Below are 57,671 nucleotides of genomic sequence, written 5' to 3'. Positions count from 1 at the left end.
CGTACAGCATCTCCGCCGTCAGAAAATCCGGTTCGTCGGGCGTGGGATGGATGCAGTTGACCGGGCATGCGTAGACGCAGGAGGCGTCGCTGCAGCACGACTGGGTGACTACATACGGCACTGTATGGCTACCCTTCAGGCGGCTTTGGTCTTGGCGCGCTGCGGCTCGGAGCGGTACCGGCTGGCCGGGCCGTCGATCTTCAGCAGCTTCCAGACGTTCTTCGAGATCGGGTTCATCAGGCCCAGCTCCTTGGCCAGGGCCCGCACGTCGATGAAGTAGTCGGCGAAGGTCTGCTGCGCCTCGGCGGAGCCGTAGAACAGTTCCTTGCGCACCTCCTCCGGGATGTCGAATTCCTTGAAGAAGGACTTCGGCGGGGTCGCGATGGACCGGCCGAGGATCCACATCACGATCGGCATGGCCAGCGACAGCACGAACTTCGCGGCCGGATTCGACTCCGGCACATGCTTCTTCAGGAATTCGTGCGCGAAGGAGATGTGGCGCGCCTCCTCGGCGACGTGAATCGCCATGACGCCGCGCATGATCGGATGCACTTCCTCGCCGGAGCGCAGGATCTGCTTCTGGATGTGGTCGATCGGCTCCTCACCGGCGAGCACCGCCATGAAGAACAGATTCGGGAACCGGGCGGCGACCGGCGCGGCGATGTAGCGAAGCTTACGGACCAGCGGGCCCATCCCCGGCACATCGATGCCGATCCGGTTGACCATCTCCTGGAACATCAGGGTGTGGTTGTGCTCCTCGATCATCTCGTGGGAGCAGTACCGGAATTCGGGCGAGCCGTTGGGCAGGCTGAAGTTGTGCGTGACCATGCCGCTGATCAGGATCGACTCGAACTGCAAGCCGACCTTGGCGACATTGGCCTGGCGGTACTTGCCGATGGCGATCTTCTGCTCGTCCGACAGCGCCTGGTACCAGGGGTGACGTCCCAGCGGGTCGGCGGATTCCGGAAGGATCCACCGCTTCTCGCCGGCGGTCGCGGCGAAGTCGGGGTTGTCCCAATCGATGTCGGTGAACGGATCGAAGTGCTTGTTGACCGAACCCTCGGACAGCAGGAGCAGCTTCTGGGCGTATTCCATGGCCTCGGCGACCACAGGGTCTACTTCCGGCGTCGCGGCAACGGACATCGTCGTCACAGCCTCTCCATCTCGCATGGGTAACTGTTTCCCATAGTTACACCTATAGCGGCGGAGGTCAACACCGGCGACCGGCCGTGCCGGGCACCATCGCGCAACCTCGCCGATAGTCCGCCGAATTCCCAGCTCAGTGGCAACCGAAACAGCATTACCGGGAAGTACTGTGCGGGGCGTCACATCGAAGGGAAGGCCGTCACCACCCACGCTCGAGGCGGGTCGGACGTGTCGGCACCCACATGGCAATTCATCCCATGTCCCCGCTAAGCTACAACTTGTGTCTAAGACGTATTCAGCCGCGGAGCGCGCCTATCGGGAGATCAAGGAGCGCATCCTGACCGGGGCACTGCCCGGCGGAGAGCTGATCAGCGAGGGTGAGATCGCGACCGATCTGGGCACCTCGCGCACTCCGGTCCGGGAGGCGTTCCTGCGGTTGGAGACCGAGGGCTGGATGCGGCTGTATCCCAAACGCGGCGCGCTGGTGGTACCCATTCCCGCACACGAGGCCGAACACGTCGCACATGCCCGCTATGTCGTGGAGACCGCGGCGGTGCGCGCCCTCACCGCCGACGAGCGGCCGGCGCTGATCGACGCCCTGCGCGAATCACTGACCCGCCAGCGCGAACTCGTCGCGAGCCTCGCCGCGTCCGACGGCCGGGCGCTGTTGCACTTCGCCACCGAGGACACCGACTTCCATCGCGGCTATGTGGTCGCCGCGGGCAACCCGCTGCTCACCGGGTTCTACGACTCGCTGCGCGAACGCCAGCGGCGGATGAACAGCGTCGCCCTGCACCGCGCGCCGATGAATACCGCCCGCATCGTGGAACAGCATGCGCAGCTGACCGATCTGATCGCCGCCGGCGATACCGCGGGCTTCGATACCGCACTGGCCGAACACCTTTCGGGTGTGCACCAGCTCGAACTGAGAGGACTGTGATGACCGCGCCGACCGCCGTCGACATCCGCCCGGCACGGGTCGCCACCACCCCGCGCGCGTGGTGGGGCGTGGCCGCGGCGGTCTTCGCGATCGGCTGGGGCGGAAACGAATTCACCCCGCTGCTGGTGATGTACAAGAACGACGGCCTGCCGGTCACCACGGTCGATCTGTTGCTGTTCGAATACGTCCTGGGCATCGTGCCGGCGCTGCTGATCGGCGGGCCGCTGTCGGACCGCTACGGCAGGCAGCGGCTGATGCGGCCCGCACCGCTGATCACCGCGGTCGGATCGACGCTGCTGGCCTTCGGTTCCGGCGTGGTGCCGATGTTGTCGATCGGGCGCGTGCTGTGCGGAGTCGGTCTCGGGCTGGCGATGGCCGTGGGCAGCAGTTGGTTGAAGGAGCTGTCGCAGCTGCCGTTCGCGCCCGTGTCGGCTCCCGGCACCGGCGCTCGCCGCTCGGCGATGAGCCTCACCGGCGGTTTCGCCATCGGAGCCGGCGTGGCCGGGGTGCTGGCGCAGTGGGGGCCGTGGCCCGCGACCCTGGCCTATCTCATCAATGTGGCACTGTGCGTGATCGCGGCCGTCTGGGTGCAGCGCGCACCGGAAACAGTGGCACCGCAACCGATTCGCAAGCCACTGCGTGAGGATCTGCGGATTCCGGCGGCCGGCCACCGGCGTTTCCGCCGCATCGCACTGCCTCTGGCGCTGTGGCTGTTCACCTCCGCCGCGACCGCCTACGCGATCCTGCCGACGCTGGCCGCCGACCGCATCGCCGGAACCCCGATCGCCTTCTCCGCGCTGATCACGGTGATCACGCTCGGATGCGGTTTCGCCATCCAATCGGTGGCGCGGCGGATCGACCTGCCGGGTACCGCGCGGATCGCGGCGCTGTCGCTGATGCTCACCACGGCCGGCATGGCCGCATCCGTCTACGCGGCGGCATCGCTACAGCTGTGGGCCGTCGTCGCGACCGCTGCCGTGCTCGGCTTCGGATTCGGCATCGGGATGGTCGCGGGACTGCAGGAGATCGAGCGGATCGCCCGGCCGGACGATCTGGCCGGGCTGACCGCGGTGTTCTATTCGGTGAGCTACCTCGGATTCGGTTCACCGGCGCTGCTGTCGCTGCTGCACAACGCCTTGCGCATCGGCTATCCGGTGATGTTCGCGGCCGGCGCGGTCATCGCCCTCGGATGTCTCGCGGTGGTACTCAGCAACTATCGCGATCCGGAGAGCCCGAGCGCCGTCGAGCGACGAATCAGCCGATAAGCCGAGTCGGAAGGGCGTTGTCTGCCCCGCGCCACCTGTGGCGGCACGCCGTCAGTGCTGAACGTGCACGAGTCCCGCGCCCATGGATTGCGCTCCCGCTTCGTCCCCCACCACGGCAGTCGCCGCGAACAGCGCGCCACCGGCCGCGACCGCGACGGTGACCGCGACCCGCGTCAGCCGGCGGCGCAGCACGCGCGGCGGCTCGGGTGGCTCGGGCGCCTCGGCGACCTCGCTCTCCCGGATCGATTCGGCGGCGCGACGCGCGAACACGGCCGCACCCTCGGCGATCGTGCGCTCCGGATCCGGGGCGACGATCACCGGCCGCGCCAGCGCCGCGGCCAGGACCGCGGCGACTTCGGGCGGACGGGCGGCGCCGCCGACGACGAGCACACAGTCGACATCGGCCATCGTGACGCGGGCTCGGCCGAGGCATTCGTACACCACATCGAGCGACTCGCGGATGTGCGCGGTGCGCAAAGCCGTGATCGCGGCGTCGGAGTCGGCGGCCGAGGAAGCACCGGCGCGCCAGTTGTCCTGCGCGGCCATCTTCGCACCGAAGGCGCGGCCACCGAAGGCGGTGGAGCGCAACGGTTCCCCGAACACCGGCAGGTCCGGAGTACCGGGGCCGATGCGCACCAGGGTGACGGTCAGCCCCGATCCGCCGAGGTCGTAGACCAGCGCCAGGCCCGGCAGCAGCGGACCGTGCGCCACCGACAGCCACGCCGCGGCCGCCACCGGTTCGGCCACCAGGGCGGCATGGGACAGTCCGATCGAATCGAGGGCCTCGCGCAGTTCGAGCACCCGGTCCTCGCCGTAACTCACCGGATGTGTCACCGCGACAGCGGTTTCCGGATTGCGGCCCTCGGCGGTGGCCACCACGTGGGCGGACACGTCCGCGACCACGGTGCGCGCGACGGTCGCCACCAGATCGGCCGCGGACAGCGACCGATGACGTACGCGCGCGGTCCGGCCAGGCTCGGTCAGATCGGCGAAGTCGGTCACGGCGCGGCCGTGGCGCGGAATCCGGCCGACCCGCGCGGTGCCGCTGCTGTCGAAAGTGAGTGTCGTGCGCCAGGTTCCCGGCGCGGTGCGCTGCTGCGACAGCGCGGATTTCGGGCCCGAGGCCCGCTTGCGCCGGCCGGTCGCCGCACGCCCACCGGATTCGCCGGCCGCGCTGCGCCCGCGGCCACGCGCGTTCTTCCCGCTCTCAGCAGTATCGATGGCGCACACCGTGTTGACTGTGCCGATACTCACTCCGAGCCCAACCGTCATCACAATTCCCCTCGATCGACGAGCGTACGTTCGCTGACATGTCTCGATCCGGCATCAGGCAACCACTGTGCTGAGAACTTGCCAAGCACCGGACAATCGGTTGTCCGCTCAACCGCCGCACTCCGCGACGACGCCGCCGATACCGCAGATATACCCCTTCACCTGCGGTAACAAATCAGGCAATTCATACGCGCAGTGGACATTTCGCGACACCGACCGACCGGTACGGATTTGCCGGCAATCGTCCGAATATCCTCGGACACCGTATACCGGCGATCCGGCAACGGTGGCGCATCCGGCGAACACCCACTCCCCCAACGCCGCACGAGCGCCCGGCTCCGCCGGCAGGGAAGATCAGCCTGCCGGCAGGGAAGATCAGGCCGCCGGCAGTTCCGGGATGCGGGTGGCGCGGGCGAAGACGGTCTCACCCTCCGCCAACCGCAAAGCCTCCGCGTCACCGCGAGTGACCTGCGCGGTGAACAGGTCACCGGTGGCCGCATTGCGCAATTCGAGGCGAACCTCGAAACCCAGTCGGACGACGCGCTCGACGGTCGCGCGGGTGACCCCCGCCGACTCCGCGGTGCCCTCGTGTTCGGCCAGGGCCATACCGGGATCGCGGCCGATGCGAATGTCGTGCGGGCGCACCAGATGTCCGTTCAACTTGGCCACCGCACCGAGGAAGGACATGACGAATTCGTTGGCGGGACGGTCGTATACGTCTTCGGGCGTTCCGACCTGTTCGATGCGACCGGCATTCATCACCGCGATCCGGTCGGCGACGTCGAGCGCCTCCTCCTGATCGTGGGTGACCAGCACGGTGGTCACGTGCACTTCCTCGTGCAGGCGACGCAACCACGTGCGCAGGTCGTGACGCACCTTGGCGTCGAGGGCGCCGAAGGGCTCGTCGAGCAACAGCACCTGCGGGTCGACGGCCAGCGCCCGGGCCAGCGCCATGCGCTGCCGCTGCCCACCCGACAGTTGCGCCGGGTAACGATGCTGGAAACCGTCCAGGCCCACGATGCCGAGCAGTTCGTCGACGCGCTTGCGGATTTCGTTCTTCGGCCGTTTGCGGATCTTCAGCCCGAACGCCACGTTGTCGCGCACGGTCATATGTTTGAACGCCGCGTAGTGCTGGAAGACGAAGCCGATATCGCGCTTCTGCGGCGAGACCCGGGTGACGTCGCGGTCGGCGATGGTCACGATGCCCGAATCCAAGGATTCCAAGCCGGCGATCGAACGCAGCAGCGTCGATTTCCCGGAACCGGAGGGCCCCAGCAGCGCGGTCAGCTCACCGGAGGGGATGTCCAGGCTGACGTTGTCGAGGGCGGCGAACGAACCATAACGCTTGTTCGCGTCGGTGACGGTAATCATTTGGCAGTGCCCCGCTTGCGTTCGAGAAGGGTCATCAGGACGAGGGTGACGAGCGCCATGGCCATGAGCAGGGTCGCCGCGCAGTAGGCGCCGAAGGTGTTGTGGTCGTTGATATAACGACCGTGCACCAGCAGCGTCAGGGTCTGAGAAATGCCGGGCAGTCCGGACGACACCATGATCACGGCGCCGAATTCGCCGAGGGCGCGGGCGACGGTGAGCACGATGCCGTAGGTCAGGCCCCATCGGATGGCCGGCAGGGTGATACGCCAGAAGGTCTGCCACCGGCTGGCGCCCAGGGTCGCCGCGGCCTGCTCCTGATCGTCGCCGATCTCGTGCAGGACCGGGACGACCTCGCTGACCACGAAGGGCAGCGTGACGAAGAGCGTGGCGATCACCATGCCCGGCAGGCCGAAGATCACCCGGAAGCCGAAGCTGTCGAGGCCGCCGAACCAGCCCCCGACACCCCACAGCATGATCAGCGATACGCCGACCACCACCGGCGACACCGCGAACGGCAGGTCCACCACACCCTGAATCAGGGTGCGCCCCCGGAAGTTTCCGCGCACCAAGGCGATGGCGGTGATGACTCCGAAGACCACATTGAGCGGCACCACGATCACGACGATCAACAGCGACAGATTGAACGCCGAGATGGCGGCGGGTGTGGTGATGGAATCGAGGAACGCGCCGATCCCGTGCTCGAAGCTGCGCCAGAGAATGATCACCAGCGGGGCCACCAGCAACACGATCAGATACGCGAGCGCGATCACGCGCAGCGAAATCCGGGACGGGGCGGACAGTTTCATCGGCTCGCCTGTTCCTTGCGGGCGGTGCGTTCGGAGAAGATGCGCAGGATCAGCAGGGTGGCGAAGGAAATCGCCAGCAGCGCCACCGACACCGCCGCCGCGTTCACCGGACGGTCCACCTCGATCTGCTGCTGGATGTACTGCGACGCGACCTGAGTGCGGCGCGGAATGTTGCCGCCGATCAGGACCACCGACCCGTATTCGCCGATGGCGCGCGCGAAGGCGAGGCCACCGCCGGAGATGATGGCCGGCGCGAGCGACGGCAGCACCACGCGCCGGAAGATGGTCAGATTGTTCGCGCCCAGTGAGGCCGCGGCCTGCTCGACCTCTTTATCCGCTTCGATCAGCACCGGCTGCACCGAGCGCACGACGAACGGCAGCGTCACGAATGCCAGCGCCACCACGAGTCCCGGCTGGGTGGCGTTGAGGTGGATACCGACCGGGCTCTGCGGCCCGTACAGCGACAGCAGCACGATGCTCGCCACGATCGTCGGAAGCGCGAACGGCAGATCGATCAGGGCGTTGACGAAGCTCTTGCCCGGGAAATCGTCGCGCACCAGCACCCACGCCACCACGGTGCCCATGACGACGTTGATCACGGCGACGACCACCGATACGAGAACCGTCACCCGCAACGCGTCCAGTGCCGCGGGCGCGGTGACCGCATCCCAGAAGCCGGACCACCCGTCGTCGAAGGAATGGACCGTCAATGCGGCCAGCGGCAGCAAGACGATGATGCTCAGCCACAGCACCGTGATCGCCAGACCGAGCGAGCCGGCCGATCCGGTGAGGCGCGACCGCCAGGCCGGTCCGGCGGACCGCTGCCGGACGACGCCGGGACCGGTGGTGGTCCCGGCGTCGGTACTCCCGCCGGTGTCGGCCTTCGTACGGGTGTCAGTCACAGTTGCCCAGTATTCCGTGCGCTCCGAGCCACCGGCTTACTTGGTGGCTTTGTCGTAGAGCACCGCGACGCTGCCGGTGTCGGGGGTGAACAGATCCTTGTCGACCTGCTTCCACCCACCCAGATCGGCGATCGTCCACAGCTTCTGCGGCGCCGGGAAATCCTTGGTGTACTGCGCGGCGACCTGCGGATCGACCGGACGGAAACCGGCCTCCGCCCATGCCTTCTGGCCGGCCTGCGAGTACAGGAAGTCCTTGAACGCCACAGCGGTGGTGGGATTCTTGGCGTTCTTCGTCACCGCCACCGGGTTCTCGATCTTGAAGGTGGTCGGCGGGATGACGTGCTCGATCGGATCCCCGCTGCGTTCGGAGAAGATCGCCTCGTTCTCGTAGCTGAGCAGTACATCCCCGGTGCCCTGCAGGAAGGTCTCGGTCGCCTCCCGGCCCGACTTCGGCTGCACCTTGATGTGCTCCTTGGAGATCAGCTTGCCCAGGTAGTCCAGGCCCGCCTGCGGATTCTTGCCGCCGTCGCTCTCCGCGGCGTAGGGCGCCAGCAGGTTCCACTTGGCCGAGCCGGAGCTGAACGGATTCGGCGTCACCACCTCGACGCCGGGCTTCAGCAGATCGTTCCAGTCGTGGATGCCCTTCGGGTTGCCCTTGCGGACGGCGATCACGACGACCGAACCGAACGGCACCCCCTTGTCGGCGTCGGCATTCCAGGTCGAGTCGACCAGCCCGGCATCCACCAGCCGGGTGATGTCGGGTTCGACCGAGAAGCTGACGACGTCGGCCTGGGCTCCGTCCTTGACCTTGCGGGACTGGTCGCCGGAGGCGCCGTAGGACTGCTGGATCTGCGCGCCCTTGCCGGCCTCGGTCTTGTTGAATTCGCCGATCACCTTGTCGTAGCCCGGCTTGGCGACCGAGTAGGCGAACAGCGTCAACTGCCCGCCACCACTGTGGGCGTCGCCGCCGACGGTGTCGCTCGAGCCACCACTGCAGGCGGCGGTCAGTCCCACGGCCGCCAGCGCGGTGAGCGCGACGGCGATGCGTCCTCGGCGCACCGAGAACCAGGATCTGCTGGACGATCTGCGAGACATGGAACTGACCTTTCCTGCCGCCCGCCCCCGGCGCACACTGCTGCCGGGTCGGAAGTAACTGTGATTGAGCGGTAGATCTGCCCGGTGAATACCGGAGACAGGCGCGTGCGGCTGAGCCGCGAGAGGCGGAGACGCTGCGGAAAGATGTGCGCCGGTCCCGTGGAAAGGGCGCAGCGTGTCCGATCAGCTATCGACGACAGTGAATGTCCGCGACGACGAGACAGCCGACCGCGATCAACGCCAACTCATGGCGGACCTGCGGAACAACGCTCGATGACACGGGCAGACTCTAACAGAGCACCCAGAACCGCGCGAATCGGTCGAAGCGGAATCCGCCGAAGATCCCGATATTCGAGAAAACCGCCCATGACCGGCGGGAAGTATTCATATTTCGGATTCCCGACCGCCACCGCGCCGACACCGCAACGACCACCGGGGCCCGGGCGAACCGTGGTGAAGACCACAGTCGCCCGGACCCCGGTGCGTGCGTTCCGGCACCAGCCGATCGGTGGCCGGTCTACTCCTCGTCGGCGGACTCGGGCGGGCTTTCGTAGAGGTCGAGCACCCACTCCTCGACGGCGGTGTCCTCACCGTCCTCGTCGGGCTCGTCGGCGCGCAGCCGGTTCTGCAGCCGCACGCCCAGGCCGAGCATTTGCGCGGCGCGCACCATCTCGATCGCCTCGTCGGCGGTGGTGTAGTGGGTCGCGATCAGTCGGGGGCCGTCCTCGATCTCCAGAAGCTGCTCGAGGTCGACGAATTCCTCATCGGTTGGCATGGGCTGCACAGTACCTGCAACCTCCGACAGCGGGGGATTATCGCGTCAGCAACCAGGCGACGACGATCAGCACGAGCAGTGCGATCAGCGCCAACTGGACCCGTGAGCGTGGCATCAGATCGCTTCCTTCGGCATCGGACCCGGAACATGCATCGAGGCGCCGGCCAGCGCCGGTTCGGGCGGTGCGATGGTCGCCGCATCGGGCGCGATCTCGGCGGCCGCGTCGCCGGCGACGATGTCGGTCTCGGCGACGGCCGAGCGGTCGCGGCCGAGCAGCCGCAGCACGATCCGCAATCCACGATCGAGCAGGTAGGCGATCAGGAAACTGACCGGCACCGCCCCGACCAGAACCACGACGAACTGCGGGATGAACGGTAATCCGGCCACCCACAACTCGAAGCCGTCCCACCAGCCCGCGACATGATGCACAACCACCAGCCTAGTAGGTCACGGGTGCGCCGGCCGCAGGGCATGCCGACCGGCTGTCGCGAGGTGCCGACAGTCCCGGCGAACGGGACCGGAATCCACCATGATGGCTGTATGGCGTCCTACGACGAACCGATCACCGAACAACCCCTCATCGAGACGCTCGACGACATGTCGCCGCCGCGCGATGCCCTGGCCGATGTCTCCGACGCCGAGATCTCGGCGAACTACCTGCCCATTTCGGCGGGCGTCGTGCACAAGTCGTCGTATCCGCCGATCGACGACTACGCCTTCCTCTCCGATTGCGAGACCTGCTGCCTCATCGCGCGCAACGGTGCGGTCGAGTGGATGTGCCTGCCGCGGCCGGATTCACCCAGTGTGTTCGGCGCCATGCTGGACCGCAGCGCCGGCCACTTCCGGCTCGGCCCCTACGGCGTGAACGTGCCCGCGGCGCGGCGCTATCTGCCCGGGGGCATGATCGTGGAGACGACCTGGCAGACCGACACCGGCTGGATCATCGTCCGCGATGCGCTGGTCCTGGGCCCCTGGCACAACACCGACCGGCGCAGCCGGACCTACCGCCGCACCCCGGAGGACTGGGACGCCGAGCACATCCTGCTGCGCACGGTGAAATGCGTCAGCGGCGTGGTCGAACTGGAGATGAGCTGCGAACCGGCCTTCGACTATCACCGGGCGCCCGTGAATTGGGAATACACCGGCGAGGTCTACGAACGCGCCACCGCCACCGCGACCTGCGCCCACGACGAATTGCCCTGCGGCGAACTGGTTCTCACCACGGATATGCGGCTGGGGCTGGAGGGGCGCGAGGCCCGTGCCCGCACCCGCATGCGCGAGGGCGACGAATTGTTCGTGGCCCTGTCCTGGTCGCCGCTGCCGGCCCCGCGCACCTTCGCCGAAGCGGCGCAGAAGATGTGGCAGACCACCGAATGCTGGCGGCAGTGGATCACTCTGGGCAAGTTCCCGGATCATCCGTGGCGCGGCTATCTGCAGCGCAGCGCGCTCACGCTCAAGGGTCTGATCTACTCCCCGACCGGCGCCCTGATGGCGGCAGCCACCACCTCGCTGCCGGAAACGCCGGGCGGCGAACGCAACTGGGACTACCGCTACAGCTGGGTGCGCGACTCCACCTTCGCCCTGTGGGGCCTCTACACGCTGGGCCTCAACCGGGAGGCCGACGACTTCTTCGCCTTCCTGCACGATGTCGCGACCGCGAAAGACGGTGAGGCGCAACCGCTTCAGGTGATGTACGGCATCGGCGGGGAACGTGATCTGGACGAGTCCGAGATCCCGCACCTGCACGGTTACGACGGCGCCAAGCCGGTCCGCATCGGCAACGGCGCGTTCCAGCAACAGCAGCACGACATCTGGGGCACCATTCTGGATTCGGTTTATCTGCACGTGAAATCACGCCAGCAAGTCCCGGAAACGTTGTGGCCGATGTTGAAGCGGCAGGTCGAGGCGGCGATCGAGAACTGGCGCAAACCCGACCGCGGCATCTGGGAGGTGCGCGGCGAACCGCAGCATTTCACTTCGTCCAAGGTGATGTGCTGGGTCGCGCTGGACCGCGGCGCGAAACTCGCCGAATTGCACGGCGAGACCGACTACGCCGAGAAGTGGGCCGCGCTGGCCGAAGAGATCCGCGCCGATGTACTCGCCCACGGGGTGAACGACAAGGGCGTCTTCACCCAGACCTACGGTGGCGACAGCCTCGACGCCTCACTGCTGCTGGTCGTACTCCTGCGCTTCCTGCCGCCGACCGATCCGCGGGTGCGCGCCACGGTCCTGGCCATCGCCTCCGATCTGACCCAGCACGGTCTGGTGCTGCGCTACCGCACCGACACCACCGACGACGGATTGTCCGGTGCGGAGGGCACATTCACCATCTGCTCGTTCTGGCTGGTATCGGCGCTGGTGGAGATCGGCGAGGTGCGCCGGGCGCGGCATCTGCTGGAACGGCTGCTCGGATACGCCAGCCCGCTCAAGCTCTACGCCGAGGAGATCGACCCCTACACCGGACGGCATCTCGGTAACTTCCCGCAGGCGTTCACCCACCTGGCATTGATCAACGCGGTGATGCATGTGATCCGGGCCGAACACTCCACCGGGGCCGGTGAATTCCATCCGGCTCATCCCGCGGGCTGACGAAGCAGCGGGTGGTCCGGTATGCCCCGGACCACCCGCCACGAATGCGCACAGCACGAACGCTAAGGCACGTCGGCGTTTTCGCGGATCTCCCGCAACCGCACCATCGATCGCTCGATTTCGGTGAGACGCCGTTCACGACTCTCCGGCGAGTTGATCGCCGCCGCCTCCTCGGCCGCGCGCAGCGATTCGTCCACCGATCGCAGCGTCTGATCGGCCAGATCGGTGAAGTGGTCGCGCAACATGCGCTGCATGGCCCGCAGCCGATGCCGTGACTCCTTGCCGACCTGGAAGATCACATCGTCCATCAGGCGAGCCACCGCCACCTTGGCCTCGGACTGGCGGCGCTCACGGCGCAGCTTGCGGTCCTCCCACAGGGCGTTGATACCCAGCAGGGCGGCCGCCGCACCCGAATACCAGTTCACCAGCGGCATTTTCAGCAAACTGGTGAGCAACCCGACCATGAGCAGGCCACCGTAGGAGCCGCGCATCACGTTCAGCAGCGACGAGGTGAAACCCACCTTCGCGGTATCCAGCGGCTCCAGCGACGACACCGGTTCGAGGACGTCGCCCGGATCCTCGAGCCGCAGATCGGGCAGCGGCACATCGCGCGAGTCGGCGGGGAACTTCGCGGTGACCTGCTCGGCCAGTTCCACCGCCCGATAGTGGGCGACGACGAAGTTCTCCTCGACCGCCTCGCAGATCCGGGAATCCAGATCGGCGCCGAATTCGTCCCAGCTGCGAGCCGGATCGCGCTTGGCGATCTCCGATTCGGCGTGGCGGACCAGTACGCGCAGCCGGTGCCGCAGATCGTGTTCGATATCGGCCATCAGTTCCGAACAGCCGTCGGCGAGGGTGACCTGCCAGTTGGCGCTGCGGTGGCGCAGATCGTCGGCCTCGGCGCGCGCGGTGCGCAGTTGATCGGTGATCGCGGTGTAGCGCTGCGGATCGCGCAGGGTTTCGGCCTCACTGCGCAGGGCCAGCCCCAGATGATCGGTGATGGTGCGGATGTCGCGCAGCGCCGCTTCCCGGGCGACCGCGTCGGCGCGGGCGAGGACGTATCCGCGCAGATGGTCGATCAGTTGCGGCACACCGGATTCGATATCGCGGCGGTGATCGTCACCGGCACGCAGATGCAGATCGGCGGAGATCGGGGCCACCGCGAAACCCAGGCCGGCGGCGTCGAGCAGCTCGCGATTGCGCTGCTGCACCCGGCTCCAATGGCTGTAGCGATCGATCTTGTTCAGCACACAGACGACCGTCGGGCACACCTGCCGGATGCGCTGCAGCAGGGCGATCTGCTCGGGGGTGTATTCCGCGGCCGCGTCGCTGACGTAGAGCACGGCGTCGGCGGCGGCGATCAGCGACCAGGTAGTCGGCGCGTCGGCGGGTGCGCCGGGCGCGTCCATCACCACGAACCCCTCGGCCAGCAGCGGGCTCGGGTCGGTGAATTCGGCTCGGATCACGCCGGCCGCGCTCAGCGCCGGACCGGGGTTCAGCGGGTCGACGGGCTGGCGTTCGGTGCGACCGCCGGGCAGCGAGCGCACCAGCGTGGCGGTCGCCTCCGGACCGTATTCGGCGATCACCGGAACGCTGACCGGACTGCCGGTCGCGCTCACCGCGCTGCCGACCAGACCGTTGACCAGCGTGCTCATCCCGTTCTTGGGTTCGCCGACGACCACCAGCCGCACGCGCGGATCGGCCACCCGAGCCCGCGACATCCCCAGTCGTGCGGTGAGATCGGCCCGGCCCGCGGCGCGGGTCAGGTCGAGCAATTCGTCGAGCTGCGCGAGCAGCGGGGCCATCTCGTCGGGGTGTTTGGCACCCGGCGACTCCACCGCCGTCACAGCGGAAGCACGTGGAAATCGACGACAGGGTGGTCCACCGGATGGTGCATCTCGGCAAAGGTGGTTTCGTGCAGACCGCCGGACAGTCCGGCGGCGGACACACTCGTCAGGCCGTGGCCGGGATCGGTCCACAGCGAGGTGTCGTACGAATCGTTCACAGCCGCAACAGGTTTCACCGGAACGTGCGCATTCGGCACGGGATCGATGGTGGTCGGCGGTTTGATCACGGTCGGCGGCTCCACGGGTGCGGTGTGCTGCGCGGTCGGCACGGTCGGTTCGTGTGTCGGGACGGTCTGGTCGTGGCTCGGCGGCGTCGCATGCTGGGTCGGTACCTGCTGGGTAGGAACCTGCTGCGTCGGTACGGAATCCGGATCGTGGGTCGGCACCTGGGAACCGCGTGACGGCACGGTCGGATCGTCGGCGTTGCCGGTGGCGGAGGTGTCCGCCCCCGAGGAGGTGCCCGGTGTATGCGTCGCGGTATGGCCCGGCGTCGACGCGTCCGCGCCGGCGGAGGTCGACGGCCCGGAGTCGCTGTCGGTATCCGACGGCGTCGTACCGGGAGTGCGGGTGGGATGGCCGGAATCGGTGTCGCGAGGCACCGTCACGGTCGGCGTGGGCCGGTCGACGGAATCGTGATCGGTCGAGGTACCCGGACGGGTGGTGGTGTGCTCGCCGCCGGGCGTGGTCCCCGGCGCGTGCGAGGTGCTCGGCGCGGTCGGCGTCTTCGTCGCATCGGCGTCGTGGGTCGTGGTGGTGCCGTGCGATGTGGTGGTCGGCGCGTGGGTGGTGGTCCGCCCGGCGCCCGATTCCGACGGATCGTCGGCACCGCCCGGCAGTCCGGTGTCCGTACCGGCATGGCGGGGCCGATCGTCGAACAGCGCCGGAACGGCCACCGCGGGCGCGGTCAGCGGGGACGGTCCCGCATGCGTGGTGATCACGTTCGCGATCGGGTGGGTAGCGGCCTCGGGCTGAATCGTGGTCTGCAGTGGCGTCGCCGAGACCGGTTGGACGAGCGCGGGCGCCGGCGCGGGGGCGACCGGCGCCGGCGCGGCCACGACCGGTGCGGTCGAAACCGGTTGCGGCGCCGCGACATTCGTCACCGGCGCGGACGCTTGAGCGGTAGCGAACGGCGTCGAGCCGGGGGCGGCCGAGGTGGCGATCGGCCCGGATTGTGGCGCGAGCGCCGACGAGCCCGGCACCGCGGCGCCGGGTCCGTTCACCGCCGCGCCCGCAGGACCGTTCGCGGCCCCGGCATGCGTCGCCGCGGCCGTGGCCGCACCGGGGGGCGCCACCGCCGCACCCGGGGCCACACCGTCGGCCGCACTACCGGACGCGTGGGCGCTCGAGGTCGGGCCACCGAATTGGCCGGCCCAGCCGGAGGCGTCCGATGCGCTTGCGCCGGCGGGGATCTGGTGGGTGCCGCTGCCGAGCCACTGCCCGTAGTCGTCGAGCTGGTGCCCGACGTCGCCGACGGCGAAATCGACCTTGGTCTCGGTCGTCACCCAGATTCCGTCGAATCCGACGTGCGCGTCGATCTTCATCTCGGTGCCGAGGAAGATGCCGGGATTACCGCCGTCACCGATGCCGTCGAAGGCACCGGGATGCGGATCCGACAGACCGTCGTGCGGATCCGACAGACCGCCGAACCCGCCGGGGCCGAACCCGTTCATCCCGGGCAGATGGAGTCCGTTGGTGCCGGGCAGGCCCAGTCCGTGCCCGGGCAGCGGTGCGGTCGGGTAGGGATCGGCGCCGGCCGTGTCGGCATCGGCCTGCCGCTGATCCACCGCGTCCTCGGCACCGGGCAGCCCGAAGGCCCCCGACGCGTGGGACTGACCCGGCAAACCGAAGCCTCCCGAGGTCTCCGATTCCGGCGCACCGGGCAGGCCGAAACCGGCCGGGGCACTGGCATGGTGCGTCCCGGGAATCGCAAAGCCTTGTCCCCCACCGAATCCCGGATTACTGAAACCACCGTGGCCCGAATGCGGATTGCCCGGGTGCGAGGGAGAACCGGGAATCGAGAAGGGCGGCGCGGTCGACCCGCCGTCGGGCGAGCCGGGCAGGCCGCCGATACCGGGCGCGGGCTGACCACCGTCGGCGAAGGGCAATTGCAGCCCCGGATAGGCATCCGTGCCGTGCTGTTCCGGCAGCGCCAGTCCCGGCGCGGGTGCGGCCGGGGCGTGCGACGCGGAGTTCCCGAGGGTCGGCGGAACGGAGTCCGGTGACGGATCCGGATAGGTCACCACCGGACTCGGCACATCGGGATGCGGATCGGCGGTGGACCAGCCGGTGATGTGGCTGTTGTGCGATTCGTTCTCCGGTGCGGGCGACCCGTTGGAGGCGATCAGCGCGCCGCCGGTGACGTACGCACCGGCCCGAGCCACCCGCGCGACACCGGTCGCGACGCGATATGCGGCATCGTTCGCATGATCGCCCGCGTCCGCATCATCGTCGAAGGGCAGCTCACGCGTCATACAAACTCCGCTCTCAGCGTTCGGCTGGCTAAACCGAACGGGGTGTTACCGAATTTGGGTCTTTTTACACCTTATTTCCGGAAAACTTGCCTGTCACATCCTTCAGGTTTCTTTCAGGCGGACAGATGACAGGCCACAGCGGTACTTTCTGAGCTTGCCACCGGCGGTCGTGACCGGAAAGCCCCAAGATCAACCGGCAGTCGACTCGGTCAACGGTCCAACTGATCTCACGGAACCTTGGAGACTACCTCTTCGGCTTGTCCGATGACGAATCGGTCGAGAGCGCGGCGACGAAGGCCTCCTGCGGAACGTCGACCCGGCCGATGGTCTTCATCCGCTTCTTGCCCTCCTTCTGCTTCTCGAGCAGCTTGCGCTTACGCGAAATGTCGCCGCCGTAGCACTTGGCCAGCACGTCCTTACGGATCGCGCGAATGTTCTCGCGGGCGATGACCTTCGAGCCGATGGCCGCCTGGATCGGCACCTCGAACTGCTGCCGCGGAATGAGCTCGCGCAGTTTGGTGGTCATCTTGTGGCCGTAGGCCTGGGCGGCGTCCTTGTGCACGATGGCCGAGAAGGCGTCCACGGCCTCGCCCTGCAACAGGATGTCGACCTTGACCAGCGCGGCCTCCTGCTCGCCCGCCTCCTCGTAGTCCAGCGAGGCGTAACCGCGCGTGCGCGACTTCAGCGAATCGAAGAAGTCGAAGATGATCTCCGCCATCGGCAGGGTGTACCGCATCTCCACGCGCGTCTCGGACAGATAGTCCATGCCGAGCAGTTCACCGCGGCGCGACTGGCACAGCTCCATGATGGTGCCGACGAACTCGCTCGGCGCGATGATCGTGCACTTGGTCACCGGTTCGAAGATCTGGCGCACCTTGCCCTCGGGCCAGAACGACGGGTTGGTGACAACCTGTTCGGTGCCGTCCTCCATGATCACGCGATAGATCACGTTGGGCGCGGTGGAGATGAGATCCAGGTTGAATTCGCGCTGCAGCCGCTCCCGGGTGATCTCCATATGCAGCAGTCCGAGGAAGCCGCAGCGGAAACCGAAGCCGAGCGCGACCGAGGTCTCCGGCACGTAGGTGAGCGCGGCATCGTTGAGCTGCAGTTTGTCCAGCGCGTCACGCAGGTCCGGATAGTCCGAACCGTCGACCGGGTAGAGACCGGAGTAGACCATCGGACGCGGCTCGCGATAGCCGGTCAGCGCCTCGGTGGCGCCGTCGCGCGCGGTGGTGACGGTGTCACCGACCTTCGACTGCCGGACGTCCTTCACACCGGTGATGAGATAGCCCACCTCACCGACGCCGAGGCCCTGGGTGGGCTTGGGCTCGGGCGAGACGATGCCGATCTCCAGCAGTTCGTGGGTGGCGCCGGTGGACATCATCTTGATCTTCTGGCGCGGGGTGAGCTTGCCGTCCACCACACGCACGTAGGTGACGACACCGCGGTAGGTGTCGTAGACCGAGTCGAAGATCAGCGCGCGGGCCGGGGCATCGGCCTCGCCGACCGGCGGCGGGACCGTCTCGATCACCTTGTTGAGCAGTTCGGGAACGCCGACGCCGGTCTTGCCCGATACGCGCAGCACGTCCTCCGGTTCGCAGCCGACGATATGGGCCAGCTCGGCGGCGTAGCGGTCCGGATCGGCCGCGGGCAGGTCGATCTTGTTCAGCACCGGGATGACCTCGAGATCCTTGTCCAGTGCCAGATACAGGTTGGCCAGCGTCTGCGCCTCGATGCCCTGGGCCGCGTCGACCAGCAGGATCGCACCCTCACACGCCTCGAGTGCCCGCGAGACCTCGTAGGTGAAGTCGACGTGGCCGGGGGTGTCGATCAAGTGCAGGACGTAGTCGGTGCCATCGACGTTCCAGGGCAGCCGCACATTCTGGGCCTTGATGGTGATCCCGCGCTCGCGCTCGATATCCATCCGGTCCAGATACTGCGCACGCATCTGCCGTTCCTCGACCACCCCGGTCAACTGCAGCATGCGGTCGGCCAGCGTGGACTTGCCGTGGTCGATATGCGCGATGATGCAGAAGTTCCGGATCCGCGAGGGATCGGTGAACGTCGTGTCGGCAAACGTGCTGATGGGACACTCCTACCCGTGAACAAGTCGATAAGTCGCCATGCGGCAGTCTACGTGCGCATACCGCGTGGTCGTGCACGCACCGGCGGGCCGGCATCGGCGGCAACGGCGCAGTTCCCGGGGCCGGCGACCCGGATGTGAGCGGCGGCACACTCGATTCCCCGCCCGGCACAGGCGAATCCGGCAGGGATGAGCCGAGCGCGGTTCGCCGTTAAGCTCTGCCGATATGGCCAGCACATGGAGCTCTCTGGGCAAGCAGTTGGGGACCATTGCCAAGGAGCAGGGGCCCCGGATCGTCAAGAAGCAGGCGCCGAAACTCGTCGACCGGATGCAACGTTCCTCGATGTGGGACCGCGCTCTCGGCGGCCGCCGCAAGGACACGGTCGCGGTGCGGCCGGCGGCCTCGACTCCGGTGCCCACCCGGGAACGTGCCCGCCAGATCGTCTACTGCCCCCAACTCGACGGCCGCGCCGATCCGGGCGAGATCGTGTGGACCTGGGTGCCGTACGAGGAGGATCCGGCCAACGGCAAGGACCGCCCCGTGCTGGTCGTGGGCCGGGAGCGCAAGACTCTGCTGGGGCTGATGCTCTCCTCGAATCCGGCGCGCGGCGCCGAGCACAATTGGATCGGAATCGGTTCGGGCCCTTGGGATTACGAGGGGCGCGACAGCTGGGTCCGGCTGGACCGGGTGCTCGACGTGCCCGAAGCGGGCATCCGGCGTGAGGGGGCGATTCTCCCGCGGAAAACCTTCGATCACGTCGCGCATCGGCTGTGTGCGGAATACAACTGGGGTTGAGCAGGCCGGCCGAACCAGTGAATCCGGCCGCACGTGGCGCGACCGGATTCACCATCGGCGTCGCCGGATCAGTCGGCGAGATGCCGGGTGCGGCCGAACAGGGCGCTGTAGACCAGCGCGCCCAACAAGCCGCCGAGCAGCGGGAAGACTACGAAGACCCAGACCTGTGGCAGTGCCCCGTTCTGATACGGAGCGACCGCGAGACTGCGTGCCGGATTCGCCGAGGCGTTGTCGATCGGGATAGCGATCAGGTTGATCACCGCGAGAGTGATACCGATACCGAGCCCGGCCATCCCGACATGCGAGATCCGGTCGGTCGACGCCAAGACCACGAAAACCAGCAGCGCGGTCAGGATTACCTCGACGGTGACGGCCGCGGCCAAGCCGTAACCGTCCTGCGTGAGCGTTGCCATGGGGCCACGCACATGCACAGCCGATGGGCTGTGCGCACCCCAGCCGTTTGCGGCCAGACCGTCGGAGGCGCGGTTGTAGGACGGCAGATTCCTGGCGATGCCGAAGATCACCGCACCGGCGATGAACCCGCCGACCAGTTGCGCGACCCAGTAGTAGACGGCGGTGAGCCAGCTGATCCTGCCCATCGCCAGCTGACCGATGGTCACCGCCGGATTGACGTGCGCTCCTGAGATCGGGCCGATCGCGTAGACCAGCAACGAGAGGCTGAAACCGAAGGCGAGCGCGATTCCGAGCACCCCCACCCGGCTTCCGGCGAAGACGGCCGTACCCACGCCGCCGAAGACCAGTACGAATGTGCCGATCACCTCGGCCACCAATTTTCGAGCCAACGGCACTTCACGCTGCTCGACTACATTTTCGAGCACTTCCTGAGCAGTCGGAGACATCTGCCACCTCCCTTTTCGAGCGTGTGCTTCGAGTCGGTACCACGTGGAGATTCAGGAAACTCGCTGAACGACCCGTACGGCCGTCCAAGTCGGACGCTACGGGACCGGATAACGGTGCACAATGACGGCGATTCGCATATCGGGAGCAGACCGCGGATACTCGGACCGGATTGTGCGATGACCGGGCGCAGGCACGGCGATTTCGCTTCGCACCGCCTCAACTGGTAACCTCGATCGTCGGCGCGGCGCTACCCGTTTCGGTGTAGTGCGCCCAGAGACTTTTCACGAACATCTAGAGCACATCAACTGACGAGAAGGAATCAGAGGAACAGGCGTGGCCAACATCAAGTCCCAGATGAAGCGGATCCGCACCAACGAGGCGGCGCGGGTGCGCAACCAGTCGGTGAAGTCCGCGCTGCGCACCTCGATCCGCAAGTTCCGCGAGGCCGCCGCGGCGGGCGAGAAGGACAAGGCGCTCGAGCTGATGCGTTCGGCGAGCCGCAGCCTGGACAAGGCCGCCTCGAAGGGCGTCATCCACGCCAACCAGGCCGCCAACAAGAAGTCGGCCCTCTCGCTGGCCTTCAACAAGCTGGGCTGATTTCCCGGGTTCCGGCCGCGGCCGGAACCGACGCGGCTGATTTTGCCGCACAACAGCATTCGCAACGCCGCCGTGGCAGAGGATCTGCATCGCAGATGACCACGGCGGCTTTTGTCGTTGATTCGCGTCCGCTAGCGTGGTGCGGGTGTGGGGTGGGGAAATTCGCAGAAGCACGGGCCTTTTCCTCGTGGTGGCGGCGGTGTCGAGCACGCTGCTGACCGGGTGTGATCAATCGACGCCGACCGCACGATCCGCCGCCGCGACGCGGTCGGCATCGGCCGCGCCGGGCACCGAGGCCGCCGGGATGCCCCGGGCCGCCACCGCCGGCGCGATCGATCACCTCGACTCGGCGAGCAATCCGGACTGGATGGGCGCATTGCCCGACAGCACCTCGCTCGGCGAGATGTCCGTTCCCGGCACCCACGACACCCTGTCGATCCACGGCGGTAAGGCCGGACCGGCCGTGGTCACCCAGGAGAAGTTCGATACCGGTTGCACCGAGCCGACCTGCGCCTCGCAACGAACCCTGAGCACCCAGCTCGAGGCCGGCATCCGGGCGCTCGATATCCGGGTCCGGCGCGACGAGGCCGGCAACCTCGGCGTACAGCACGGTAGCTTCTATCAGCAGGCCGGTCTCGACGACGTGCTGCGGGCGGGCGAACAATTCCTGAATCGGCATCCGCGCGAAACGCTCCTGATGCGGGTGAAGGCCGAATGCACGAACGAGGACAAGACGTTTCAGTGCGAGGACGCGGGTGGGCGACCGCCCGACCCACCGCTGCTGGATCGGTACCTGAACGCGCAGCCACGGGTGTGGCGACCGGCGGCGACCGGACCGGTCGCGCTTCCCCGGCTGGGTGAGGTGCGCGGCGCCATCGTCGTGATCCGGGCCGACGGAATCGATGACCGTGGTCTGCCGATCGACGCACAGGATCTGTGGGACAAACCCACGCGCGAGGACAAATGGGCGGCCGTCGCCGCCCACCTCGCGCAGGCCCCGGCCATCGGCGACCACGCCCTGTCGATGGACTTCCTGTCGGCCTCCGGGGTGCCCGACCCGGCGAAATTTCCCCACCGCTACGCCGAATACGAGAATCAGCGCGCACTCGACTATCTCCGCTCCCGTCCCGGCACGGCGACCGGCGTCGTGATGACCGACTTCCCGGGGCCCGCACTGGTCGGCGAGATCATCGCGCACAACCACCGCTAGATCCGGACACATTGCACGAGCGCAGCGGCCGCGGCTCAGTGCGAGGCGGCGTGCAGATCCAGGATCGCGGCCAAGGCGTGTTCGAGCGCGTAATCCGTATCGGCCGCACCGCCTTTGACGTCGGCATTGAGGGCGGCCACCACGTGCAGGGCGTTGCCGATGGTGGCGGCGGTCCAGCCGCGCGCCTGGGTCTGTGCCTTCTTCACCTTCCAGGGCGGCATGCCGAGTTGCGAGGCCAGCGCGAACGGATCGCCACGTCCGGCGGATCCGACCCTCGCGATGGTGTGTACGGAATCGGCGAGCGCGTCGGCGAGCAGAACGGCGGGAACGCCACGGTCGGTCGCCCAGCGCAATGCCTCCATGGCCGCGGGGCGGTCACCGGCGACGGCAAGATCGGCGACCTCGAAGCCGGTGACCTCGGCACGACCGGAGTAGTACCGGCGCACCGCGTCGACATCCACCTTGCCGCCGGTATCGGCGGCCAGCTGGGAACAGGCCGCGGCCAGCTCTCGCAGATCCGATCCGATCGCCTCCACCACGGCCTGCACCACGTCACTCGAAACTCGCACGCCGGCGGTGCGAAATTCGTTGCGCACGAATTCGTTTCGCTCGTTCGCCTTACCGATCTTGGCGCAGTTGTGCACGTCGGCGCCCTGTTTCTGCAAAGCCGGCGCCAGCGCCTTGGCCCGGCCGCCGCCGGAATGCAGAACCACGAGCACAACTCCCTCGGGCAGATCACCGGCGGCCGCGGTGACCAGCGCCACCGCGTCCTTACCGGCCTCCGCGGCGGCCTCGAGCACGATCACCCGATCCTCGGCGAACAGCGAGGGGCTCAGCAGTTCGGCCAGTTCGGCGGCACTCGCATCCCCCGCCCGCAGCCGATCCACCGGCATCGCGCTTGGATCGTTGGTCGCGGCCCGCGCCTGCGCCACGATCGAGGCGACCGCCCGTTCGATGAGCAGTTCCTCCTCACCGAGTACCAGATGTAAGGCAGCCAGGTGATCGGTCACGGCACGATCCTACGGGTGGCCGGTGACAGGTTCACCGACCCGTCGCCGGGTCCGGGTGGCGGCGCCGGGCCCGCATGTGTGCGAGTGCGGCGCGAGCCGAGCCGGGCGAGCACGGCGACACCACAGCCGATGAGCGCTCCGGCCAGTGCCGCGCCCGTCGCGCCCGCGGGCATCGGCAGCGAAATCCCCAGCGCCGCACCGCGTTCGGCGACGAAGAGCAACCACCACAGCGGCGGCTCGGCCAGGTTCAGCACCACGATCGCCGCCGGTTGCCAGCAGCAGGACAGGGCGGCCGCGCCGACACCGAGCAGCGTGATCGGCGCGACGACGGGTTCGACCAGCACATTCGCCACGATCGCCACACCGCTGACATGGCCGGTGAGCGCGGTGATGATCGGCGTGGTGACCGCGAAGGCCGCCGCCGCGACACCGAACGCCTCGGCCACCAGCGGGGGCCAGCCGCGATGTTCGAGCCACTGCGACCAGATCGGCGCCAGCAGGATCAGGCCCGCGGTCGCCAGCACCGACAGGGCGAAGCCGAGGTCGACCGCCAGCTGGGGCGAGAACGCGATCAACACGATCACCGCGGCGCACAGCGCGGGGAGCGCCTGTTTCCGGCGTCCCGTCACCATTGCCAGCACCGCGATCGCGCCCATCACCGCCGCCCGCAATACCGACGGCGACGGGCGCGCCAGAATGACGAATCCGATGAGGGCCAGGCCGGCGAGTACCGCGCCCCAGCGCGGGTCGAGTGTCAGAGCGCGGGTCGCGAGCAGCACGGCGGCCAGGACGATCGACACATTGGTTCCGGACACGGCGACCAGATGGGTGAGATCGACCGCCCGGAAGTCCTCTCGCACGTGATCCGGCAGCCGGGAGATGTCGCCGTCGATCAGCCCCGGCAGCACTCCGGCCGCATCCGGTGGCAGTGCACGCCGGGCCGCCTCGGACAGATTCTCCCGCACCGTCGCGGCCGCCGACTGCCACCACGGGCGCGGGCCGACGCGGCTCGGCGGGCCCTGGGCCCGCAGTACGGCGACCGTCAGATCCCGCCGCCACGGGCGATTGAGCCGTGCCCGGAACGTGACGTGCTGCCCCGGCACCAGATCCGACCAGATCCGCTCCGGCATGATCACCGTCACCGCCGCATCGCCGTGCACCGATGTTGCGCCGTAACGGAATTCGCGCACCGTCGCGCGCATCGACCATTGCCGTCCACCGAAGGAACGGGCCGGGAGGGGTTTCGGATCCCCCGCCACCATCTCGGCCGTCACCACACTGCCCGCCGCCAGCCGCCCAAGGGGGTGCGCACTCACCCGATACGCGTCACACGACGCCGCCACCCCGAACCCGGCGGACACCAGCAACGCGGCCAGCACCACCCACCACACCGCTCGATGCGGCACCCGAAAACGGCTACGTGCCAGAAGGATTCCGAGTCCGGCCGCCGAGATTGCGAGCCCGGCGCACACCCACACACCGGCTCGCCACCCCAGCGATATGCCCGCAATGGTCACGCCCCAGCACCCCAGCGCCGCGGGAAGCAGCCGCGCGTCCACTGCAGCGCCACCGGGACCGGCCATCCCCCGTTCCGCACCGTCGCGGGCGGAGTCCGAGGCCCGCTCGGGCCGGACTCGACCGCCGCTCGATCCACCGCGGTTCACAGGGTGACCTGATCGCGGAGACGGTTGAGCTTGGCGGGACCGATGCCGGTGACTTCGGCGAGCTGGTCGATGCTGGTGAAGCGGCCGTGCTGAATGCGCCAGCCGATGATGGCGGCGGCGGTGGTGGGGCCCACCCCGGTGAGAGAGTCGAGATCCTGTTCCGTCGCCGTGTTGAGGTTGACCTTGTGTCCCGGTGGCGCGACGGCGCCCGATGTCGAGGCCGGATGCGGTCCACCCGGAACGACCATGCTGCCGAGGCGCGGGCCGCTCGCGGGAGCGGGCGCGCCGACGACGATCTGGTCTCCGTCGGCGAGCCGCTGGGCGAGATTCAGCCCCGCGAGGTCCGCACCGTCTCGCGCGACGGCCACCGCGACAGCGTCGGCGACCCGTGTTCCCGGTGCGAGGTGCAACAGTCCCGGATGTTCGACCAGACCGATGACGCTGACCACCAGATCGCCGCCGGGAGCCGACGACGGCGTCGCCCGGCCGGGCGGATCGGACCGCACGGCCAGTCCGGGGCCGTCCACCGGTGCGGGGGCCATCGAGGTTTCGGCGGCGTCGGTGCGCACTGCCGGTAGCGGCGCCACGGGCGCTGCCACCGGATCGTCTCGATGCGCGGCGGCCGCCGCCACGATGACCGCCGCCACGCCGGCACCGGCCAGCACCCACACTCCTTTGCGCCCGGGATCCACGCGAACTCCCCGGAATCGCTCCGGAACCAGCCGCTGCCAGATCGTCACCGATCCCACCGGTTCGCTGAGCCACTGCGGAATTCGCGGACTCTCCGGCGCCTCGGAAAAGGTCACCGCCGCGCCGGTCGCCGCGGGACCTTCCTCCCCGTCCCGGCCGTCACCGTCGCGTCGGTCGAGGGCTCCCGCACTACCAGGAGGCGGCGCGGGATCGTCGCGACTCTGCCGGATACGGCTCGGCGAATACGGCCGCCTCGGCCAAGTCCCGCCGTGTACGCCGGTCCGCCCACCGGCGGCGTCCTCGTCCCGGCCGGCGTCCACACCCGGTCGCGTTGCGACCATGGTTCGGCCGCCGTCGGAGCCGCTCACCGGTTCGGCGGGCGGACCCGGTTCACTACCGCGCGAGCCGAGATCCCGGCTCCCAGAGGGACCGCCCGAGGGATCACGGCGCTGTTCGGGCGAGTCCGCGGGTGATCGGGCGAGGTCCCACAGCCCGTCGTGGGTCGGGTCATCCGGACCGGGGGCCAGGGTGCCGAGCGTTGCCGGCCTGGGTGATACGTCGTGCAGTCGCTGCCGCAGTAGGGTCCGATCCTCGTGTCGCGCCATGACGGTGACCGTATGTGCGCGGCGGGCCGTGACTCGGTGCGCGAACTGGGGTTTCGGAATGTCTGGGGACAGCGTCCGAGCTGTGGACAACCCCCGGTGCGGGGGCGGAACTCGTCGGCCGGCGGTGGTAGGCGCTCAGCCGCAGCCGCCGGGGACCACCAGGACGCCGACCGCACCGGTGCCCACGTGCACGCCGAGTGTCGGGCCGAATTCGGCGGTCACGAGCTCCCGCATACCGGGAATGAGTTCGCCGAGCTGTCCGGCGATCGTGGCCGCCGCCGCGGCGGCACCGAGATGCTGAACCGCCACCGCCGCTCCGTCGTCACCGGCCGCATCGACCGCTGCGGCAACGAGTTTCGCGAAGGCCTTGGATCGCGTCCGCGCCTTCTCCCGCAGCTCCAGTTTGCCGTCGACGATCTGCAGTATCGGCTTGGTCACCAGTTCGGTGCCGAAGAACATGGCCGCGGTGCTGAGCCGCCCGCCGCGACGCAGCTGCTCGGTCCGATTGACGACGATGAACGTGCGAGATCGCCCGGCGGCGGCGACCGCGGTGTCGTAGACGACATCCAGCGCCGCACCCGACTTCGCGCGACGGGCCGCGGCGAGTACGGGCAGCCCGGTGCCCAGGCCCGCGCTCAGCGAATCCACCAGTCGCACCCGGGCGGCGGCATCCATATCCTGCACGGCTTGGCGCCCGGCTTCCCAGGTCGCCGAGAGCTGACGCGAAATATGCACGGCCACGACACCGTCACCCTCGCTGAGCTCCAGGGCGCGCTCGTAGGCGGCGCGCAATTCACCCGGGGAGGCGGACGAGGTCGTCACCGTGGACGCGCCGTAGTCGATCTCGCATTCGTCGACACCCTCGGCGATCGCACGATCGTCGACCAGCACATGCAGCGGCACCACCACGATGCCCAACTCCGCTACCAGTTCGGCGGGAACGCTCGCCGCCGAATCCGTGACCACCACGACGGTCATCGGCTATCCGCACCGATTCATGCACCGGCCTCGACCGAACGCACCTCCGACAGCACCTTCACCATGGCCCGTGCCACCGCGGCATGTCCCTCCCAGCCCCAGTGGATCCCGTCCGGATTCGCCTCGCCCGAAAAAATGTCGTCGCGCACGGCTTCGCCCAGATCCACCAGCGGCACACCGGATTTCGCCGACCATTCCCGCAGCGCACGCACCGCGGGCGCACGCCCGGTGTGGACCCGGCCGTAGGCCTCGCAATCGTGCACCGAGGGCAGTACCGAGACCACCGGCAGATCCGGCCGCAACTGGGCCAGCGCATGCCGTGACTGTTCCAGGTAGTCGATGCTCACATGCGGCGGAAGTGCCACGGGGCGACCGAGTTTCGACAGCCGCGGTTGCAGCCACTGGTAGCCGGTACGCACCTGCCGGCGCAGCACCGGGGGGCGCAGATACCGGATCAATTCGCGCAGCGCCGTCGGTAGCGGCGACGGCAGCGTGTCCATCCCGCCCGTGGCCAGGACGACCGCTCCCGCGCGCGGCACCGCGGCCCACACGCGCGGATCGCCGATGAGTGCCCAATAGGCGTCGCGGCAGGTCCAGCCGATGCGCGCCACCAATTCGACGTCCCAATCGAGTTCCGCGGCAACCAGATTCGGCCAGATCCGCGGATGGTCGGCGGGCAGGCCGCCCTTCGGCCCGAAGTACGACAGCGAATCCGCGATCACGACCAGCACGGGCCGCGCCGAAGCCTCGGATGTGCCGGCCGCGTCGCCGATGCTCGGCTGCGCATCCGCGGAGACCGCGTCGTCGATTCCCGATACGGCGTCGACGGCCGCGCTCGACACGGTCCGCTCGCCGGGAGTTGCCGCGCCGGAACCGGTGTCGGACTTCCCGTGGGCATCGAGCGCCGCGTCGGCGTCATCGGCTACCGCCGCGTCGCCGGATACGGCGTGCGTAATCGCCGCCTCGGTGGACGGCGTCGTCTCGGAACCGCCGGGCACGCTGTCTTCCCGCGCGTCCGCGGCCGGTTCCGCATTCTCCTCTGCCTCGGTGGGCACATCCGCGAGAACGGCCGGCGGACCGGTCGATCCGCCGTCGTCGTCCGCGTCGCCCGATTCGGAAGCCGCATCGGATTCCCCGGCCGGTTCCACCGGCGCGACCGGACCACCGAACAGCGCGTCGGGCAGCCGCCGGACGGGCCCTTCGGAGGCCTTGCGCAACAGTTCGTCGGATACCTGCCGGACCGGTTCGTCCCGGTCGTCGGAGGAGCGTTCAGAGGACATCAGGAGCTACCTTCGCCGCCGCATTCCACACATCCAGCCGCCAACCCGGCTGCTCGATGCCCGGACCGTGGCTGCTCAGCTGCACCCAGCTGGTATTGGCCAATCCGCCCAGGATCGGCCATTTGTGCTCGGGCAGCTCCAGCAGCGCGGCGGTCAGGGCCGCGATCAGCCCGCCGTGCGCGACCAGGATGATGGTACGGCCGGGCCAGTCCGCACGCTCGGCGAACAGCTCGCGAACCACCGGCAGTGCCCGCGCGCCGACCTCGAGTTTGCTCTCCCCGCCCGGCGGGGTCACGGTGGGATCCAGCCGCCACGCCTTGCGCGCACCCGGATACCGCGCATCCACCTCGAGATGGTCGAGACCTTCCCAGTCGCCGAGGCTGGTCTCCCGCAGCCGCGCATCCCGCACGACCTCGAGTCCGCTGTGTTCGGCCAGGGCGAGTGCGGTGTCGTAGGCGCGGCGCAGATCCGAGGAGACGATCGCGACGGCGTCCTGGGAAACGAGATCGCGCGCAGCGTCTTTCGCCTGGCGCCGGCCCAATTCGCTGAGCTCGGTGTCGATCTGGCCCTGCATCCGGTCGGCGGCGTTCCATTCCGTCTGTCCGTGTCGCAGCAGGATCAGCCGGCGCACCCCCGGATACTTCGTCGCCCGCGAGCCGGCCGCCGCCGCAACACCTTCGGCCGCGTCGCTCCCACCGGATTCGATGCCGCGCTCCCCGGCCTGTTCGGGTTCACGCGCGGTGTCGCCTTCGGGCCTGCGGTTCACGCGGGGTCCCCGCTACCACTCGCCGGAGCCTGCGCGGGAGCCGCCAGACCCGGCACCTCGACCTGCGGGCAGTCCTTCCACAACCGTTCCAGCGCATAGAAATTGCGCTCGTCGCTGTGCTGGATGTGCACTACGACGTCGACGTAGTCCAGCAGCACCCAGCGACCTTCACGAGTGCCCTCGCGGCGGACCGGCTTGTGCCCGGCGAGACGCAACTTCTCCTCGACGTTGTCGACGATCGCGTTGACCTGACGCTCGTTCGGCGCGGAGGCGATGACGAAGCAGTCGGTGATCACCAGCTGATCGGAGACATCGAGGACGACGACGTCGGTCGCCAGCTTCTCGTCGGCGGCCCGCGCGGCGACCTGCGCCATCTCCACCGCCTGTGCCGATGCCGTCATTGGCTCACCTTCCCGTTCCCTCCCGGCACGTACAGGTGCCGTTTCGATATGTACTGCACGACGCCGTCGGGAACGAGGTACCACACCGGACGCCCCTCGGCGGCGCGGCGACGGCATTCGCTCGACGAGATCGCCAGGGCCGGGATCTCGATGACGGTGACCGCATCGGCCGGCTGATTTCGCAGATGTTCCTCGAGGTGGTCGACATTCAATTCGTACCCCGGACGGCTCACCCCGACGAACTTCGCCAGCTCGAACAGTTCCGCCCAATCCTGCCATGTCAGGATGCTGGCCAGCGCGTCCGCACCCGTGATGAAGTACAGATCGGCGTCCGGATGCTGATTCTGCAGGTCACGAAGGGTGTCGACGGTGTAGGTGGCCTTCTCCCGGTCGATGTCGGCGCGACTGACCGTGAACCGCGGATTGGATGCGGTGGCGATGACCGTCATCAGATAGCGGTCCTCCGCCGGAGAGACCTGCCGTGAGGATTTCTGCCACGGCTGCCCGGTGGGTACGAAGATCACTTCATCGAGGTCGAACCGGTTGGCGACCTCACTGGCGGCAACCAGATGCCCGTGATGGATCGGATCGAACGTACCGCCCATCACGCCCAGTTTGCGCCGGCCTGTGTTTTGCACGAATGCCGAGCTTACTGGGCGGGCCCGGGCAGGGGTGGGTCTCGTCGGCGATCCGGTGCTATGAGCTCATCGCGCCCGCCGCGCCGACAGATACGCCCGCACCATCGCGGCCGGATTGCGCGCCGCGCGCCGGGACCGGGTCGCGGCCTCGATCAGGTCGCGGTGCAGTTCGTCCCACTGGGGCCGGCCGGCGACGGCGGCCGCACCCGCTGTGTAGGCCCGTGCCGCGGCACGGTGGCGGTGGCACTGTTCCAAGCAGCGTCCGAGCTGCTCGTACAGCACCGCGATTTCTTCCGGCGGATAGGGCAGCGCATCGCAGCCGAGGGCCTGGGCGTACAGGGTGGCCGCGCGGCGGTGGTGACCGCGGCGGTAGTGGACGCGGGCGGCGAGCAGCGTGTGATGGGCCACGTCGGCGGCGGAGATACCGGTCCAGCTCGCGGCCGCGGCGGCCGCCGCGGCCGCCAGGTCGTGCTCACGGCCCGGCTGGTTGGCGACCGCGGTCACCACCAGCGAGTACAGCCGCGCGCGTTGTTCACCGGAGAGAACGCCCGTGCCACAGTGCAGAGCCTGCAACAACATTCGTTCGGCGACGGCAGGGCTGGTGCCGAGCAGGGCGGTCGCGGCCTCGGTCAGTTCCCGTGCCCGCAGCCGGAGATCTCCCGGCGCCGGTTCGTCCGATGCGGGTGCCGGGCATTCGGACGCAGCCGGCACGGAGCCGGATCGCTCACGATCGGGGGGCCCGGCATCGGGAAACTCGGCGGGCTCGGCATCCCGGTCGTGGGGATCTCGTTGCGCCGCAGGGGCGCTCGGCTGGTCGACGGGGATTTCGTCGGCGAACTCCCCCGATGGGCACGGCACGCGCGAATGATCGACGGCCCGCCTTGGAAAGCGCTTAACAGCCGCTGATGGTTCCGGGCAAACGGCTCGCTATCCCTCCTCGCGGCCTAGACCGGAAGCAGCCTGCTCACCACACCGGTCAGCTGGCGCGCCGACCGGCATTCGTGCATCTCGACGACCTCGGCGTAGCGGTTGGCCGCCGAATCGCCGGTGCCCCACATCTTTTCGGCCTCCGGATTCAGCCAGTGCGCGTGCTTGGCCACCTGGACGAGTTCCCGCAGAGTATTCAGCGCCGGATCGCGATAGTTGGTGCGGGCGTCGCCGAGGATCAGCAGGGAGGTACGGCTGGTCACCACATCCGGCCAGTCCTCGGCGAAACCGCGCAGCGCCGCACCGTAATCCGAATGCCCCTCGAATCCGACCACCTTCGTCTCGGTGAAGATGCGCCGGGTCACCTGATCCAGCGGTGTGACCTGATCGAAGATGTGGGTCACCTCGTCCACCTGGTCGACGAAGGCGAAGATCCGCACCCGCGAGAACTGCTCACGCAGCGAATCCACCAGCAGCATGGTGAAACTGGAGAATCCGGCGACCGATCCCGAGATATCGCACAGCAGCACCAGATCCGGGCGACCGGGCCGAGGCTTCCGGGTCTGCAGCGTGATCGGCACCCCACCGGTCGACATGGATTTGCGCAGCGTCTTGCGCAGGTCGATCTCGCCGCGCCGGGACCGTCTGCGCCGGGCGGCGAGCCGGGAGGCCAGCACCCGGGCCAGCCGCTGCGAACCGCGCCGCAGTTCGGCCAGTTCGTTCTCCGAGATCCGCAGGAAGTCGGCATCCTCGGCCTGGCGCTGAACACCGTAGGTCGCCACCCGCTCGCGGCCCAGCCGCTCGGCTACGCGCCGCCGGGTCTCGGCCTCGACCGTGCCGCGAAACGCCTTGACCCGTTCCCGGGCGGCGCGGCGGGCGACCTCGGTGTCGAACTCCGAATTGTTCTGCCCGGCGGCCAATCCCGCGAGGATCTTGCTGATCAGCACCTCGGGCTGCACATCCTTCAGCGTTTGATACGCCGAGAACGACGGCCCGTTCGCCGACTGGTACTGCCCCATCTGCTCGACCATCTGCGCGGCCAGATTCTGCAGCTGCCGGGTCTGGTCCCCGGTCGGCTCGGCGGCCAGCATCTCGGCCAGCATGCGCCGCAATTCGAACAGGTCGATTTCACCGTCGTCGCGCCGCGGGAGCTCGATGTCCTCGGCGCCCGCGCGCTCCCCCAGTGCGGCGGGGAACCACAGCTCGAACAAGCCGTCGAAGGTGGCGCGCTGGGTGGGCCGGCGCAGCAGCGCACAGGCCAGGCCCTCGCGCAGCATCTCGCGATCCATCAGATCGACCACGGTGAGCACTCGGCCGGCGTCTACCGTTTCCGACGGGCCGACCGGAATTCCCCTGGCGCGCAAGGCTTCCACGAAGCCGACCACATGCCCGGACAGTCCGTGCGGCGCGGTCTCGCCGGGTTGCGCGGCACCCTGCGCCGCGGCCGCAGACCCACCCCGCAGCGCCGCGGACACCAGCGCGCGGGGGGTGGTGCGCTTACCGGACACGGCTCAGGCCAATTTCAGCTCGGCCAGGGCGCGCTGATGGTCGCTCTGGTGTTTGAGCACCACGCCGAGCGTCGCGCGCACGGTCTTGTCGTCGAGATCCTTCAGTCCCAGCGCGAGCAGCGTGCGGGCCCAGTCGATGGATTCGGCGACCGACGGCAACTTCTTCAACTGCATCCCGCGCAGCACGTGCACCACCCGGACCAGCTGTGCGGCCACCGCCGGTTTCAGCTCCGGCACCCGGCTCGCGAGGATGCGGCGCTCGAGTTCCTCGTCCGGGAAGTCGATGTGCAGGTAGAGGCAGCGGCGCTTCAGCGCCTCCGAGAGTTCGCGGGTCGCGTTGGAGGTGAGGACCACGAACGGGCGGCGGGTCGCGGTGATCGTGCCGAGTTCGGGGACGGTGACGGCGAAGTCGCTCAGCACCTCCAGCATCAGGCCCTCGATCTCGACATCGGCCTTGTCCGCCTCGTCGATCAGCAGCACGGTGGGGTCGGTGCGCCGGATAGCGGTCAGCAGCGGGCGCTGGAGCAGGAATTCCTCGCTGAACACATCGGCTTTGGTGTCGGCCCAGGCGTTCCCCGAATCCGACCCACCGGAGGTCGCGGACTGGATGCGCAGAATCTGCTTGGCGTGGTTCCACTCGTAGAGGGCCCGCGCCTCGTCGATCCCCTCGTAGCACTGCAGGCGGACCAGTTCGGCATCGGCGACCTGGGCCACCGCGCGCGACAGTTCGGTCTTACCGACGCCGGCGGGTCCCTCGATCAGCAGCGGCTTGGCGAGCCGGTCGGCCAGGAACACCGAGGTGGCGGTGGCCTTGTCGGCCAGGTAGCCGGTGGTGGCCAAGCGGTCGATCACATCGTCGACCGACGCGAAAATCGGCTCGTGCACGGTCGTCTGCACAGTTGGGCCCTCCTTCGGGAACAGCGCAGCCCACTGCAGGTATGCACCGTAAAGTCCAGCTGCTCACGACGGTACACACCCGCGGGCCGGGTTCGATACTGCGGTGCCGGCGAGACCACAGGCCCGACCGGCACCGACGGTCACGGCCGGGGACGGGTTCAGCTCGGCCGAATCTGGCCGTCGCCCCACACGATCCACTTGGTGGAGGTCAGCTCCGGCAGCGCCATCGGACCGCGGGCGTGCAGCTTCTGAGTGGAGATGCCGATCTCCGCGCCGAATCCGAACTGCTCGCCGTCGGTGAAGGCGGTGGAGGCGTTGACCATCACCGCGGCCGCGTCCACCCGGGCGGTGAACTCGCGGGCTGCCTTCAGATCGGCGGTCACGATGGCCTCGGTGTGGCCGGTACCCCACTCGTTGATGTGGTCGACCGCGGCGTCGAGACCGTCGACGACCTTGAGCGCGATATCCAGCGACAGATATTCGTCGGCCCAATCCTCCTCCGTCGCGGGAACCAGGCCGGGCAGATCGCCGTGGATGGTGACCTGAGCCCGTTCCAGCGCGTCGATCAGGCGCGGGACCGCGGTCTCGGCGATCGCGCGGTCGATGAGCACCGTCTCGGCGGTATTGCAGACGCTGGGCCGGCGGGTCTTGGAGTTCAGCAGAATCGATTCCGCCATCTCGAGATCGGCGGCGGCGTGCACGTAGACGTGGCAGTTGCCGGTGCCGGTTTCGATGGTGGGGACCCGCGCGTCGCGCACCACCGCGTTGATCAGCCCGGCGCCGCCGCGCGGGATGACCACGTCCACCAGGCCGCGGGCCTGAATCAAATGAGTGACGCTCGAGCGATCCTCACTCGGCAGCAGTTGGACCGCGTCGGCCGCAAGCCCCTGGGCGACAAGGGCTTCGCGCATGACCTCGACCAGGGCGGCATTCGATCGGGCCGCCGAGGAAGAGCCGCGCAGCAGGGCCGCGTTACCGGATTTCAACGCCAGGCCGAAGGCGTCGACGGTGACGTTCGGGCGGGCCTCGTAGACCATGCCGACCACGCCCAGCGGCACGCGCACCTGCCGGATCTCCAGGCCGTTGGCCAGCGTCGAACCGCGCAGCACCTCGCCGACCGGATCCGGCAGGCCGGCGACCTGACGCAACCCGGAGGCGATGCCGTCGATGCGCGGCTCGGTCAGCCGCAGGCGATCCAGCAGCGAGGCCGCGGTGCCGCCCGCCTCCGCGGTCGCGATGTCTTCGGCATTGGCGGCCAGGACGGCATCCTTCGCCGCGAGCAGCGCATCCGCCGCGGCGTGCAGGGCCGCATCCTTCTGCGCGGTCGTCAGCTGTGCCAGCGTCCGCGACGCCACCCGAGCCCGCCGCGCCGCCTCGTGCACCGCCTCGCGCACGGTATCCACTTCGCCGACAGTTCCAGCAGTCATGGTGAACAGCCTACTGACCGGGACGCGGACGCCGCCGCCGGATAACCACCGAACGCCCGCTGTGCGTCGGTGCCCGCCGCTACCGTGTCCTCATGGTCGCCACCATCCGGTTGTCGTCGGGTTCGGGTCGCTGGGTTCTGCTGGCCACGGTGCTGGGCTCGGGAATGGCGATGCTGGACGCGACCGTGGTCAATGTGGCCCTCCCCCGCATCGGCGAGGAATTCGGCGCCTCGATGGCGGGTCTGCAGTGGACGGTCAACGCCTACACGCTCACGCTGGCCGGTCTGATTCTGCTCGGCGGCTCACTGGGCGACCGATTCGGACGGCGGCGGATCTTCGTCGTCGGCGTGGTGTGGTTCGCGCTGGCCTCGGCGATCTGCGGTGCGGCCCAGGGTATTCCGATGCTCATCGCCGCCCGCGCGCTGCAGGGCGTGGGTGGCGCGCTGCTCACGCCCGGCTCACTGGCGATCATCCAGGCCTCTTTCGCGAAATCGGATCGCGCCCGCGCGGTGGGCGCGTGGTCCGGCCTCGGCGGAGTCGCCGGCGCGATCGGCCCCTTCCTGGGCGGATGGCTGGTCGGCGCGGCCGGATGGCGCTGGGTGTTCCTGCTGAACATTCCGCTGGCCGCGGTGGTGGTGCTGGTCGCGGTGCGGCATGTGCCGGAGACCTACGGTTCCGGCACGTCCGATGGCTCGGCGACCACCCGCCCGGCTCCCGAATCCGGCGGCCGGGCACACGAGGGCTTCGATGTGCTGGGGGCGTTCCTCGCGGCACTGTGCCTGGCAGGCATCACCTACGCACTGACCATGGCACCCGAACACGGGAGCAGCCGGGCGGCCGTGGTGGCGACGGCGGTGATCGGCGTGCTCGCCGGGGTGGCCTTCGTCGTCGTCGAGCGGCGGCGCTCGGCGGGGCACGACGCGCCCGGACACCACGGGCCGCCGCCGATGCTGCCGGTCGAGATCTTCGCCTCGCGGCAGTTCAGCGCGATCAACGCGGTCACCTTCGTGATGTACGGCGCGATGGGCGTGGTGTTCTTTCTGCTGGTGCTGACCCTGCAGGTGGTGGCCGGTTTCAGTCCGATGGCGGCCGGGACCGCGATGCTGCCCGCCACCGTGCTGATGCTGTTGTTCTCGGCCCGCTCGGGCGATCTGGCTCAGCGCATCGGACCGCGCATCCCGATCACCGCGGGTGTGCTGCTGGCCGCCGCCGGGATGTTGCTGATGATGCGGATCGGCACCGACGCCTCCTACGTCACCGATGTGCTGCCCGCCGCCTTGGTGTTCGGCCTCGGACTCACCCTGGCCGTCGCACCGCTGACCGCGACCGTGCTGGCGACGGCCGACGAACAGCACGCGGGGGTGGCCAGCGGCGTCAACAATGCCGTCGCCCGAGCGGCCGGATTGCTTGCGGTGGCGGCTGTCCCGCCGCTCACCGGACTCACCGGTGCCGCCTACACCGACCCCGCCGCCTTCGAGCGCGGGTTCCACCAGGCCATGCTCATCTGCGCGATCGTGATGGCCGCGGCCGCGGCACTGACCGTGGTCACCGTCCGCGACGACGCGCTCGAGAGCGCTGGTCCCGAGGCCGCGCCGCAATGCAAGGTCAACTGCCCGGTCGCGGGGCCGCCCTTGGAGCCCCGGCATGCCGAATCCACGTCCGGCCCGGTCGAGAGCCAGGAGTGAGCCGCACGCACGGAACAGCCTGTGTCCGAACACTCTTCGCGGCCGCGTTGTCGCCGATTCCCGCGGATGATTCGATGGTGTCATGGCAGATATCGACAAGGTGGTGTCGGCGGAGCGTGAGGTCGCCGCGCCGGCCGGGCACATCTTCGAATTCATCGCCGATCCGGCGCAGCAGCCGCGATGGGACGGGAACGACAATCTCGACCGGGCGGAGATCGGGCAGCGCGTGCGGAGCGTGGGTGATGTCTTCGCGATGACACTCACCAACGGGAGTGTGCGCGAGAACCACGTGGTGGAATTCGAGGAGGGACGCCGGATCGCCTGGCTGCCCGCGGAATCCGGGCAGCGGCCGCCGGGACATCTGTGGCGCTGGGAGCTCGAACCCGTCGACGAGAGCCGGACCCTGGTGCGGCACACCTACGACTGGACGCGGCTGACCGACGAGGTCCGGCTGCCCAGGGCCCGGGCGACGACCTCGGACAAACTACTCGGGTCGCTCGACCGGCTGGCCGCGGCGGCGACGGCGGCCGACCACGCCTGACGGCGGCGACGTTCGAGCCCGCACCCGCCGCGGCGGGTTACGGTGCGTGCATGGCACGGATCGCAGTGGTCGGCAGTATCAACATGGATCTGGTGACTCGCACGCCGCGGCGGCCGCGGCCCGGTGAGACCGTCCTCGGCACCGCCTTCGATACGGTGCCCGGCGGAAAGGGCGCGAACCAGGCGATCGCCGCTCGGCGTGCGGGCGCGGCGGTCGATTTCGTCGGCGCGGTCGGAACCGACGTCTTCGGCGTCGAGTTGCGAAAAGTGCTCGAGGACAACGAGATCGGGACCGCCGGACTACGCACCGTCGAGGGGGCCAGCGGGACCGCCACCATCGTGGTCGACGACGCCGGCGAGAATACGATCATCGTCGTCGGCGGAGCCAATGCGGAGCTGTCCGGGCTCACCGACGGTGATCGCGCCCTCGTCGCCGAGGCGGATATTCTGCTGTGCCAGCTGGAAATTCCGGTGGAGACCGTGCTCGGCGCCGCCCGCTGCGCACGTGAGCACGGCACTCTCGTTCTGCTCAATCCGTCCCCCGCGCGATCACTGCCACCGCAGCTGTGGGAGGCGGTCGACATCGCGGTGGTCAACGAGGGCGAAGCGGCTCAATTGGATTCGGAACTCCGGGCGGTCCCGCATGTGCTGACCACCCGCGGCGGCGAGGGCGCGCGCTATCGCGGCCCCGAGGGCGAGCTCTCTCATCCGGGCGTGCGGGTCGAGGTGGTCGACACCACCGGCGCCGGGGACACGTTCACCGGCGCATTGGCCGCACACTGGCACGAGGGCCCCGCGACCGCTCTGGCGTGGGCCTGCACCGCCGGCGCCCTGGCCACCACCGTCGTCGGCGCCACGGCGGCGATCCCCACCGCGGCGGCGATAGAGCGGGCACTCACTTCGCGGTGTGGCGAGCGATGAGTTCCGACATCTGGGCGCCCACCCGTTCCAGCGGTGCCATCGAACGTGTCGCCAGGGACAGGATCACCGCCCCCTCGAGCGCCGCGACCACCGTGGTGGCCAGCGATATCGCGAGATCCGGTGCGACGTCCTCGGTTTCGAGACGTTCGGCGAGGATGGTCTCCCATTCGGTGAAGGTCGCACCGGCGGCGTCGGCGGCTTCGGGCGCTTCCGACCGGCCCAGCGCGGCCGCGACGATCGGGCAGCCGGCGGTGAAGTCGCTCGCCGCGAGCTTCTCGCGCCACAGCGCCGGGAAGGCGCCGACACACGACGCCACGTCGGCCCCGGCGGTGATCGTGCGCAGCAGCGCGCTGTAGGTGGCACCGGCCGCGCGGGTCGCCTCCGCGATCAGTTCCGATTTACCACCGGGGAAGTTGAGGTACACCGAGCGGCGCGAGATGCCGCTGTGGTCGAGCAGCTGCGCGATGCCGGTGCCGGCCACACCGTTGCTGCGCATCAGATCCACGGCGCTGTCGATGAGCCGGTCGCGGGCTCCCATGATGCGACCCCTTTCCTCGTGCACCCTGCACGGTCCAGCCTACCGTTGCCCTAGACCGATCGGTGTACTACTGTGCCGACTATACCGATCGGTATACCTCATTTCCGATCCGCGCCCTGGAGGATAGGCATGACCGGACTGCACGACCCACTCCCCCTGCCCTGTGGCCAGGTACTGCCCAACCGGATCATGAAATCGGCGCTCAGCGAGGGGCTCGGCACCGCGGCACATGCTCCCGACGACCGGCTGGTCCGGCTGTATCGCCGCTGGGGAGCGGGCGGCTACGGCCTGATCGTCACCGGCAATGTGATGATCGACCGCACCCAGCTCGGCGAGCCGGGCAATGTGGTTATCGACGACGATCGCGATCTCGCCGCGCTGACGCGCTGGGCGAAGGCCGCCAAGGACGGCGGCACCCCGATCTGGATGCAGCTGAATCATCCCGGCCGCCAAGCCAATCCGCTGGCCACCCGGCAACGGCCGGTGGCGCCCTCGGCGATCGCGTCGGGAGTGCCGGGCCTGCCCACGCCGCGAGCGCTCACCGAGGCCGAGATCCACGATCTGATCCGGCGCTTCGCCGACGCGGCGCGGATCGCGGAATCGGCAGGCTTCGACGGGGTGCAGATTCACGGCGCCCACGGCTATCTGGTGTCGCAGTTCCTGTCCCCGCTGGCCAATCAGCGCACCGACGACTGGGGCGGTGACGGGCAGCGCCGCGCCCGCTTTCTGCTCGAGGTGGTCGGCGCGATTCGCGCGGCGGTCCAGCCGGGCTTCGCGGTGGCCGTCAAGCTGAATTCGGCGGATTTCCAGCGCGGTGGTTTCACCGAGGAGGAATCGCGGGAGGTGGTCCGGCAGTTGGCCCGGCAGCCGCTGGATCTGATCGAAATCAGCGGCGGCAGTTACGAATCCCCGGCGATGATGGGCCGGTCCCGCAGCGCGGCGGCGAGTACCCGAGCGCGGGAGGCCTACTTCCTGGAGTACGCGGAGACCGTGCGGCGGGTCGCGGCCGCGGTGCCGCTGGCGGTCACCGGCGGGTTCCGCAGCCGGACGGCGATGGGCGGTGCGGTCGACTCCGGCGCCTGCGATGTGGTCGGACTCGGCCGCCCCACCACGGTGCACCCGGCCGCTGCCGCCGACCTGCTCACCGGCGGGACCGAAGTCCTCCGCCCGCCGTCGATTTCGCTCGGCCTGCGCGGCCGGATCGCGCGCAGCGGTACGTTGCGCGCGGTCGACGGCGCCCTGGATCTGCAATGGCACACCGATCAGCTGCATCGCCTCGGCGCCGGGCTGGATCCGGATCCGGCCCGGTCACCGTGGTCGACCGCGATAACCATGCTGCGCCGCAACGGACTCGACGCTTTCCGATCCCGGCGCACGACAGCCGGCACCGACCGTAAGTCGACGAAGTTCCGGATCGAACGCGCCGTCGGCCGCTATCTGGTCAACCCCGGATTCGCCGCACTGGACCGGGTGGGTGTGCGGTCCACCTTCGCGACCGAACTGGAGACCATCGGCCGCAAATCCGGCCAGCCGCGCCGGGTCCCGGTATCGGTGCTGTTCGACGACGACGGCGCGTGGATCATCTGCCAGCACGGCATGCGGTCGGGCTGGGGCAACAATGTGCGCGCCGATCCTTCGGTGCGCCTGCGGCACAACGGAACCTGGCGCGCGGCCACGGCGGAGTTGCGCCCGGACGACGACGTGGTCGCCCGGGCCCGCGCCTTCGCCCCGCACCCGGCGCTCGCACCGCTGACCGCCGCCGGATTCGCCGCGTTGCAGACCGATCCGATCTCGGTGCGGGTCACGTTCACCGACGTGCAGGAACCAGACCTGTAACTACTGTGGTCGCCGGTTCGCCTCACCGCGTGCCGGCCGCCATACGGTGGTGACGGCCGCTCAGCCGCGCGCCCATTCGTGGCCCCAGTAGCTGTCGGCCGTCATCTCCTCCGCGACGTAGTCCTCGCCCACGAGCATTCCCTCGCAACCGAATTCGAGGTCCCAGCCGCCCGGGGTGCGGACGTAGAAGGAGATCATCTTGTCGTTGGTGTGGCGGCCGAGTGTCGAGGACAGGTGATAGCCCGCCTTGGTCACCCGGTCGAGAGCCCGGCCGACATCGTCGAGCGCATCGACCTCGACCATCACGTGCACGATCCCCGGACCGTCGCCACGGCCGCCCGGAATCAGCGCCAGGCTGTGGTGGCGGGGATTGACACCCATGAACCGGATCCAGATCGGATGTTCGGGGGGACCCACCCGGAACGAACCGCGCGAGGCGAAGTCCAGTACCTCGGTGTAGAACTGCCGCGCGGCCTCGATATCGGGCACCGGCAGGACGACGTGGCCGAGACCGAGATCGCCGGAGACGAAACGGTTTCCGTACTTTCCGACCACCGGGCTGTGATCGAGCAGAGGTCCGTGGAAGACCTCGACGGTGAATCCGGCCGGATCGGTGAAGCTGATCGCCTCCTCGACGTGACGCGCGGCGGATTCGGCCAGGGTGAGTTCGGTGACCTCGACACCGGCCGCGGTGAGCGTTTCGCGCACCAGCGTCAGCGAGCGCCGGTCGGCGACCTGCCAGCCGACGGCGATCACCTCGTCACGATCGCCCGGTACCAACTCCAGGCGGTAGGTGTGCTCGTCGGTGCGCAGATAGACCGACTCCGGATTCGGGCCCGACCCTTCGGCGAATCCGATGATGTCGAAGGCGAATTCACGCCACGCGGCGATATCGGCGATCCGCGCTCGGACATAACCGAGCGAGCTGACGGCGGCCATTTTCTCTCCTCGAAGAATGGGGTTCAGGAATAGCTGATCGAAACGTCGTCGGTGGCCGGTACCGCCTGACAGGCGAGCACGTAGCCCTCGGCGAGATCCTCCTCTTCGAGAACCTCGTTGCGGCGCATGGACACCTCGCCGGACACCACCCGGCACACACACGCGCTGCACGCGCCCTCGCGGCACGAATACGGCGCCTCGAGTCCCGCTGCCAGCAAGGTATCCAACAGGACCTGGCGTCGCGGCCACGCCATCCGGTGATGCTCGCCGTCGAGCTCGACCTCGACGTTCGCCGAGTCGGCGGGGTCGGCGTCGTCGCTCGCGGGGGGTGCGGCCTCGAACGGATTGCCGGTCAGGGAAACGAACTTCTCCATGTGCACGCGCCGCCGGTCGGCGCCGTGCGCGGCCATCGCGGCGGCGACGGCGTCCATGAACGGCCCCGGACCGCAGACGAACGTCTCGCGATCGGCCCAGTGCCGCACCAGCGCGGACAGTTGCGGCACACTCGGCAGGCCCTGCACCGATTCCAGCCAGTGCAGCACCTGCAGCCGATCCGGATGGGCCCCCGCGAGTTCCGCGAGTTCCGCGGCGAAGATGACCGACGATTCGTCGCGATTGGCGTACACGAGGGTGCAGTGGCCGCTGCCCTGCGCGAGCACCGATTTCAGGATCGACAACACCGGGGTGATGCCGCTGCCACCGGCGAACAGCAGCAGATCGGTGTCCAGCGAGGCCGGGGTGAACAGTCCGGCGGGCGGCAACACCTGCAAGGTGTCACCGGCGACGGCGTTGTCGCACAACCAGTTCGACGCATATCCGGCCGCTGTGCGTTTGACGGTGACCTTCAGCGGCCCACCCTCGTGCGGTGCGCTCGACAGCGAGTAGCACCGGCTCACCGAACCGGTCAGCTCACTGGGGATGCGCACAGTGAGGAATTGCCCGGGCCGATAGCCGAACCGCTCGGCGTGTTCGGGCTGCGGCGCCAATTCGAGTGACACCGCGTCCGCGGTTTCGTGCACCACACGGACGATCTCGACCACGACCGGATCGGCCGGCGACCCGGCGGCCGCCACGACGCCGTCCGCGGATTCGCCACCGGTTGCCGAGTCACGAGGGCCGGCGTCCTCGCGCGACGTGCGCGGCTCACGCACGTCGAGTTCGATCGCGGCATCCATCGAGCACCACCACATCCATTCCTGTGCCGTTCATCCAGCTTCCTGCCCCTGTCATGCCACCGTCCGGCCGCGGGTGCGCACATCGACATCGCGGGTACTCACGCTCAACTGGCCCGACTGCACCGCCGCGTCGATGCTCTCGCGCAGGGCGGTGCAGGTGTGCGCATGCGTGCCCGGCTGCGACAGTTCGGTGCACGCGCGCATCGCCGACCGGCTCCACTGCACGCTCGTATGCTGCGGGCTGAACTTCTCCACCAGCACGCACGTTCCGCAGGATCGGCACGAAACCTCGTCCATCGCGATAACTCTCAGCCCGCCACGGCCTGTTCGGCCCGCTTGGCGAGGTTCTCGGCGACCTCGGCCTCCCAGGCGGTGACCGCGCGGGTGGTGTCGACCTCGAATTCGAAGCGCGCGGTCATCTCCTCCGAGATGTCGGCGACGTCGGTGTAGAACTGCTCGTACCATCGGCGCAGCTGATAGACCGGTCCGTCCTCCTCGCACAGCAGCGGATTGTTGATGCGCGACTTGCGCTTCCAGATCGCCGCGTCCTGTTCGAACCCCTTGCCGAGACCGCCGACGAAGGAGGCCGCGATCTGCTCGGCCCGCTCCGGCGAGACGCCCTGCGGCTTCTTCGCGATGGCCCCGTACTGCAGCACGAACCGGTTCTCGGTGATCGGGTAATGGCAGTTGATCAGGTAGCCCTCGACCGAGAGATCCGCGCTGTCGCTGCGCAGGTAGTCGATCATGTAGGAGGGCCCGTAGTAGGACGCCTCCGAATGCAGAGTGTTCTTGCCGCCCAACGCCTTCGCCGTCTCGCCCATCATGTCCTCGCGCGAGATGGAGGTCATGTACTGACTGGCGATGTGGCCCTCGAAGACGTTCTTGAAGAACGTCGGGAAGCCGTAGTGCACGTAGAAGAAGTGCGCCATGTCGACCACGTTGTCGACCACTTCCCGGCAGTTGGCCTCGACGATCATCGAGTTCCAGGTCCAGTCGGTCCATTCGTCGTCGAAGGCGGCGTCGATGCGCGGGATGGTGATGTCCGCGGGCGGCTGCTTGCCCTCCGGATCGTTCCAGACGAACAGCTGCTTGTTCTGCTCCAGCGTCGGCCACGCCTTGGTGCGCGCCAGCGGAGGCACCCGGCGCGCGTACGGGATTCCGGTGCATTTGCCCTTGCCGTTCCACCGCCAGTCGTGGAAGGGGCAGGCCAGCGAATCGCCCTTGACGGTGCCGTCGGCGAGATTGCCGCCCATATGCGGGCAGTAGGCGTTGAGGACGTTGAGCGTGCCGTCCTCGCCGGCGAACACGACCAGTTCGGTGCCGAAGGCGGCGACGGTGTGCGGCGTGCCGTCGCGGAAGGAGTCCGCCAGGCCCAGGCAGTGCCAGCCGCGGGCGAACCGGGTCGGCGGTGCGCCGGCGTCGATGACCCGCACTTCGCTGTCGCTGTTCATGATTCCTCCGTCTCGAATGCGATCGGCCTCGATTGCGATCGGCCTCGACTACCCGCCGGCCGAACCCGCCCCGGGTGATGACTCGATGCTCGCCATCGGGACGGGGGCCCGGCACGCGTAGTCCCACTGGCCGGGAGATCCGCTCCGGCCATCGGCAGTGACGGGACGCCTCGGCGGTGCGGGCGGGTACGCACCGGGCTCGTCACCACCGGCATGCCCGTGGACCCGCGTCAGTGCCCGTGCAGACGTTCGAACGAGGAGCGGTAGAACAGCAGCGGCGCCTGTTCGGAATGTTCGGCGAGTGCGGTGACTCGCGCGATCACGATGGTGTGGTCGCCGCCGTCCACCTCGCGATCCAGTTCGCAATCGATACTGGCCAGCGCACCGCTCAGCCGCGGCGACCCGTTTCCGGAGACCTCCCAGTCCACGCCGGCGAATTTGTCGGTGCCGCTGCGGGACAGCGCGCGGCAGATGTCGGCCTGATCGTGGGCGAGGATGTTCACGCAGAATCGTCCTACCTCGCGGATGCGCGGCCACGACGTCGAGGTCCGCGCGGGGAAGAAGCAGACCCGGGGCGGATCGAGGGACAGCGACGAGAACGACTGGCAGCTGAACCCGATCGGCTGGTCGCCGGACAGAGCGGTGATCACCGTGACCCCCGAGCAGAACCTGCTCAGCACGGATTTGAAGGTCGCCTCCGAGATCTCGTCCACCTGTACTACCGGCTCCACGGCCACTCCTTGTTTCGGACAGACATATAGCTGTAAGTCATGACACCAGGTCGGCCCCGGGGCCCGTCAACGGCCAGGTCCGGTGAACGGGAGAGATTTCGGTAGCACTTACGTAGTTCCACCGATTCGCGATCGGTGTGGTGGCAGCCACTGTGATAGGTGACACAAATGCCGAAACCGAACATGCCTAGTCGAAATACTTCTAGTCTGCATATGAGCCAACGGAGGTACATATGACCGTCACCGTGCTGCCCTCCGCGGAACGCACCACCACGGCCGCGCGTCACGCGACGACGGGCGCCAGGGCTCATCGCGCCGGCGCGCCGATTCCGGTGTCGATGATCGAGCGAATGACGTTGATCCTGGACGCCTTCGACGCGAACACCCCGACTCTGACACTGCTGGAACTGGTCGAGCGGACCGGACTTCCGCGCTCGACGGTCCACCGCATCCTGGATCAGATGATCCGGCTGCGCTGGCTGGCGCATTCCGCCGGCGGCTACCGCCTCGGCATGCGCACGCTCGAACTGGGCGGACTCACCGCGGACCACAACGAGATTCGCGATGCGGTGAGTCCGCTGCTGCACGAACTGTCGCAGCGGACGGGCATGGTGGGCCACCTGGCGGTGCTCGACGGTCGCGAGGTCGTCTACCTGGACAAGGCCGGCGGCCGGTTCGCCGCGGCGCTGCCGACCCGGCTCGGGGGCCGGATGCCCGCGCACGCAACGGCTTTGGGCAAGTCGATGCTGGCGGCGCTGGAACCCACCATCGCCGAGGCCGCCTTCCGCGGCCGGCTGCCCCGGCTCACTCCGCGCACCCTGGCCGAGCCCGACGCGCTGCATCGCGAACTCGGGCAGATCCGGTTGCGCCAAGGCGTGGCGATCGACCGCGAGGAGGCGATGGTCGGCATCGCGTGTGTGGCCGCGCCGCTGCGTGGCCGCGGCGCCCCACCGGCCGCACTCTCGCTCTCGGGACGGGCCGAGGCGATGAGTTACGACCGGCTGGCCCGGGTGGTCCTCGAGGTCGTGCACGAGGCCGGGCGAGCGCTGTTCCCGCACCGCACCCGCTGGCGCTGATTTCGGATCCGCATATGACTGGACGGTATAGTTCGGCGATGACATCTGGCACCGATCTGCCGACCACTTCGTGGGCCGTGCTCGGGATGCTTTCGCATGCGGACGAATTGTCCGGCTACGACCTGAAGAAGTGGGCGGACTGGAGTTTGCAGTTCTTCTACTGGAGCCCGTCGTTCAGCCAGATCTACGCCGAACTCAAACGCCTCGAGAAGCACGGGTACGTCACTTCGCGCACCGTGACCTCCGAGGACGGTGTGCGCGGCAAGCGGATGTACGCGATCACCACGAGCGGCCGGGATGCCGTGGCGCATTGGGTCAATCATTCACCGGTGGAAGCGCCGGTGCTGAAACACAGTGTGCTGCTGCGGGCCTGGCTCGGTCATCTGGCCGAGCCGGAGCGGCTGCGCGAAATCCTCACCGCGCATATCGATTACGCGGAGAAGATGCGCCGCCGCGCCGCCGCCGACGCCGAGGGGTCCGACGCCAACCCGGATTGGGCCTTTCCCAGTGCCGTGTTGCGGTGGTGCATCCGCCACTACGAGGCGGAGCGCCAACTGGCCGAGGATCTGCTCGACGACCTGGAGGCGTTGAACAAGCGCGGGCGGCTGCCCCGCAATCGCGAGGCGCCGCTCGCACCGCCGAAGTCGAAGTCTCGTCCCCGATAGCTTCACCGCGGGACACGCGGTACCTACCGGGTCCGTCGCTACACTCGCCGGATCCGGGCCAGCCAGGCGGCGGTATCCACGGTCCCGTTCTCGGCGACGTTCAGCCCGGCGACCTGATCGGCGACCACCGGGGTGACCCGGCCGCGATAGGACGTGGGCCGCAGATCCTCCAATTCCCAACCGGCGCCGAAGGATTCACGCAGCATCCGATCGCTGATGCGGGGCCCGAAGCCCGGGTCGGCGTCGGACAGCGCCAGGACGTGCACCAGACCGCCCGGAGCGCACAGGGTGTGCAGCGACCGGACGTAGGCGGCGCGGGTGCCGGGATCCTCGCGGAAGATGTGGAACAGGGCGCTGTCGACGATCGTGTCGAAGACGCCGAGTTCGGCGGCCGCGGCGGGATCGGCGCCGAGCCGGACGGCGTCGGCTACCCGGAAACGCGCCGCGGGCACCCCCTTCGCGGCGGCGTTGCGCCGCGCGTACTCGACGGCGCTCGGCGACAGGTCGAGACCCAGCACGTCGTAGCCCAGGGCGGTGAGGGCGATGGTGTGCTCCCCCGCACCCATTCCGACGTCGAGCACCCGCCCCCGGATCAACCCCTCGCGTTCCACCTCCACGATCGCCGGCTGCGGCTCACCGATCACCCAGGGAGCGGTGTCGTCGTCGTAGACGGTGTTCCAGAACTCTGCGGCCTGTGTCATGACCCCAGCGTGCATCCTCAACCGCACTCGAGGTCAACGCCGACGCCGGGTTCCGGAAAATCGACGTCCCCAGAATCTCACTGAGCGGAACCCTTCCTAGCGGGAGGCCGTTCGGAATATTTCTATTAGGCATAGAGGAGGTGCACGATGACCGGTGAACTCGATTCCATCCAGAACGCACTCGACGCCCTGGCCGCCGGCCGGCCCGTCGTGGTGGTCGACGACGAGGATCGGGAGAACGAAGGTGATCTCGTACTGGCCGCGGAATTCGCGACCGCGCAGACCATCGGATTCCTGATCCGCCACACCAGTGGCGTGCTGTGCGTGCCGATGCCCGGCGCCGATCTCGACCGGCTCTCGCTCCCCCCGATGACGGCGGTCAACGAGGATCCCAAGGGCACCGCCTACACCGTATCGGTCGATGCGGCCGCGGGCGTCAGCACGGGTATCTCGGCGGCCGACCGCGCCCACACCATGCGGCTGCTGGCCGATCCGCGCACCACCCCCGCCGATCTCACCCGGCCCGGGCACGTCTTCCCGCTGCGGGCGCATCCGCGCGGCGTGCTGGGCCGCGCCGGGCACACCGAGGCGACCGTCGACCTGTTGCGCGCGGCCGGGTTACGGCCCGCGGGCGTGATCGCGGAGGTCGTCAACGACGACGGATCGATGGCCCGGCTGCCGCAGCTGCTGACCTTCGCGCGCGAGCACGAGCTGCCGATCATCTCCATCGCCGACCTCGTCGAGTACCGAAAGCACCGCGAGCACACCGTCACCCGGCTCGCGCAGACCCGGCTGCCCACCCGCTACGGCGATTTTCAGGTCTTCGGCTACCGCGACGCCGACTCCGGCACGCAACCGGTCGAACATCTCGCCCTGGTCTTCGGCGATCCGTCCGGAACCGACGTCCTGGCCCGGCTGCACTCGGAATGCCTGACCGGCGACGCGTTCGGCTCGCTGCGCTGCGATTGCGGTGAACAGCTCGACGCCGCCCTGCGCGCGGTGGCTGCCGAGGGACGCGGTGTCGTGGTGTATCTGCGGGGCCAGGAGGGCCGCGGCATCGGCCTGCTGAACAAGTTGCGCGCCTACGAACTGCAGGACGCGGGCGCCGACACCGTGGACGCGAACCTCCGTCTCGGCCTGCCGATCGATGCCCGCCGCTACGGCGCGGGCGCGCAGATCCTGAGCGATCTGGGTGTCGAATCGGTGCGGTTGCTCAGCAACAATCCGGACAAGCAGGCGGGCCTGCAAGCACACGGCATCGCGGTGACGCACCGGATTCCGCTGCAGACCGACCCGACCGAACACAACGTCCGCTACCTGCGCACCAAACGCGAGCGCATGCGCCACCAGCTGGCCGGGCTCGACGTCGCCTCCGCCGCTGCGAACTGACATATCTTGTGCCGCAACGGTTGTCGCCGAGATCAGAGCCGATGTTCGGCGAGCCAGCGCCGGCCGCGCGCCGCTGAGGCCCGCGACAGCCAGGCGTCCTGGACGATTTCGCGCAGTTCGTCGAGGTCGAGTTCACCGATGTGGGCCCCACGCAGCAGCACCGACAGATGCCCGTCGAAATGAGCGGTGGTGAAGAACGGCGAATCCGGATCCTGAACGAGCGCACGCTTGTCCGACTGCGACGGCACCCAGAAGACGATCACGTCCGGGTACCGTTCGCCGGTGTCCGGATCGACTGCGTCCGGGCGCGGGGTGCGGAAGAAGATGAACGACTTGCCACCGACCTGGAAGACCGGATTACCGCTGGACCCCCGCACCACGGTGACGTGCGGCATCGCCAGGGCGAGTGCTTCCACGTCCTCGATCCGCGCCCGGCGTGCCACCGTCGCTCAGTCCGCCAGCTGGGTGAGCAACTTGCGGGTGCGCTCGGCGGCCTGGCCGCCGACGAAGGGCGCGGCCACGAATTCCGTGGCACCGGCGGCGAACACCTTCTCGATGCGGGCAGCGACCTGCTCCTCGGTGCCGATGATCGCCAGATCGGCCGGCCCCTCGGCGCCCTCGCGATCCATCATGGCCCGATACGAGGGCAGCGAACCGTAGGCGGCGAAGACGGTCGCGGCCTTCTCCCGGCCGCGATCGATATCGTCGGTGACCAGCACCGGCAGCGAGCAGACCACCCGCGGCGCGGGCCGGCCGGCCTCGGCGGCAGCCGCGGTGATGGTCGGTGCGATGTGGTCGGCGATGGTCGCGGGGCCGGTCATCCACAGCACGGTGCCGTCGGTGCGGCGCGCGGCCAATTTCAGCATCTGGGTTCCCATCGCGGCCACGAGCACCGGGATCCGGCCGGTCTCCCCCGCGGTCAGGCCGAGGTTCGCGCTCAGGGTCTCGCCCTGGTACGACACCGGTTGTCCCTCGAGCAGCGGCCCGAGAATCGACAGGTACTCCTTCATGTGCCGGGCCGGACGGCCGAAGTCGTAGCCGAACATGTTCTCGATGACGATCTGATGCGACAGCCCGATCCCCAGGGTGAGCCGTCCGCGACCGACGGCGAGCGCGGTGGTGGCGGCCTGCTGGGCCAGGGCGCCCGGGTGCCGCGGATAGGTCGGCACCACGGCCGTGCCGAGTTCGATATTCGGCACCTTGCTGCCGGCGACGGCGAGCGCGGTCAGCGCGTCGAGACCGAAGATGTGCGACAGCCACGCCGATTCGAAACCCTCGTCGGCCACCTGCTGCAGTTCGTCGGTCAGGCGCACGAGCGCATCCGGTCCGGTCTGTTCGCTGAGCATGATGCCGATCCGCACTGCGGGCCTCCTGGGGACGAGGGGTCTGTGGGTCCGCGGCCCCGACGGACCGCGGGTCGAATATCGGTTCGCCGTCTCAGCCTATTCCCGTTTCCACCGTCCGCGGGCACGTGGGACCGACATCGCCGATGTGGTCCGCACGCGTTTCGATCACGATAGGGTTGGCGATCATGGCGCGGCGTGTCACCGGGAATCTTCCCGCCGAGGTCACCAGTTTCGTCGGCCGCCGCGACGAACTGGCCACCGCGAAACGGCTGCTGCCCGCGACCCGGGTGCTGACTCTGCTCGGCCCGGGCGGCGTGGGCAAGACGCGGCTGTCGCGACAGGTCGGCGCGGCGATGGCGCGCGCCTTCCCGGACGGGGTGTGGCTGGTCGAACTGGCCGATGTGCACGATCCCGATCTGGTCACCCTCAGCGTCGCCGAGGCGTTGGATCTGCGGGACGACACCACGGCGCCGCTGGACCGGCTCACCGAATTCCTCGCCAGCAAACGACTCCTGCTGATCCTGGACAACTGCGAACATCTCATCGACGCGTGCGCGACCCTGGTCGCCCATCTCGTCGCCGCCACCCCCGAGGTGCGGGTGCTGGCCACCAGCCGCGAGGTGCTGGGCATACCCGGTGAGCAGGTGATGCCGATTCCGCCGCTGTCGGTCGCCGACGTCGACAGCGATGCGATGCGGCTGCTGGTGGAGCGGGCGACCGCCGCGAATCCGGATTTCACCTTCACCCCAGCCAACCGCGACACCCTCGCCGCGATCTGCCAACGCCTCGACGGCATCCCGCTGGCGCTGGAACTGGCGGCATTGCGGTTCCGGGTATTCACGCCCGAGCAGATTCGCGACCGGCTCGACGACACCATGGACCTGCTCAGCGCCGGACCACGCACCGCACCGCAGCGTCAGCAGACCATCGAGGGTGCGATCCGCTGGAGCTACGAACTGTGCACACCCGCGGAACAGCAGCTGTGGCAACAGTTGTCGGTCTTCGCCGGCGGTTTCGACATCGAGGCCGCCGAGGCCGTATGTCAGCTGCCACCGGGGCCACAGGGACTGCTCGACGCGCTGACCGGTCTGGTCGACAAGTCGGTGCTGCGATTGCGCTACGACGCTGCCGCGCCGCGCTATTCGATGCTGGAACCGATCCGGCAGTTCGGCCAGGACCGCCTCGTCGCGCACGGTGACGAGCGCCGGGTGCGGGCCCGCCACCGCGACCACTACCGCGGGCTGGCCCTGCGCGGGCAGACCGCGTACTGGAGTTCCGACGATCTGGCGTGGTTCCGCGAATTGGCGCGCGAACACGCCAATCTGCGCTCGGCCCTGCAATTCTCGATGCTCGACGCACCGCAGCTGGCGATGGAGACCGCGACCGTGCTGCGCCCGTTCTGGGAGCACTACCGGTTCCTCTCCGAGGGGTATCGGTGGCTGACCGACGCCCTGGCCCGGAATCCGGAACCGAGCTGGGAACGAGCGCGCGCACTGTCGTCGGCGGCCTCGTTGGCGGCACTGCTGTCGGATCGGGAGTCGGCGGCGCGGCTGGCGAGCGAATGCGTCACCGTCGCCACCGATCTGGGCGCGTCCGACATCCTCGCCGAGGCGGAACTGGACGCGGCACTGATCGATTTCACCGACGCCGATACCGCGGGTGCGCTGCGCCGCTCCGAGGAGGCGGTCCGGCTGGCCCGCGCCACCGAGCATCACGCCACCGAAATGGACAGTCTCGCTTTCGGTTTCATGTGCGCGACCCTGCTGGAGGAGCCCCGATCGACCGAGATGGCCCACGAATTCCAGGTGCTCACCCAGCGCTACGGCCCGCATATGCTGGGTGGGCTGGCGTTGTGGACGCTCGGCATCGATCAGTGGCGGCTCGGCGATCAGGACGCCGCCGACGACTACCTCGGACGCGCGATCGAGGAATTCGCGCTGTTCGACCGATGCGTATGGCTGGCTTCGGGTTTCGACGGCATGGCATGGTCGGCCGCCGCCCGTGGCGATGTGGAACGGTCGGCGCGGCTGATGGGCGCGGCCGAGACGCTGCAGCGCAGCACGGTGCGCCTGGCCCATACGATCACCAGCGCGGTGGGTGAAAAGGTGCGCGACGAGGTGCGGAACGCGCTGGGCGACAGCGGTTTCCGCGCCGCCTATGACGCGGGGGCCGCGATGACACTACCGGCGGCGATCGATTTCGCCCTGGGCCGCGGGCCCGCCGCCGAGGAACCACCGGCCCCGCCCGCGCGCCCCACGCCCGTCGACACCGCGGCACTGTCGCTGCTCACCCGCCGGGAGAAGGATGTGGCGCGGCTCGTCGCCGCCGGACACAGCAACAAACGCATCGCGGCCGATCTGGTGATCTCGGTGCGCACGGCCGAGACCCATGTCGAGCACATCCTGACCAAACTCGGCTTCACCTCACGGACCCAGATCGCGGGGTGGGCGCGCGATCACGGGTTGTAGCCGGCCACGACCTGCGGCCGGCGCGGCCCGGAGACGACGGTGGCCGCCGCGCCCCACGAGGGTGCGGCGGCCACCGCGGCGTCGGCGCGAAAGGATCAGCGCGCGTTCACAATCCGTTCCGCAGGAAATCGATCACGGCGCGATCGAACGGCCCACCGAATTGCCGAGCAGGTGCGCGGTGTCGATGCCGAGTTCGTCCAGCAGGCCCAGGACCGCGTCGACGGCGATCCGCAGATAGTTGCCGTCGTAGGTTTCGGGCCGTTCACTGGCGCCGAATCCCGGCTGATCCAGCACCAGGCAGCGGAAGTGCGGAGCCAGCGCCTCGAGATTGGCGCCGAAGTTGGCCCAGCCCGAACCCCGGCGCCGGAACCGTGCAACAGCACCAGCGGCGCACCGGAACCCGCCTCGATACCGCAGTTTCACGCCGTCGACGGTGACCCAGCGGGTGGTCTCCTCGGCAGTGAAACCCTCAGACCATCCGCTCCGTGACCTCGACACCCATCTCACCCTGACCGTACATCGCCAGCGCTCGCTCGACATCGTTGATCACGTGCGCGTTGCCGGCGTGGGCGTCACGCCAGTTGCGTTCGATCACATTGGGTTTGCGGATCGAGTGGCCGCCGGAGTTCTCGAACAGCAGATCGATCGCGTAAATCGCGCGTTCGGTGCCGCGCACCTGATCGCGGCGGGTGCGCAACCGGAGCTCGTACGGAATCTCCTCGCCCGCTTCGGCATAGCGCAGCTGCTCGGTGATATTGCGTTCCTGCTGCAGGATGGCCGCGTCGATCTCCGAAGCGGCACGTGCGATCCGCACCTGAGCGAACGGATCCTCGGCCACCTTCTGCCCGCCGTAGGACAGCCGGACCCGCTCGCGCTGACGCCGCAGATGCGACTCGTAGGCGCCCTGCGCGGCGCCGATGATCGGCGCGGTGATGGTGTTAGAAAACACGCTGGCGAACGAAATGCGGTACAGCGCAGCGGTGTTCACCTCCTGCCCGGGGCCCACGAGCGCGGACTGATCGGCTGCGCTGTACGCGCGATACGCCGGGATGAAGGCCTTCTCGACGATGATGTCGTTACTTCCGGTGCCCGACAGGCCCGATACATGCCAGACGTCCTCGATGCGGTAGTCGGTGCGCGGCACCAGCACCGTCAGGTAATCGGCTCCGCCCTGATCGTTCGGCACCACCGCGCCCAGGAACGCCCAGTCGGCATGATCGCAACCGGAGGAGAAACTCCACCGGCCACTCATCTCGAAGCCGCCGTCGACCGGAGTCAGCTTGCCGGTGGGCGCATACGACGAGGAGACCAGCGTGTCGGGATCCTCACCCCACACATCCTGCTGGGCGCGCGGGTCGAACAACGCCAGCTGCCACGGATGCGCACCCAGCACCGAGGCCACCCACGCGCTCGATGGGCAGACGGTCGCGATCGCGCGAATCACCTCGTAGAAGGCGACCGGCGACTCCTCCGCACCGCCGAAGCGGCTCGGCTGCAACATCCGGAACACGCCCGCCTCGGTCAGCGCGCGGATCGTCTCGGCAGGCACCCGCCGCTCCTGCTCGGCCGTCACCGCCCGTTCCCCGATCGCCGGGAGCAGGTCCCGCACCCGATCGAGCACCTTGTTCGCCATTGCCGGTGTTCCTCCCTGCCTCTGCGCTGTCACGCACTGGGTCGATGCCTCGACGGTAGGGGCGGGCTGGAGTGGCGGGCCCGAGAAGTCCCGATCATCGGAATGCAGGTGCCGAGACCCCGCCGGAGCGAAGCGCGGGCCGAAACCCAACTCCACTCAGCGAAACGCCGCGCCCGCTGACCGGGACTTCGCGCGGGCACCTTGCAATCCACTCGTCATGGTGTGTGAACGGCGTCACGTTCGTGGGTGGCGCACGCGAGGAGGAAGAGTCGATGCGGGTCCTGATCACCGGAGTCACCACACCCACCGGTCGCGCGGTGGCGCGCATGCTGGCGGCCGCCGGGCACGACGTCGCCGGAGCAGACCGGGTTCGGCACCGGTATGTGGATCCGCGGATCGAGGTGCATATCGCCGATCCCGGCAGTGCCGGCGCCTACCGCGGCATCGTGGACGGCTGCGACGTGGTGCTGGACGTTTCGGACGGACCGGTCGCGGCGGTTGCCGCCGCGGCGCAGGAGGCGGGTGCCCGGCTGGTTGTGCTCGCCTCGCCCGAGCGGGAGAGCCTGGCGCGCACAGCCATTGCGGCCACCGGCGCGCGGGCGCTGCTGGTTCGTCCCGCCTTGGTGGCCGGTCGACGCACCACCGAGGGAAGCCGCGCGGTGGTTCGGACACTGCTGAACGCGAGCGGCTCTCAGCGGATTCCGCTGGTGCACACCGACGACGTGGAACGCTTCCTGGTACTGGCTGCGATTTCCGATCGCATCGGCGCGGTGGACCTCGTTGCGCCCGAGCTTGTTTCCGGTTCACAGGCGCGGACGATGCTGCGGGAAGCCGGTCTGCGGATTCCGCCTCGCGTCCCGGGCACCGGCGGAGTTCGCCTGCGGGATCTCGACCCCGCTGCGGCACAGCATGATTGGGATTTCTGCTACGGCTGGACCGGCACCGAAGTGGTCGAGGACATGGCGCGTGGCCTGGTCGGCCGCCGCGCGCACGGCACCGGCTTCCGCGCCCGCCGCGGCGCGATCCCGCTGACCGACTATGTGATTCCCGCTCGCGCGAAGACTTCCGACGGGCATCCGCTGGAGGTGGCCGCGCCGGAGGGCCTGGAGGGCGAATTCGACGATCGGGTCGACCCGCGCATTCCGGTACACACCGCCACCAACACCTCCGAGGCGCTGCCCGGCCCGATGAGCCCACTCACCATCGACCTGCAGGCGGGGGCGATCCGGCTCGCCAATGCCGCGATGGGCCACATGATCGCCCTCGAGGGCATCGCCCTCGAGCATTGGACCAGCCGCGTCACCTCGGTGTTCGGCCACCACATCTTCATCAACGCCTCGATCGGCGTCCTCGCCGCTGACAATATGCCGGGCTGGGACGAGGACAGCATCCGCCGCGACGTGTACGGCGCCATCCCGCCCGAGGTCCCGTTGCAGCCCCAGGGCCGTCCGCCGATGCCGACCGGACTGGGCAGCACCTGGGGGACGGCCAAGGCCACCGGCCGGGTGCTGGCGACGGCACTGCGCTTCGGCACCACCACCGAAACGATCAACGCCGCCTCGCATCGGGAGGCACTGTCCCGCAACGACATCGAGAAGCTGACCGATGCGCGGCTGCATGCGCGGGCACTGCTGTGGCGGGATCGGCTCAATCAGTCGTGGGCGGCGGCCTCCATCGGCGTCATGCTGGTCGGCGCCGCGACCGCCATGCACGCACGCGGCAAAGACGACCCGGACGTTCCGATCGATGTGAACCGCCTCGAATCGGCGCGACCGATGCTGGCGGTGGAACGGCTGGCCGCGGTCTGCCGCGCGGAACCCGCCGTGCACGAGGCCGCCCGGGCGGGCGACGTCGCCCTGGCCCGCAGCCGCTCGCCGCGCTTCGCGCAGGCCTTGGACGCCGAGCTGGCGGTAGTCGGCCATCGCGGGCCGGGCGAATGCGAATTTCTCAACCCGACCTTCGGCGACCGCCCCGAGTTGCTGGTCACCGCCGCGGCCCGGGCCGCGGAACTCCCGGCGCCGAAGCGCGACGCGGTCGCCGAGCCGACCGCCCGCACCGCGCGGATGGCCGTCGGCGCCACGGTCTCGCGGGAACGTGTCCGCGATGCGGTGGTGCGGTATACGAACTGCCTGCGCATGGCGGCCCGCGAGCTGGCGGCGCGCCTGGTCGACCGGCACGAACTCAACAATGTCGACGACGCCTGGTTCCTCACGCTGGACGAATTGCTGTGGGCCCCGGCGGATCTGAAGGATCGCGTGGCACGCCGACGCGAAGAGCGGGTGCGGCTGCAGGCGGTGCGGATGCCGGATCTGGTGGTCGGCCGCTGGGAACCGCAGCCGGTCTCGGGTGCGCTCGCCGTCGGCGAGAGCCTCACCGGCACCGGAGTGAGCGCCGGTGTCGTGGAGGGCACGGTGAAACTGGTGCTGAGCTCCGACGACGATATCGAGCCCGGCGACATCCTGGTCGCCTCTGTCACCGATACCGGCCATACCGCGATGTTCGCCTACGCCGCCGCGGTGGTCACCGATATCGGCGGCTCGGCCTCGCATGCGGCCATCGTGGCCCGCGAGTTCGGCATTCCGTGCGTGGTGGACACCAAGACCGCCAGCACGGGTCTGTCCGACGGTCAGCGGGTTCGGGTCGACGGCGCCGCCGGAACCGTGACGCTACTGGCCGACGCCGACGCCTGAGGCTCGCCGAAACGACGCCGCGCGAACGAATCCCGCGGCTCAGGACGTGGTCCGTCGTCGATCCGGCGGACCTCGAGGAAAGGAACACCACCCGTGCCGATTTCGCATGTCCTGCGGGGGTCGGTGGCCGGTTTGGCCGCCGCGCTCATCGCCGTCCTCCCCGCCGCGACCACCCCGGCGTTCGCCGCGCCGCCACTGGTCCACACCTCGCCGGCCACCTCGGATCAGCAACAGTCCCTGGGCATTTCCGCACCCAACGCCCGCGATATCGGTGGCTATCCGACGCAGCACGGAGGCGGGAAGATTCGGTTCGGCCTGGTCTACCGCTCCGACGCGCTCAACCGGCTGACACCGGCGGATCAGCAGAAGCTGGCCTCGCTGCAGATCGGCAAGGCCATCGACTTCCGCAGCCCGAACGAGATGAAGGCCGCCCCGGATCAGCTGCCGTCGTCGATCCCCTACAGCGCGCAGTCGGTCTGGGATCCGAACAACGATTTCTATCTCATGGTGTCGAGCATCATCGCCGGCGGACCGCAGGTGCAGCAGGACAAGCTCGGCGACGGGAAGGCCGCGCAGATCATGCGCGACTACTACCGCTGGCTGGTCACCGACGGTTCGGCCCGGGCGCAGTTCGCTTCGGCGCTGAAGGAGATCGCGAACTCCCCGAATGCGGTGCTCTACCATTGCACCTCCGGTAAGGACCGCACCGGCTGGATGACCGCGATCCTGATGTCGGCGCTGGATGTGCCCAAGGGCCAGATCTACAAGGACTACCTGGCGTCCAACGACTATCTGGCCGCGAGCAACAAGGCACAGATGGATGCGCTGGTGCAGCGGGGTCTGGTCACCGATCCGTCGCTGTTCGAACCGATTCTGGGTGTCCAGGCCGATTATCTGGACGCCTCCTTCGACCAGGTCCAGCAGTCCTACGGCTCCTTCGATCGGTTCCTGTCCGACGGCTTGGGCGTGGACTCGGCGACGGTCGACGCCCTGAAGGCCAAGTTGCTGGACAAGCCGGGCCGCTGAGCCCACCCGCACCCGACCACCGGCACGCCGCGCTCGACGGTGAG

The 57,671-nt window shown here is 68.8% G+C and carries 53 protein-coding genes (1 of these 53 running past the window's edge); 16 read left to right on the top strand and 37 right to left on the bottom strand.

What is annotated here, in order from left to right; all coding sequences use genetic code 11:
• On the bottom strand, window positions 1-121 hold the 5' end (the start) of the coding sequence (locus A5780_RS31050; RefSeq protein WP_063014587.1) for an FAD-dependent oxidoreductase. It extends 1,463 nt beyond the left edge of the window; only the first 121 of its 1,584 coding nucleotides appear in the window; it begins with the start codon at window positions 119-121; its stop codon lies off the left edge, out of view.
• Between the two features lie 14 nt (window positions 122-135).
• Window positions 136-1,143, bottom strand: a complete 1,008-nt coding sequence (locus A5780_RS31045) for a diiron oxygenase (RefSeq protein ID WP_064902696.1) — start codon at window positions 1,141-1,143, stop codon at window positions 136-138.
• 283 nt (window positions 1,144-1,426) lie between these two features.
• Between A5780_RS31045 and A5780_RS31040 the strand changes: the two genes are divergently transcribed.
• Both A5780_RS31040 and A5780_RS31035 read left to right on the top strand, forming a co-directional pair.
• Window positions 1,427-2,086: a GntR family transcriptional regulator gene (locus tag A5780_RS31040; protein ID WP_064910718.1), complete on the top strand. Its 660-nt coding sequence runs from the start codon at window positions 1,427-1,429 to the stop codon at window positions 2,084-2,086.
• The gene (locus A5780_RS31035; protein WP_064910716.1) at window positions 2,086-3,351 is read left to right on the top strand and encodes an MFS transporter; all 1,266 of its coding nucleotides are present in this window, start codon (window positions 2,086-2,088) and stop codon (window positions 3,349-3,351) included. Before A5780_RS31040 ends, A5780_RS31035 begins: the two co-directional genes overlap by 1 nt.
• A gap of 51 nt (window positions 3,352-3,402) precedes the next feature.
• On the opposite strand, the gene A5780_RS31030 is transcribed toward A5780_RS31035, so the two are convergent.
• The 8 genes from A5780_RS31030 to A5780_RS31000 all read right to left on the bottom strand — a co-directional run bounded on the left by A5780_RS31030 (window position 3,403) and on the right by A5780_RS31000 (window position 10,001).
• Window positions 3,403-4,623 carry an Hsp70 family protein gene (locus A5780_RS31030; protein WP_146102278.1) on the bottom strand — a complete coding sequence of 407 codons (1,221 nt, stop codon included), beginning with the start codon at window positions 4,621-4,623 and terminating at the stop codon, window positions 3,403-3,405.
• Window positions 4,624-4,998: 375 nt separating this feature from the next.
• On the bottom strand, window positions 4,999-5,994 hold the full coding sequence (locus A5780_RS31025; RefSeq protein ID WP_030512833.1) for a sulfate/molybdate ABC transporter ATP-binding protein: 996 nt from the start codon (window positions 5,992-5,994) through the stop codon (window positions 4,999-5,001).
• On the bottom strand, window positions 5,991-6,800 hold the full coding sequence (gene cysW, locus A5780_RS31020) for a sulfate ABC transporter permease subunit CysW (protein WP_063019400.1): 810 nt from the start codon (window positions 6,798-6,800) through the stop codon (window positions 5,991-5,993). Before cysW ends, A5780_RS31025 begins: the two co-directional genes overlap by 4 nt.
• Entirely contained in the window at window positions 6,797-7,564 is a 768-nt protein-coding gene (gene cysT, locus A5780_RS31015) for a sulfate ABC transporter permease subunit CysT (protein ID WP_036522837.1), read from the bottom strand. The genes cysW and cysT overlap by 4 nt, the downstream gene beginning before the upstream one ends.
• Before the next feature lie 174 nt (window positions 7,565-7,738).
• Window positions 7,739-8,797: a sulfate ABC transporter substrate-binding protein gene (locus A5780_RS31010; protein ID WP_064910714.1), complete on the bottom strand. Its 1,059-nt coding sequence runs from the start codon at window positions 8,795-8,797 to the stop codon at window positions 7,739-7,741.
• Between the two features lie 187 nt (window positions 8,798-8,984).
• A complete protein-coding gene (locus A5780_RS43285; RefSeq protein ID WP_310400397.1) occupies window positions 8,985-9,077 on the bottom strand; it encodes an Ms4533A family Cys-rich leader peptide in 93 nt (30 codons plus the stop codon).
• Between the two features lie 237 nt (window positions 9,078-9,314).
• On the bottom strand, window positions 9,315-9,572 hold the full coding sequence (locus tag A5780_RS31005; protein WP_051755080.1) for a hypothetical protein: 258 nt from the start codon (window positions 9,570-9,572) through the stop codon (window positions 9,315-9,317).
• Between the two features lie 114 nt (window positions 9,573-9,686).
• Window positions 9,687-10,001 carry a hypothetical protein gene (locus tag A5780_RS31000; RefSeq protein ID WP_104364523.1) on the bottom strand — a complete coding sequence of 105 codons (315 nt, stop codon included), beginning with the start codon at window positions 9,999-10,001 and terminating at the stop codon, window positions 9,687-9,689.
• A 111-nt stretch (window positions 10,002-10,112) separates the two neighbouring features.
• On the opposite strand from A5780_RS31000, the gene A5780_RS30995 reads away from it, so the two are divergent.
• A complete protein-coding gene (locus tag A5780_RS30995; RefSeq protein ID WP_063019396.1) occupies window positions 10,113-12,161 on the top strand; it encodes a glycoside hydrolase family 15 protein in 2,049 nt (682 codons plus the stop codon).
• Window positions 12,162-12,223: 62 nt separating this feature from the next.
• Here A5780_RS30995 and A5780_RS30990 read toward each other — a convergent pair whose 3' ends face one another.
• The 3 genes from A5780_RS30990 to lepA form a co-directional block, all read right to left on the bottom strand.
• A complete protein-coding gene (locus A5780_RS30990; RefSeq protein WP_227462943.1) occupies window positions 12,224-14,008 on the bottom strand; it encodes a hypothetical protein in 1,785 nt (594 codons plus the stop codon).
• The gene (locus A5780_RS30985; protein ID WP_064910712.1) at window positions 14,005-16,479 is read right to left on the bottom strand and encodes a hypothetical protein; all 2,475 of its coding nucleotides are present in this window, start codon (window positions 16,477-16,479) and stop codon (window positions 14,005-14,007) included. The genes A5780_RS30990 and A5780_RS30985 overlap by 4 nt, the downstream gene beginning before the upstream one ends.
• Window positions 16,480-16,723: 244 nt before the next feature.
• A complete protein-coding gene (lepA, locus tag A5780_RS30980; RefSeq protein ID WP_082857134.1) occupies window positions 16,724-18,565 on the bottom strand; it encodes a translation elongation factor 4 in 1,842 nt (613 codons plus the stop codon).
• Between the two features lie 223 nt (window positions 18,566-18,788).
• Here lepA and A5780_RS30975 point away from each other — a divergent pair, with 223 nt between their 5' ends.
• Window positions 18,789-19,358 carry a type II toxin-antitoxin system PemK/MazF family toxin gene (locus tag A5780_RS30975; RefSeq protein ID WP_030512824.1) on the top strand — a complete coding sequence of 190 codons (570 nt, stop codon included), beginning with the start codon at window positions 18,789-18,791 and terminating at the stop codon, window positions 19,356-19,358.
• A 68-nt stretch (window positions 19,359-19,426) separates the two neighbouring features.
• Here A5780_RS30975 and A5780_RS30970 read toward each other — a convergent pair whose 3' ends face one another.
• Window positions 19,427-20,218 (bottom strand): aquaporin, encoded by a 792-nt coding sequence (locus A5780_RS30970; protein ID WP_030512823.1) that lies wholly within the window; start codon window positions 20,216-20,218, stop codon window positions 19,427-19,429.
• A 334-nt stretch (window positions 20,219-20,552) separates the two neighbouring features.
• On the opposite strand from A5780_RS30970, the gene rpsT reads away from it, so the two are divergent.
• Both rpsT and A5780_RS30960 read left to right on the top strand, forming a co-directional pair.
• Window positions 20,553-20,816, top strand: coding sequence for a 30S ribosomal protein S20 (gene rpsT / locus A5780_RS30965; protein ID WP_039777096.1), 264 nt, complete (start codon window positions 20,553-20,555; stop codon window positions 20,814-20,816).
• A 199-nt stretch (window positions 20,817-21,015) separates the two neighbouring features.
• On the top strand, window positions 21,016-22,026 hold the full coding sequence (locus A5780_RS30960) for a phosphatidylinositol-specific phospholipase C domain-containing protein (protein ID WP_146102280.1): 1,011 nt from the start codon (window positions 21,016-21,018) through the stop codon (window positions 22,024-22,026).
• A gap of 35 nt (window positions 22,027-22,061) precedes the next feature.
• On the opposite strand, the gene holA is transcribed toward A5780_RS30960, so the two are convergent.
• The 12 genes from holA to A5780_RS30900 form a co-directional block, all read right to left on the bottom strand.
• On the bottom strand, window positions 22,062-23,036 hold the full coding sequence (gene holA, locus A5780_RS30955; protein WP_063015521.1) for a DNA polymerase III subunit delta: 975 nt from the start codon (window positions 23,034-23,036) through the stop codon (window positions 22,062-22,064).
• Complete coding sequence (locus A5780_RS30950; RefSeq protein WP_082976823.1) at window positions 23,033-24,619, bottom strand: ComEC/Rec2 family competence protein; 1,587 nt, start codon at window positions 24,617-24,619, stop codon at window positions 23,033-23,035. Before A5780_RS30950 ends, holA begins: the two co-directional genes overlap by 4 nt.
• 77 nt (window positions 24,620-24,696) lie before the next feature.
• Window positions 24,697-25,506: a ComEA family DNA-binding protein gene (locus A5780_RS43280; RefSeq protein WP_369829563.1), complete on the bottom strand. Its 810-nt coding sequence runs from the start codon at window positions 25,504-25,506 to the stop codon at window positions 24,697-24,699.
• A 624-nt stretch (window positions 25,507-26,130) separates the two neighbouring features.
• Complete coding sequence (locus tag A5780_RS30940) at window positions 26,131-26,973, bottom strand: DegV family protein (protein ID WP_030512817.1); 843 nt, start codon at window positions 26,971-26,973, stop codon at window positions 26,131-26,133.
• Window positions 26,974-26,990: 17 nt separating this feature from the next.
• Window positions 26,991-27,746, bottom strand: coding sequence for a diglucosylglycerate octanoyltransferase (gene octT, locus A5780_RS30935; protein ID WP_064910722.1), 756 nt, complete (start codon window positions 27,744-27,746; stop codon window positions 26,991-26,993).
• Window positions 27,747-28,242: 496 nt separating this feature from the next.
• Entirely contained in the window at window positions 28,243-28,884 is a 642-nt protein-coding gene (locus A5780_RS30930; protein ID WP_063015533.1) for a histidine phosphatase family protein, read from the bottom strand.
• Between the two features lie 131 nt (window positions 28,885-29,015).
• Complete coding sequence (rsfS, locus tag A5780_RS30925) at window positions 29,016-29,420, bottom strand: ribosome silencing factor (protein WP_030512814.1); 405 nt, start codon at window positions 29,418-29,420, stop codon at window positions 29,016-29,018.
• Window positions 29,417-30,058: a nicotinate-nucleotide adenylyltransferase gene (nadD, locus tag A5780_RS30920; RefSeq protein ID WP_030512813.1), complete on the bottom strand. Its 642-nt coding sequence runs from the start codon at window positions 30,056-30,058 to the stop codon at window positions 29,417-29,419. The genes rsfS and nadD overlap by 4 nt, the downstream gene beginning before the upstream one ends.
• Window positions 30,059-30,124: 66 nt before the next feature.
• Window positions 30,125-30,916: a hypothetical protein gene (locus A5780_RS30915; RefSeq protein ID WP_064910706.1), complete on the bottom strand. Its 792-nt coding sequence runs from the start codon at window positions 30,914-30,916 to the stop codon at window positions 30,125-30,127.
• An 86-nt stretch (window positions 30,917-31,002) separates the two neighbouring features.
• Window positions 31,003-32,448, bottom strand: coding sequence for a VWA domain-containing protein (locus A5780_RS30910; RefSeq protein WP_064910720.1), 1,446 nt, complete (start codon window positions 32,446-32,448; stop codon window positions 31,003-31,005).
• Between the two features lie 48 nt (window positions 32,449-32,496).
• Window positions 32,497-33,390 (bottom strand): MoxR family ATPase, encoded by an 894-nt coding sequence (locus A5780_RS30905; protein ID WP_030512810.1) that lies wholly within the window; start codon window positions 33,388-33,390, stop codon window positions 32,497-32,499.
• 158 nt (window positions 33,391-33,548) lie between these two features.
• Entirely contained in the window at window positions 33,549-34,817 is a 1,269-nt protein-coding gene (locus A5780_RS30900) for a glutamate-5-semialdehyde dehydrogenase (RefSeq protein WP_063015519.1), read from the bottom strand.
• A gap of 92 nt (window positions 34,818-34,909) precedes the next feature.
• Here A5780_RS30900 and A5780_RS30895 point away from each other — a divergent pair, with 92 nt between their 5' ends.
• The 3 genes from A5780_RS30895 to A5780_RS30885 all read left to right on the top strand — a co-directional run bounded on the left by A5780_RS30895 (window position 34,910) and on the right by A5780_RS30885 (window position 37,963).
• Complete coding sequence (locus A5780_RS30895) at window positions 34,910-36,502, top strand: MFS transporter (protein ID WP_063015518.1); 1,593 nt, start codon at window positions 34,910-34,912, stop codon at window positions 36,500-36,502.
• An 82-nt stretch (window positions 36,503-36,584) separates the two neighbouring features.
• Complete coding sequence (locus tag A5780_RS30890) at window positions 36,585-37,043, top strand: SRPBCC family protein (RefSeq protein ID WP_064902685.1); 459 nt, start codon at window positions 36,585-36,587, stop codon at window positions 37,041-37,043.
• Between the two features lie 50 nt (window positions 37,044-37,093).
• Window positions 37,094-37,963: a ribokinase gene (locus A5780_RS30885; protein ID WP_064910704.1), complete on the top strand. Its 870-nt coding sequence runs from the start codon at window positions 37,094-37,096 to the stop codon at window positions 37,961-37,963.
• Here A5780_RS30885 and A5780_RS30880 read toward each other — a convergent pair.
• Window positions 37,938-38,501 carry a TetR/AcrR family transcriptional regulator gene (locus A5780_RS30880; protein ID WP_063015515.1) on the bottom strand — a complete coding sequence of 188 codons (564 nt, stop codon included), beginning with the start codon at window positions 38,499-38,501 and terminating at the stop codon, window positions 37,938-37,940. The genes A5780_RS30885 and A5780_RS30880 overlap by 26 nt on opposite strands.
• A 129-nt stretch (window positions 38,502-38,630) precedes the next feature.
• Here A5780_RS30880 and A5780_RS30875 point away from each other — a divergent pair, with 129 nt between their 5' ends.
• Window positions 38,631-40,337, top strand: coding sequence for a nitroreductase family deazaflavin-dependent oxidoreductase (locus tag A5780_RS30875; RefSeq protein ID WP_064910702.1), 1,707 nt, complete (start codon window positions 38,631-38,633; stop codon window positions 40,335-40,337).
• 60 nt (window positions 40,338-40,397) lie between these two features.
• Here the strand turns inward: A5780_RS30875 and A5780_RS30870 are convergent, their stop codons facing one another.
• From A5780_RS30870 to A5780_RS30850, 5 genes are all read right to left on the bottom strand, one after another.
• A complete protein-coding gene (locus tag A5780_RS30870; RefSeq protein ID WP_063015513.1) occupies window positions 40,398-41,276 on the bottom strand; it encodes a VOC family protein in 879 nt (292 codons plus the stop codon).
• 23 nt (window positions 41,277-41,299) lie between these two features.
• The gene (locus tag A5780_RS30865) at window positions 41,300-42,451 is read right to left on the bottom strand and encodes a ferredoxin--NADP reductase (RefSeq protein WP_082857133.1); all 1,152 of its coding nucleotides are present in this window, start codon (window positions 42,449-42,451) and stop codon (window positions 41,300-41,302) included.
• A gap of 51 nt (window positions 42,452-42,502) precedes the next feature.
• Window positions 42,503-42,748, bottom strand: a complete 246-nt coding sequence (locus tag A5780_RS30860; protein ID WP_064910700.1) for a hypothetical protein — start codon at window positions 42,746-42,748, stop codon at window positions 42,503-42,505.
• Between the two features lie 11 nt (window positions 42,749-42,759).
• Entirely contained in the window at window positions 42,760-43,902 is a 1,143-nt protein-coding gene (locus tag A5780_RS30855) for a Rieske 2Fe-2S domain-containing protein (protein ID WP_064910698.1), read from the bottom strand.
• Window positions 43,903-44,132: 230 nt separating this feature from the next.
• Window positions 44,133-44,633, bottom strand: a complete 501-nt coding sequence (locus A5780_RS30850; protein WP_063015529.1) for a flavin reductase family protein — start codon at window positions 44,631-44,633, stop codon at window positions 44,133-44,135.
• A 233-nt stretch (window positions 44,634-44,866) separates the two neighbouring features.
• Between A5780_RS30850 and A5780_RS30845 the strand changes: the two genes are divergently transcribed.
• Together A5780_RS30845 and A5780_RS30840 are read left to right on the top strand one after the other, a co-directional pair.
• Window positions 44,867-45,709, top strand: coding sequence for an IclR family transcriptional regulator (locus A5780_RS30845; protein ID WP_063015510.1), 843 nt, complete (start codon window positions 44,867-44,869; stop codon window positions 45,707-45,709).
• A gap of 38 nt (window positions 45,710-45,747) precedes the next feature.
• Window positions 45,748-46,374, top strand: coding sequence for a PadR family transcriptional regulator (locus A5780_RS30840; RefSeq protein WP_063015509.1), 627 nt, complete (start codon window positions 45,748-45,750; stop codon window positions 46,372-46,374).
• Window positions 46,375-46,412: 38 nt separating this feature from the next.
• Here A5780_RS30840 and A5780_RS30835 read toward each other — a convergent pair whose 3' ends face one another.
• Window positions 46,413-47,075 (bottom strand): class I SAM-dependent methyltransferase, encoded by a 663-nt coding sequence (locus A5780_RS30835; protein ID WP_064910696.1) that lies wholly within the window; start codon window positions 47,073-47,075, stop codon window positions 46,413-46,415.
• 147 nt (window positions 47,076-47,222) lie between these two features.
• Between A5780_RS30835 and A5780_RS30830 the strand changes: the two genes are divergently transcribed.
• Entirely contained in the window at window positions 47,223-48,464 is a 1,242-nt protein-coding gene (locus A5780_RS30830; RefSeq protein WP_063015507.1) for a bifunctional 3,4-dihydroxy-2-butanone-4-phosphate synthase/GTP cyclohydrolase II, read from the top strand.
• A gap of 32 nt (window positions 48,465-48,496) precedes the next feature.
• Here A5780_RS30830 and A5780_RS30825 read toward each other — a convergent pair whose 3' ends face one another.
• Complete coding sequence (locus tag A5780_RS30825) at window positions 48,497-48,859, bottom strand: MmcQ/YjbR family DNA-binding protein (protein ID WP_063015528.1); 363 nt, start codon at window positions 48,857-48,859, stop codon at window positions 48,497-48,499.
• A gap of 54 nt (window positions 48,860-48,913) precedes the next feature.
• Window positions 48,914-49,825 (bottom strand): TIGR03564 family F420-dependent LLM class oxidoreductase, encoded by a 912-nt coding sequence (locus A5780_RS30820; protein WP_063015506.1) that lies wholly within the window; start codon window positions 49,823-49,825, stop codon window positions 48,914-48,916.
• A gap of 170 nt (window positions 49,826-49,995) precedes the next feature.
• Between A5780_RS30820 and A5780_RS30815 the strand changes: the two genes are divergently transcribed.
• Window positions 49,996-52,278 carry a LuxR C-terminal-related transcriptional regulator gene (locus A5780_RS30815; protein WP_063015505.1) on the top strand — a complete coding sequence of 761 codons (2,283 nt, stop codon included), beginning with the start codon at window positions 49,996-49,998 and terminating at the stop codon, window positions 52,276-52,278.
• Between the two features lie 132 nt (window positions 52,279-52,410).
• Here the strand turns inward: A5780_RS30815 and A5780_RS30810 are convergent, their stop codons facing one another.
• Both A5780_RS30810 and hsaA read right to left on the bottom strand, forming a co-directional pair.
• Window positions 52,411-52,776, bottom strand: a complete 366-nt coding sequence (locus A5780_RS30810) for an alpha/beta fold hydrolase (protein ID WP_181068642.1) — start codon at window positions 52,774-52,776, stop codon at window positions 52,411-52,413.
• Window positions 52,748-53,911 carry a 3-hydroxy-9,10-secoandrosta-1,3,5(10)-triene-9,17-dione monooxygenase oxygenase subunit gene (gene hsaA, locus A5780_RS30805; protein WP_063015504.1) on the bottom strand — a complete coding sequence of 388 codons (1,164 nt, stop codon included), beginning with the start codon at window positions 53,909-53,911 and terminating at the stop codon, window positions 52,748-52,750. Before hsaA ends, A5780_RS30810 begins: the two co-directional genes overlap by 29 nt.
• A 272-nt stretch (window positions 53,912-54,183) precedes the next feature.
• Here hsaA and A5780_RS30800 point away from each other — a divergent pair, with 272 nt between their 5' ends.
• Both A5780_RS30800 and A5780_RS30795 read left to right on the top strand, forming a co-directional pair.
• Entirely contained in the window at window positions 54,184-56,601 is a 2,418-nt protein-coding gene (locus A5780_RS30800) for a PEP-utilizing enzyme (RefSeq protein ID WP_156769716.1), read from the top strand.
• A 93-nt stretch (window positions 56,602-56,694) separates the two neighbouring features.
• Window positions 56,695-57,627 (top strand): tyrosine-protein phosphatase, encoded by a 933-nt coding sequence (locus A5780_RS30795; protein ID WP_082857132.1) that lies wholly within the window; start codon window positions 56,695-56,697, stop codon window positions 57,625-57,627.
• The last annotated feature ends 44 nt before the right edge of the window (window positions 57,628-57,671 follow it).

It is taken from the genome of Nocardia sp. 852002-20019_SCH5090214 (genome assembly GCF_001665865.1).
Taxonomy (GTDB): domain Bacteria; phylum Actinomycetota; class Actinomycetes; order Mycobacteriales; family Mycobacteriaceae; genus Nocardia; species Nocardia nova.
This window is presented reverse-complemented; position numbering and strand designations above follow the sequence as displayed.

What these genes read in the sequence shown, in the direction of transcription:
- A5780_RS31045 (WP_064902696.1), bottom strand. Translation starts at nt 1,143, where the DNA reads ATGTCCGTTGCCGCGACGCCGGAAGTAGACCCTGTGGTCGCCGAGGCC.
- A5780_RS31035 (WP_064910716.1), top strand. Translation starts at nt 2,086, where the DNA reads ATGACCGCGCCGACCGCCGTCGACATCCGCCCGGCACGGGTCGCCACC.
- A5780_RS31030 (WP_146102278.1), bottom strand. Translation starts at nt 4,623, where the DNA reads ATGACGGTTGGGCTCGGAGTGAGTATCGGCACAGTCAACACGGTGTGC.
- A5780_RS31025 (WP_030512833.1), bottom strand. Translation starts at nt 5,994, where the DNA reads ATGATTACCGTCACCGACGCGAACAAGCGTTATGGTTCGTTCGCCGCC.
- cysW (WP_063019400.1), bottom strand. Translation starts at nt 6,800, where the DNA reads ATGAAACTGTCCGCCCCGTCCCGGATTTCGCTGCGCGTGATCGCGCTC.
- A5780_RS31010 (WP_064910714.1), bottom strand. Translation starts at nt 8,797, where the DNA reads ATGTCTCGCAGATCGTCCAGCAGATCCTGGTTCTCGGTGCGCCGAGGA.
- A5780_RS31005 (WP_051755080.1), bottom strand. Translation starts at nt 9,572, where the DNA reads ATGCCAACCGATGAGGAATTCGTCGACCTCGAGCAGCTTCTGGAGATC.
- A5780_RS30995 (WP_063019396.1), top strand. Translation starts at nt 10,113, where the DNA reads ATGGCGTCCTACGACGAACCGATCACCGAACAACCCCTCATCGAGACG.
- A5780_RS30985 (WP_064910712.1), bottom strand. Translation starts at nt 16,479, where the DNA reads ATGACGCGTGAGCTGCCCTTCGACGATGATGCGGACGCGGGCGATCAT.
- A5780_RS30975 (WP_030512824.1), top strand. Translation starts at nt 18,789, where the DNA reads ATGGCCAGCACATGGAGCTCTCTGGGCAAGCAGTTGGGGACCATTGCC.
- A5780_RS30970 (WP_030512823.1), bottom strand. Translation starts at nt 20,218, where the DNA reads ATGTCTCCGACTGCTCAGGAAGTGCTCGAAAATGTAGTCGAGCAGCGT.
- A5780_RS30950 (WP_082976823.1), bottom strand. Translation starts at nt 24,619, where the DNA reads ATGGCCGGTCCCGGTGGCGCTGCAGTGGACGCGCGGCTGCTTCCCGCG.
- A5780_RS30940 (WP_030512817.1), bottom strand. Translation starts at nt 26,973, where the DNA reads ATGACCGTCGTGGTGGTCACGGATTCGGCGGCGAGCGTTCCCGCCGAA.
- rsfS (WP_030512814.1), bottom strand. Translation starts at nt 29,420, where the DNA reads ATGACGGCATCGGCACAGGCGGTGGAGATGGCGCAGGTCGCCGCGCGG.
- A5780_RS30900 (WP_063015519.1), bottom strand. Translation starts at nt 34,817, where the DNA reads ATGACTGCTGGAACTGTCGGCGAAGTGGATACCGTGCGCGAGGCGGTG.
- A5780_RS30895 (WP_063015518.1), top strand. Translation starts at nt 34,910, where the DNA reads ATGGTCGCCACCATCCGGTTGTCGTCGGGTTCGGGTCGCTGGGTTCTG.
- A5780_RS30890 (WP_064902685.1), top strand. Translation starts at nt 36,585, where the DNA reads ATGGCAGATATCGACAAGGTGGTGTCGGCGGAGCGTGAGGTCGCCGCG.
- A5780_RS30885 (WP_064910704.1), top strand. Translation starts at nt 37,094, where the DNA reads ATGGCACGGATCGCAGTGGTCGGCAGTATCAACATGGATCTGGTGACT.
- A5780_RS30880 (WP_063015515.1), bottom strand. Translation starts at nt 38,501, where the DNA reads ATGGGAGCCCGCGACCGGCTCATCGACAGCGCCGTGGATCTGATGCGC.
- A5780_RS30875 (WP_064910702.1), top strand. Translation starts at nt 38,631, where the DNA reads ATGACCGGACTGCACGACCCACTCCCCCTGCCCTGTGGCCAGGTACTG.
- A5780_RS30870 (WP_063015513.1), bottom strand. Translation starts at nt 41,276, where the DNA reads ATGGCCGCCGTCAGCTCGCTCGGTTATGTCCGAGCGCGGATCGCCGAT.
- A5780_RS30865 (WP_082857133.1), bottom strand. Translation starts at nt 42,451, where the DNA reads ATGGATGCCGCGATCGAACTCGACGTGCGTGAGCCGCGCACGTCGCGC.
- A5780_RS30860 (WP_064910700.1), bottom strand. Translation starts at nt 42,748, where the DNA reads ATGGACGAGGTTTCGTGCCGATCCTGCGGAACGTGCGTGCTGGTGGAG.
- A5780_RS30855 (WP_064910698.1), bottom strand. Translation starts at nt 43,902, where the DNA reads ATGAACAGCGACAGCGAAGTGCGGGTCATCGACGCCGGCGCACCGCCG.
- A5780_RS30845 (WP_063015510.1), top strand. Translation starts at nt 44,867, where the DNA reads ATGACCGTCACCGTGCTGCCCTCCGCGGAACGCACCACCACGGCCGCG.
- A5780_RS30840 (WP_063015509.1), top strand. Translation starts at nt 45,748, where the DNA reads ATGACATCTGGCACCGATCTGCCGACCACTTCGTGGGCCGTGCTCGGG.
- A5780_RS30835 (WP_064910696.1), bottom strand. Translation starts at nt 47,075, where the DNA reads ATGACACAGGCCGCAGAGTTCTGGAACACCGTCTACGACGACGACACC.
- A5780_RS30830 (WP_063015507.1), top strand. Translation starts at nt 47,223, where the DNA reads ATGACCGGTGAACTCGATTCCATCCAGAACGCACTCGACGCCCTGGCC.
- A5780_RS30825 (WP_063015528.1), bottom strand. Translation starts at nt 48,859, where the DNA reads ATGCCGCACGTCACCGTGGTGCGGGGGTCCAGCGGTAATCCGGTCTTC.
- A5780_RS30815 (WP_063015505.1), top strand. Translation starts at nt 49,996, where the DNA reads ATGGCGCGGCGTGTCACCGGGAATCTTCCCGCCGAGGTCACCAGTTTC.
- hsaA (WP_063015504.1), bottom strand. Translation starts at nt 53,911, where the DNA reads ATGGCGAACAAGGTGCTCGATCGGGTGCGGGACCTGCTCCCGGCGATC.
- A5780_RS30800 (WP_156769716.1), top strand. Translation starts at nt 54,184, where the DNA reads ATGCGGGTCCTGATCACCGGAGTCACCACACCCACCGGTCGCGCGGTG.